A 57,671-nucleotide genomic window follows, 5' to 3' on the forward strand; every position below is an offset into this window, starting at 1 on the left:
TTCTTTGCGGCGGATGTTTACGCGGTGTATAAACCCCTGTCCAACACTTATTTCAATGCGCTGATGTATCATATCCGCACCCGCTTCGGTATGAAGCTGTTATCCATGGAACAGGCCGCAAGGCATATGCTGCTGCATCGGGATCAGCCGAATGTGTACATCTTTATTGCCGATCAGTCCCCGCCGCCGGGTACCAGATGCCAGGTGGATTTCCTGCATCAGCCCACCAGCCTGTTCACCGGCGCGGAAAAACTGGCAAAGGCGCTGGACGCTGCCGTAATGTACACATCGGTAAAGAAAGATGAAGTTTCGGAAGGCTGGGATATATCGTTTACCCTGTTAACGGACCGGCCCGCTGCAGTGAAAACGAACGGTATCATGCAGTCATTTGCCGCGCACCTGGAGCAGGATATTTTGCAGGCTCCGCCTTACTGGCTGTGGACCCACCGCCGCTGGAAGCATGCATAAGGTACAGGGATAGGAAAACGCGGCAGGTAAGGGAAGACCAGTTTTGGGGTAAGCCGTATAAAGGTTATCAGTGCAAGTCAGATCTTCCGGGTTACCTGCCGCGTTGTTGTTATTGTTCCCTGAGTTTGAAGAACCAGTTATCACGCAGTGAAAGGTGCAACACCACATTGATATAATTCTCCTGTATCAGTCCTTTTGAAGATGTGCCGCGCTGCCCGGCCTCAAGGCCGAGATAGTAGCGGAGATGCCCTGTTTTGCTGGGGAGTGAAGCCCCGGCCGTTACCCCGAAATCCCGCACCGGCTCATTCTTGATCTGCATATAGGCGGTATGGTAGTTGAGACCGGCCTGAACGATCAGCCCTTCTACCTGTTTATTGTACTGGAACTTGTAAAAAGTATATTCCATCCCGCCGGAATAACGTTGTGAGTTGACGAAGCTGTAATCCTGCTTGTCCGCGTTCGCGCCTTTCCAGTTCTGCTGACGGTAATCCGCCAGCCAGTTGATACGCCCGTTGCTGAAGCTCAGGCCCACCGCCCATTGCTGCGGCAGCGTGAAATCCCTGGAGCTGAGCTCCTCTTCGAACAGCACCGTTTCATCTGCATAACGGATAGAGAAATCTTCCTCGGAAGCCAGCTTTGTTCTAAAGCGGTAGGTAGCCCCTGCGCCGATCAGCCATTGCCCGGCTTTACCCGCATATTGTGCGCCCGTGGTGAAATTGAAATTATGCATGAACCGCCGCTGTTCCGTGTACACATCCGTAGCGCTGCCGCTGCTGCCCAGGCTGTCTGTGGTCGTTATCGGGCCAAACAACAAAGCGGAGGAAACGCCTACGGAAAAGTTTTTGTTGAGCTGCAGCGCATTGGAGAAATACAGCCGGTTGATCCCGCCGGTACCTTCAACGGCATTGCGTGTACCTGCTGTAGTGCCTTCCACGTAACGGGTATTGAGCAGCTTGTAATCCACACGGCTGTACGGCATGAGGCCCAGGCTCAGTCCCCACATTTTGCTGGCTTTGAAGCCCATCGCAAATCGCTTGAAATTGATGTCGCCGGCATTCTGGTTCAGGTTGGTGCCGTTGTATTGCAGGCTCTTGCCGGCAAGGGACGCCTCAAAGAAAAATGTTTCCATGGGTAAACGCCCGTAGGAAGCAGGGTTCAGCTCATTCAGAAAACTATGAGAGCCGCGGGCAACGCCGGCGCTGCCCACACCGAAGTTGCGGCTGTAATCTTTTTCCTCCAGGTCGCCGATACCGAATGCGGAGTATATCGAATTAACGCCTTTTTGCGCCTGCACCTGCCCGGCGGCCAGCAGTAAACAGCATCCTATGGTAAATCTTCGCATCACAAGGAATTAATTGTATAAGAGATAATAAATTTTCAGTTGCGCGCGGTTCCCGGAATTTTTCCCGTCGCCAAGTATCAGCCGGTCGAATTTCGTGTAGTAATCCCCGGCAGTCGGTATAGCCAGCAATCCCCGGTAAGTATAGGTATCCATTTCTATGAGTGCACGGCAGTAGGACGTTACATCGTAGATATAGGCCGTATTGGCAGGATTGAGGAAATCCACCTGCATGTTGCCGCCCTGGTAACCGTTGTCATTGGAAAGCGTGTCGCCGGAAAGCACATAATGTTTGTTGTCCGCCGGGCACAGCATCAGCCGGGGCGGCAGGCGGTAGTCCCTGTAGGTGCCGGCTACCGGCCGCAATACCAGCTCTGCATACATGATGCGCCCGTATTTGCCCAGTTCCGGCAACGCAGCTATAGACGGAAAGTCCATCCGCGTAACGGTCCGCGTAAGGCTTTGCACGAATGACTGGTTGCCGGTAGCCGTACTGGGCAATCCCGTTTGTCCGGATGGCAGCTGCTCCAGCGCCGTGCCGGAGCGGTCCGACTTTATTTCATTGAACTGGAGGTCCGGAGAGCTCATCCGGAAATCAAAATATTTCTCTTCCACTTCAGTGGAGCTGATGTGGTAATGCAGGCGGATATAGAGATTGGAATCTGTGGCCTGGAAGCCCAGTGCGGCTTTATTGTTATTCCCGCGTATCGCCATCCCTTTGAAGTATTCCGTAAAATAGTCGTTGTCGGAAACATCCTGCGATTTGTCCCGCAGCAGGTCGAACAAGGCTTTGCCTTTGATGTCGCTCAGCCGGAGATGCAGCAGGTTGCCGTCCGTGGGGCGGATCATTACCGAAGTATCTGCCCAGGGGGTGCTTTCCACGGCAAATTGCTGATGGCTGAAGAACATATAATAATCGTCCGGCAGCACCAGTTTCTGGGAGAGTTTATATACCCGGAACTGCTGCGGTACCGTAGTGTCCCCGTACCAGGAGCCGTCCGGTTTCATGATCAGCTCAATGGAATCATACACGGCACGGATGTCCACCTCCCGTTCTGCGGGAAGGGAGATGTGGAAATAAGTGCCGGCCTCCACTTTACCGAACACCGGGTCCGTATATCCCCCGATCAGTGCGGTACCGGTGCCGGAGGTAGGAATGGAATCGAGCTGCACGGTGCGCATCTGGATGGTAAAAGTGTCCAGTAAAGTGTATTGCACATTGCCGCCATCTAACACATTATCATAGCTGAAGCCGTTCTTCTCACAGGCCGAGAGCAGGAGAACGCCTGCGGCCGCAATGAGCATATTTCTCATCATAAAGCAATGGTTTTGTACTTGTATAGCTGCGCAATGATAATCAGGAAGGTTTTGCCCGGTATGGCGTAATATGCCAATCCGGTGTTTTTATCGATGATCCGAGGGATAACATCGTTAGTTGCCATTTTCAGGCTGACAGGGTTTTTTTGGGGGAAATGCCCGCAAGTGCGCGCAAGATGCTCATAAAGAGCAGATTAGATAGTACTGTTAGTAACGCCAAGTAGATCGGTGTACCGGAACAAGCGTTACCTTGCTCCGGGTGGACAGCATATTTAGTGGGATGATATTCATTTGAACAGCAGTTCAATGCCCTGTTCCTGTTATTTTCAGTTCATCCAGGTCCAGCTGCAACTCTGCTTTTCGAATAGCTTCATCGCTGTAGTACTTCTCTTTTCGCAGCTGAAACAATTCCTTTCTCTGCAAGGCATATGCATCCAGCATTACTTTATGGTAGAGCGCTATTTCCCGGTGCTGGATGTCCGCACATTCCAGGGAATCCAGGCGTTGTTGGGTACTGCTGATCTCATTTTCAAGATTTGACTTGAAGAAGCCCACCAGTTCATTATTTTTTGCCTCGGAAGCATATTTTTCATTGATCAGTTTCAGGGCGATATGGTGCAGCCTTAGCTGGATGCCCGCCTGCTGTTCATCTTCAGGAAGAATATTATCTATTTCCCTGAGTTTGACGAGCCTGATGACCAGCGGCAAGGTCAATCCCTGAAAAACCAATGTGATGAATATGACCACGAATGTGATAAAGACAATCAAATTGCGATGCGGAAATGCGGTGATCTTGTCATCCATCAACATGGGAATAGACAATGCCGTTGCCAGCGATACTACACCGCGCATTCCTGCCCAGCTGATTATCAAAGGCCCTTTCCAGCCGGGGGAAGGGTCCTGTCTTATCCTGGCGCTTAGCCAGCGCGGGATGTGAGCGATCGGGTACACCCAGAGAAAGCGGAGCGCTATCGTGATGGCGCTTACGATCAGCCCGTACCGGATACCATCGGCAACGGAATATTCGCCCAGTCCGGCAATGATCTCCGGAAGTTCCAGGCCGATCAGTATAAACACCAAAGCATTCATCACAAAGATCATTGTCGTCCACACGCCAAGCATGTTCATCCGGGTATTTCCTGTACGGAATACTTCATGTGCGCGGTAAGACATGAACAGCCCGCCACTCACTACCGCCATAACACCCGAAAAGTGAAACTGCTCCGCCGCCAGGAACAGCATATAAGGCGTCATCACCGTAAAAGCTGCATCAATAGCCGGCGTAGTAGGTAAAAAACGATGGATGACGTACATGATATGCGCTCCCGCCAGTCCCACAACAATGCCCATGCCGGCCACCAGGAAGAACTGGCCGGTGGCTTCCTGCATGGAAAATGTGCCCGTCAGTACGGCTGCCAGTGCGAATTTGAATACGATCAGGGAAGAGGCATCATTTACGAGGCTTTCGCCTTCCAGGATGGTCATCAATCGTTTGGGTACGCTCATTCCTTTCATGACCGTAGCGGCGGCCACGGCATCCGGCGGTGATACGATCCCGCCCAGCAAAAAGCCCAACCCCAATGTAAAACCGGGTATGATGGCAGATGTGGAATAAGCGATAATGGTGGAGGTGAAAAACACCAGGCCGAAAGCCAGCAAGGCGATGGGCCGTTTCCATTTCCAGAAATCCTTCCACGAGGTGTACCAGGCCGCTTCATAGAGCAGGGGCGGCAGGAAGATCAGGAAAATCAGTTCCGGGTTGAGATGCAGCAGTGGCACACCGGGGATAAAACTGATGCCCAGCCCGGCGATGACCAGGAAAATGGGATAGGCCACTTTCATTCTTTTTGCCAGCAATACCAGGAGCATGACCGCGAATAACAAAGCCAGTATAAGGAGCAGATGATGGTGCATGTAAGGTCCGAAATTTATGCCGTTATGTATTAGTGATCAGGGCCGCATACATGGTGCCGCCGTAGACCGATCGTTGTTCACCGGTTTTCGTTATTTTTTGATATCCGGAATGCAAAAATAATTGTTTTAGATCACGAAAAGGGAGGGGGTAAGGCACCCAGGGGTTCGGGGTACGATGGTCATATTCTACAATGATCCAGCGTTTGGTACCGGCAAAATGATGTTCCAGCTTCCGGATCAGTGCAGGTTTTTCCTGCACAAAATGCAGGGCATTCGCCATCAGTATTCCATCCAGCGGCGGAAGCATCAGTGCATCATGAACAAAATCCGCCTCCTGGAAGGAAACGGATACATTATCCCCCATTACGGCCGGGAGCAGCTGCGGCATTTTGTCCACACCGGTAATATGGCTCCGGGCGGGTAAAATGGCCGCAAGCACTTCGGAGAATACGCCTTCGCCGCAACCGAGATCAGCCCATTGCAGGGACGTTGATCGGGCAAATGCGGAAGACAAGGGGCTTAGCAGGGTAGCATATTTATCTGATCTGTTCAAATACAAGTGGTTTTTTGCCGGGCCATCGCTTACCGGTGAATGGTGGATAAAGCGTTAATACTTCACCTGTCCTGCCCGCAGGGTTGCAGTGATCGGCAGTGTTTTCACAAGCCTGTGACGTGTTGCCAGTGTTTGTTCAGTTATTCCCCGGTTCTCAACGGGTGCTGCAGATAGATGATCACCAGGTTAAGCAACAGGAACGGCAGCTCAATAAATGCTCCTTTGAGGTCTTTATCCTGCAGGTGAAAGCAAGTGATCATCAATATGCCGGCTGCCATGAGGAAGTTGCCCCATATGAATGTTTTGGGGAACAGGATCAATGCTGCGGCAATAATGGTCACCGCTCCGTTGATCATCAGTCCGGTTTTTGTAAATCCCCATTGACTGAACATCTCCAGCATTGCTGCTTTGCCGGTGAGCATAGCGTATCCCTGCTTGAAGCCCATAAAAACGGCAACGGAGATCAGTACTGCGTTGATAATTTTCAGGATCATACTGTGTTTTTTAAAGAAAGGCAAATGACCCCGGGGTCATTTGCCTTTCAAATGTATTCTTTTTCCAATTATCTTGTTGTGTATCCGCCATTGGCAAAAATGGTCTGCCCGGTGATCCACCATCCGTCTGTTACCAGGAATTCAACCAGGGGGGCAATGTCGTTGATATCCGTCAACCCGCCCAATGCGGAGGCTGATTTATGGTAAGCAACCGCATCCTCACTTTCCTGCCCGTAAAAGAAAGGGGTGTCCATTGGTCCTGGAGCAACGGCGGTGACGGATATACCTCGTGTCCCGAATTCTTTGGAGGCCATTCTCGTAAAGTGTTCCACCGGTGCCTTTGCGCCTGCATAGGTGGAATATAACCCGGTATAAGCCGCCAGCAGAGAGGTAACGATGGTACAGACCTTGCCATTGTTATTCAGGGTTCTTCCCGCTTCCTGGATGAAGAAGTAGGCGACTTTCGAGTTGATGTCGAACATCGTATCGTACTCTGCTTCCGTAGTATCCAGGAAAGGTTTTTTCAATACCATACCCACGGTATTGACAGCGATATCGATCCCCCCGAATTTTGATCGGGCCGCAGCGAAGAGCATTTTGATGTTGTCCACTTTTGTCAGGTCCGCCTGAAACAGTAAAGCCTCTCCACCCGCGCTGGTGATATCCGCTAATGTTTTTTCGGCATCAGTTTTTGTACGGTCGCTATTGTAGTGTATAGCTACTTTTGCACCTTTCGCCGCAAATTTTCGACTCAGCAAGCCTCCCAGATTTTTAGCGCCACCGGCTATTAATACTACTTTCCCGCTTAAATCATTTCTTACCATAGTTTTTATTTTTTTATGGGTTACAGTTAATGTAACAAAGCTATGGGAAGCAGGGGGCTGCGTCATGGTGAACTTTTCGGAAGTTTTTTTACCGGCTGTTTTTTTTCTGATGGGCGCTTCTGAAGTCGCCGGGGGTTATGCCGGTCCATTTTTTGAAAAACTTGGAGAAATTGGACGGGTCGTAAGTAAGCGTCATGGCAACCCCGGCAATGGATTGCCTGGATTCGGTCAATAGCTGTCGGGCTTTATCGATGATCTTTGCATCGTAAAAATGGCAGGGGTGATGTGCCTTTTCCATTTGAATGGTATCAGTGAGATGTTTATGCGAAATAGCCAATTCGCGGGCAATCTCGTTAAGTTCCAGGAACCGGGGCGCCCGGCCGCTGACCACATCTTCAATGTGCTGGTCCAAAAAATGGAAGTACTGCCGGGTTATTTCCGTGCTCCTTTTCGTTTTTTTATGTTCTGCATTTTTCATCCTGCATCGTTCAAATGGTCCTGCCGCAACATAACATCCCTCAATGAAACACAAGATACTGAAATGTAATCAGTTAAGTAGTGTTTCGCTGTAATTGACCGGCGGGGGCAGGGGGATTGGCCCCAGGTATTACATAGCTCAAAGAGGAGCGCTGTGGCCTTCCCGCACCGGTTGAGTGCCTGTAAAGCACTGAATATAAACTGATTTTGCGGCTGTGTGGGTGGCTGCTGTCTGCGGATACTTTGGCGGGAACAAAATGGCTTGTTCGCAGATGAAAAGCAGATATTCGTCCGCTTACAACCCCGGTCCGTCTATTTTATATTAACCCTAACAGTTCCCCGGATAATTTTGGCGGTGACAAAAAAACAATTGTATGCAGAATGCAAGACACTATTGTTGGATATTGGCGGGCCTGCTGGCTGCATGTTCCAATAACGATTCGGATGATGATCTCATCGGGAACTGGATTGAGAAGTCCGAACTGGCGGGAAAGCCCCGTTCCGAGGCTGTGGCTTTTACGATCAATGACACGGCTTATATCGGAACAGGCTACGACGGGGAGAAGTACCTGCGTGATTTCTGGAAGTACACGGCTAACGGCGGCTGGATCACACAGATCGCTGAACTGCCTGCGGCGGCGGCGGCACGCGGAAGTGCCGTGGCAATGGTCATAGACGGGAAAGCTTATGTGGGTACCGGCTTTGATGGTTACAACCGGCTGAATGATTTCTGGGCCTATTCTCCTGTTACCGGGCAATGGGAACCGAAAGCGCCGCTCGTAGACCCTAATCCGAGCATAGACTTGTCCCGCCGCGATGCGGTGAGTTTTGTGCTGAAAGGTAAAGGGTACGTAGCTACGGGCAACGATGGCGGTGCATTGAAGGATGTGTGGCAGTACGATCCGGGTAGCGACAGCTGGGCCAGCAAGAATACCTTCGGCGGCTCCAAGCGCACGGAAGCGCTGGCGTTCGTGATCGGTGAAAAAGCATATATCGTTACGGGCACCAACAACAACGAACTGAAGAACGATTTCTGGGAATACAATCCGGATACCGATCTGTGGACGGAGAAACGAAAAATATCCGATGTTACCGATGATGACTTTGATAATGACTACGATGTGGTACGCAGCAATGCCGTCGTGTTCATTATGAACAACAAGGCTTATATCAGCACCGGCAGTAAAGGCGGCCTCTCCACACACACCTGGGAATACAATGCCGTGGATGATATCTGGACGAAGAGGACCGATTTTGAAGGTACCGCCCGCACCGGCGCCGTTGCATTTACACTGGATGGCAAAGGGTATGTCTGCGCAGGCCGCACCTCTTCCTTACCGCTGGATGATCTCTATCAATTCGATCCGCTTGCAGCATATGAAGAAAATGACTAAACATCTCCGTCGCTTCATGATCTGGACGTTGCCGCTGGTAGCAGGGTTGGTATTACTGACCGTTTTTTCTTCCAGGGGGGAGAAGAAACTGCTCCGGCTGGCACCCGTCCAGACGCCCAACGGCTGGGGATACCGCATCACCATCGATAACAAGCCGTTCATTCACCAGGATTGTATTCCCGCAGTGCCAGGTTATCTGCCGTTTCATGACAAGGACGATGCCATGCGTGTAGGTTCGCTGGTCATGCACAAGCTCCGGCATCAGCTTTCTCCGGCAATTACCCGGAGGGAACTGGACAGTCTGCGCATCAGGTTATAGCGTGCTTAACTTTAACACTTGCTTAATAGTTGGAAAGTGCTTTTAACACTTGTTTAAGAGACTTCTGATGTATGTTTACCGCCGATTAGCACCTATGCTCAATATCAGGAATATATTCAGGAACAGGCTTGTGATCATCACCATGCATCTTATGGCATGGCTCTGCCTTTTTCTCTTCCCGTTCTTTGTTTATCGTATCCAGGTGCAGGACCATTCGTTCTACATCAAGGAAGCGATCAACACCCTCTTTCTGATCGGAATATTTTATCTGAATGTATATGTGCTGATCCCGCGGTTCTTTACTTTGAAGCGGATCGGTATTTACATCATGTGCGTATTGGGACTGATCATTTTCATTGCCGTGCAGCAGGCTGTTGTGGAATATCGCTTTATGTCGGTAATGATCGCAAGAACGGGAACGGGGCCGTTTCCCGCCGCACGCCTGGCCGTTGCGGGAAGAGGCGCCGTATTCTCCCGGCCGGCGGACCTGGTGGTGGCAGAACACGGCATGCCTGCGGGCAGAACGATAGGTTTCAGCACACCCGCGGGTACCCTGCTGGAAGACAGCCTTTTTGACCGGCATGTGATCTCCTGGAGAAAAAGATTGTTTACGAGCTGGCGCAATCAACGGCCGAGCATCCAGGGCATCAGGGATTCCTTTCCCATGGCCGTGCGCACCATACATCCGTTTGAAGACCGGATATTTTTCCGGCATTTCTTCTTCCCGGAAATGTTGCGCAAGTCAGCCACCTTCGCATTGCTGATGCTGTTCATGAGCGGCTTTATCAAGATCGCGCTGGAATGGTTCAAAAGCGAGAAACAGCGCGAAGCCCTCACGGTCGCCAATCTGAATGCAGAATTGAAATTTTTGAAGTCTCAGATCAATCCGCATTTCCTGTTCAACAGCCTGAATACGATATACTCCCTGGCACATCGGCGTTCGCCGGAAACCGAGCATGCACTGGTGAAATTGTCCACCATCATGCGGTATATGATCTATCAGAGCAATGAGGACAGGGTGATGCTGGAGAAAGAGCTGCGTTACCTGCAGGATTATATCGACATACAACGCCTGCGCATGACGCGGCAGGTACCTGTGGAATTTATTGTGGAAGGTGATGCAGCAGGGTTGGAAATTGCACCGATGCTGCTGATACCTTTTGTGGAAAATGCCTTCAAGCATGGCATCAGCCTGAAAGACCCGGCATTCATCAACATCCGCATAGCAATTTCCGAAGATGGCGTACTGCATCTCGTGGTACGCAACAGTTTATTCAAACAGCGCGTTTCAGAAAAAGGCGGCGTAGGATTGACAAATGTGCTCAAACGATTGAGCCTGCTATATACAGATGCACACACCATAACTGTCAGAGAGCATGGAGACGAATTTATTGCTGACCTAAAAATTGCGCTGAAACATGATAAAGTGCTTAGCTCTTGATGACGAGCCGCTGGCTTTGGAGATCATTGAAGATTTTGCCACGCGGGCGCCTTTTCCCATGCAGGTCAAAACATTCGAGAATGCCGCACTGGCACTCCGTTACCTGCAGGAAGAACCGGTGGACCTGATCTTCCTTGATATCAAGATGCCTGATATTACAGGCATCCAGTTCCTGAAATCGCTGAAACATCCGCCGATGGTGATCTTTACCACAGCGTATGAAGAATATGCGCTGGACGGATTTAACCTGGACGTAGTGGATTACCTGCTCAAACCCATACCCTTCGAGCGTTTCCTCCGCGCCGTAACCAAAGCGCAGGAGATCATGTCCGTCTCGCAGCCAAAGAGCAATACGGATAACGACTACATCTTCGTGAAAACAGAATACAAGATCATCAAGATCAATCTCGAAGATATCCTTTACATCGAAGCATTGAAAGATTATATCAAGATCTATACACAACATCAGCCCGTGCTCACGCTCAAAAGCCTGAAGGCCTTCGAAAGCAGGCTTCCGAAAGACAAGTTCATCCGTGTGCACCGCTCTTACCTTGTAGCCATGAACAAGATCAATTCCGTAGAGAAGAATACGGTGATGATCGCCAACCAGTCCATTCCCATCAGCGAAGGGTACCGGGACAAATTCTATAACGTGGTGGCGAAATATTCCTGAGCGGTATCTCAGGGTTGCGTGGCCGGCATTTGCCTGATCCATGCTTTGATCAGTTCCAGTCCTTCTGCATGCACGAGTTTACGGCTCAGTTCAGGCATCATCACACCCGGGTCTGTGGATGCCATGCGATATACGAGGATGGACCTTTCCGGGTCGCCGGGCACAATATTGTACTGCAGGCCGCCGGAGCCGCGTCCCGCTGCTACCGGAGTTTTATAGAAACCAAGACGGGTGGAATCCTTTTCCTCATAGCTTAACAGCAATGCCGATGTGCGCGCCGGGCCGTCCTGTTTATGGCAATGCGCACAGTTGATGTCCAGCCACGCCCGCGCGCGGTCATTCAGGCTGCCGGTGGCGGGATCGTTCCAGACCGGTGTTGCCGGCACTTCATTTATCGGCGGAAGGTCTTTCAGCATGCCGAGGCGGCTCCAGTGCTGCAACTGGTTTTCCGTGCCGGAAGCGTAAAGGAGTTCTCCGTTGAGCTGCCGGGCGGAGGGGCCTATCGGCTGCATCACATCGTTGGTATTATGGCAGCCTTTGCATTGATTGAGATTGGGCATGATGTAGTCGAAAGTGATCTCCCGTCCTGCCGGGTTCGTGATCGTCACCGGTTTCCGGTCTCCCGCCACTTCCAGCACGGCATCGGTCTGCTCATCATTCCAGATATATTCCAGTGCTTTCCATCCCCCGGCTTCATGTATCAGCAGCCTGGTTTCCATCAGCCGTTTTCCCCTGTCCGTCTGCGGGAAATAGAATGTTTTAATGAGCACCGTGCCCACCGGGAATTGCAGTACGCCGTTCGCACTATAAGGAACGGCGGCGCCCTGCGGCAGTTTAATGAAACGGGCTTTTTCCGCATAATCCGAAAACAGCGGTGTATTCAGCTGATAGGGAATCACCCCCTCCGCGGGAACCTGGTCTGCCAGCCTGCCCGTAAAGAAGCCGTACCCGGAAAGCAATTCCTCAGGCCCTGGCTCGCTGCGGGAAGACAGCAATACTATGGCCAGCATGCTGATGAAAATGAGTTTTTTCATAGCGCGATATTGTTGTCCGCTTCCCGGGAAGGTCCCGTCAAAGGCAAAGTGCAATCGTGCAGGGCCATGCTCCGGGATATGTTCCTGAAATTATTTCCCGCGTCGATATTGGCGAAGGAAACATTGTTGTTATTGCGGATGCAGATGCGGTATTCATCCCGGTAACGGCCGCTTTCATCTGTCCAGTCATCATTCAGTATGCCATCGTAGATGATATGCGGCACATTCCTCCCGAAACGTAGTTTGAATCTGAACATCAGCCCCATTCTGCCCTTGCCCTGGAACTTCACTTTATCCCGGCGGTAATCGTTATCGAAAATCTGCACCGCGGCAGGGTAGGGGACGTAAGTGCTGTCCTTCACCGGTTTCTCCGTCATGAAATAACTGATTACCGCCGTGCCTATGCTGTTGTTGTAGTGTATCCTGTTGCCATAAACGGCTACGTTGCCGGTGGCCAGCACCATTACCCCTGTGCCTTGCGGCACCTGTGCCACGATATTGCCTTTCGGCGCGAAATTCGGATAGTTGTTGTGGTGAATATTGTTGTTGTACACTTTTACATGCCCGCCTTTTTTCACGATCAGGTCCGGCAGGTCGAACACAAGAATGCCGCCGGTGTTTTCCGTGCATTCGTTATGGAAGACTTCCGCATAAGTGGAATTCTCGATTTCTATCCCCGCCACATTATGCCTGGCCAATGAGTTCTTCACAACGATGCGGGTGGATTGCCCTACGTATATGCCCGCGTCCGAGGCGCCGATGGCTGTGCAGCTGTCTATGAGCACATTTTCGCACTGCACCGGGTAAAGGCCATACGCCCCATTGTCCGCCCCCGGTTTGCCCGTCCACTCCGTTTTAACGTTCCGGAAGGTAATACCGTTAACATGCATGGTCTTGATACCGTCCCCTTTCGTATCCTGCACGGTCATATCCGCAATGGTGATCTGCTGCGCATTGCTGACCTGCAATCCTTCCGCCCCTTCCTGCTGGCCGGCGAAGCTGAGAATGGTCCTGTCCATTCCTTCCCCGCGTAATGTGATCTGTTTTTTCCCTTCCAGTGAGAGGGTGGACAGCAAGGTGTGCCGCCCGGCCGGAAAAGTAATGGTATCGCCATCCTCCGCCATAATAAGCTGGCGCTGGAACTTCTTTTGAACATCCTGCTGGGCGAATGCAGCCGTGCAGCAGGTAGCTGCCAGGGAAAGTAGTAAAGGGAGTTTCATAACGTTGGCGGCGGGTTAAGGGCCTGTATGAATTTACGGAAAAAAGCAGTGCGGGCCGGTTCCGGCGGTGAATTTTAAGCCGTATGGTCAATGGCTTTTTCAGTATATGGCCGGCCAAAGGGGCATTGGCCCTTCAGGGTATGCCATTTGTCTGCCGGACTTTAAAAAACTTAATTTTTATTAAAATTTGTTGAATTTAATTAAATTTGATTCGGTACATAGACGATAAGCTCGTCATTGGAGCACGTTTTGAAAATTCCTTATCTATTGTGGGTCATTTGTTTACAGAAAGGTAACACCCTGTTTTTGACAAATGATCTAAAATTGCCGGGAAATATAATTTAAGCCGATGACCAGGGCGGACAGGTATGTGTCGCTATAAAATAAGACGTTATGAACGAACACCGGGCTTTCCCCGTGCGGGCCTCCAACCTTGCCAACCGGCGCAGGCCGTCTTTGCCGCACAAACATTTCTCCGGCCTCCCGGAAATCAAAGCTGTATTGATGAAGATCTTGTCTGTATGGTCACTGCTTTTGCTGACCTTCCTGCAGGGAGCTGCACAAAAGAAGGACAGCGTTCAGCCTGTTTTTTTGAACTGAATTAAACCCGGTAATGACAGTATTGCAAACGCAGAAAGGCCGCTGGTTCAGCGAAAAGCGGCGATGGTTTATTGTGGCGATCATATTCCTGGCTATCGTGTTCAATTATGTGGACCGGCAGATGGTGTCGATCCTGAAACCGTTGCTGAAAAAGGAATTCAGTCTGGATGACGGCGGTTACGCGATGATCGTGAATGTATTCACCATCTGCTACGCCGTCATGTACCCGGTATCCGGCTGGCTGGTGGATAAATTCGGAGCCGGCAGGATCATGTTCTACAGCATTATCGTCTGGTCCATTGCCAGTATAGGTGGAGGTTTTTCACGTACCATCGGGCAGTTCGGATTTTTCAGGGGTATGCTGGGCGTAGCGGAGCCCGCCAATTTTCCGGCGCAGCTGAAGACCGTTACCATCTGGTTTTCCGGGCGTGTGCGCGCAACGGCCAACAGCCTTTGTGTGGCCGGCAGTTCCATCGGCGCCATCATTGCCCCGCCGCTGATCGCATGGCTTACGCTGTCCTTCAACTGGAAGGTCGCTTTTTTTGTGTGCGGATTGATGGGCATACTGATCGCGCTGTTATGGAAACTGGTTTACCGTGATCCTCCGCCTGAGATAAGCCGCGAAGTAGCAACAGAACTGTCCGGCGAGGCCGGTGCCGCAGCTGCGCCGGAGGCTTTCAGCTGGTGGAAGCTGTGGACGACGAGGAGCCTGTGGGGCATTTTGCTCATTCGTTTCATCAGCGACCCGGTATGGTATTTCTGCCTGTTCTGGCTGCCCGGATATTTGCAGGAAGGGTCTGGACTGAGCCTGGCGCAGGTAGGCATGGTGGGGTGGATACCCTTCCTGGTGGCGGACCTGGGCAGTATCGGCACCTCCGCGTGGTCTGACCGGATGGTGCGTAACGGCACGCCGCCTTTACGCGCCCGGAAGATCATGCTCACCGTAATGGTAGCGCTGGCGCCGTTGTGCCTGCTGCTGAATTATCTGCCCGGTGTAACCGGCACATTGATCGTTTTCAGCCTCGTGGCCGTGATGGCGCTTAGCTGGCTGTTCACGGTAAGCGTGGTGGTGGCGGAAGCTTTTCCGGTGCCGAATGTGGCGAGCGTGCTGGGGATCGCGGGAGGTTTCGGGGCATTGGGGGCCGTGCTGTTCAACTACTACGTCGGGGAGGTCATCGGCAGTCTCGGCCCCGCAACGATATTTATGCTCATGGCCGTGATGCATCCGCTCGCCGCGCTTGTGTTGTGGACCATGGTGCGCAGGGAATAGGTAAAGCAATAAATCCGGATAAAAACGAACACATATTGTATGAACAATCATCATGATGTTATAGCAGAGCCCGCCAGGTCAATACCTGTACGCGCGCGGGTGGATGTACTGGTGGTAGGTGGCGGGCCTTCAGGGATCATTGCCGCGCAAGCCGCGGCGGAAGACGGCGCGAAAGTAATGCTGATCGAAAGCAGGAGTTTTGTGGGCGGGAATATGACCATCGGCCTGCCGATACTGGGGTTCCTGGGGCAAAAAGGCAACCAGATCATCAAAGGGTTGCCGCAAAAGCTGATCGGCCGGCTTGCGGAGCGGAATGCCGCCAGTGAGCACCGGCCCTGTCCGCTTCACATGAGCCTCACGCTCGTGGAACCGGAAAGCGTAAAGGCCGTGGCGCTGGAAACACTGGTGGAGAGCAATGTAGACGTATTGTTCTACGCCTTTTGCGCCGGTGTGGTGATGGAAGGGGATGAGCTGAAAGGCATCATCATCGAAAGCAAGGCCGGAAGAGAAGCTATCCTGGCCAAAGTGATCATCGACTGTACCGGTGATGCGGATGTTGCTTACCGCAGTGGTGTGCCATGCGAATATGGCAACGATCAGGGAGGCGTGCAACCGCCTACGCTGATGTTCTGCCTCGGCGGAGTGGATACGGAAAAGCTGCGGCTGAGCATTGCGGAAGAGCCAAGGACCTACCTCACGGATTTTATTCCGGCCGAATATTTTGGGCAGAACAACCAGTTTGTATTGGTAGGTATGCGCAACCTCATTCAAAAAGCGCAGTCCGCCGGGCTTCAGCTGGCAACAGAAAGAACGATCCTGATCACCGGCCTGCGCAAGGGAGAGGTATGGGTGAACATGACCCGGGTCAGCGGCGTGAACGGCACCGATCCCGGAAGCCTTACCCATGGGGAAATTGAAGGCCGCAGGCAGATCTACGATATACAGCGTTACCTCGTTGAATATGTACCGGGCTTTGAGCAGGCATACTTCCTGAAAACGGCGCCATTCCTCGGTATCCGGGAAACCAGGCGCATCAGCGGGTTTTATACGATGACGAGGGAAGATATCATGAGCTGCCGTCATTTTGATGATGCCATAGCGGTAGCCAGCTATCCGCTGGATATCCATCACCCGCAGGGTGGCGGTTGTACGCTGGAATGGTGCGGAGACTGTTACGATATTCCGTATCGCTCGCTGGTGCCGCAAAAGGTGAAGAACCTGCTTGTGGCCGGCCGTTGCATTTCCACTACACATGAAGCCATGTCCGCCATCCGCGTAATGGCGCCATGCATGGCCATGGGTGAAGCTGCGGGCCGTGCGGCAAAAATGGCCGTCAGTAAAGGTGTGCAGCCTGCCGATATTGATGTTGCCGCATTACAGCAGGAATTGCTGGCCAAAGGGGCTTACCTGCGCGCACCCGTCCCTTCCGCGATGCGCCCGCACAATCCATAACAAAGTAATTTTGGTGGATGACTGGTCACTTTTACCCGAAGGGCCTGCTTCTTAAGTGATCTGCTCATTCATCAGCAACAATTTTTTTTATGCAGGATAATCCATTACACCTGCCCCGCAGGGGCTTTATCAAAGGGCTGGGCGCGGCAACGCTGCTGCCCTTCCTTCCGTTGTCCGCGTTCTCCACCGTGGCTGCACCGGGCTTCCACCGCGTGCTGTCCTGCAATATCCGCGTAGCGCTGCCGGAAGATGAAGAAAAAGGAGTGGGCTGGCCGCAGCGGAAGGACGGCTGCATCAAAGTGATCAAAAAGCAAAAACCGGATATCGTTTGCTTCCAGGAGGTCTTGAAGGTGCAGGCTGAAGATATCCGCAGGGCGTTTCCGCGTTACTGTCTTTTTGGCTTCGATGGCCCCGAAATGGATGTTCACCCGGAGGGCTATCACGGCATCGCCAAAAATCCTGTTCTTTTCGCTACGGACCGGTATGAATTGCTGGGCGGCGGCAGCTACTGGTTGTCTGAAACACCGCTGACCGCAGGCAGCATGTCCTGGGGCACCGCCCGCGCGCGCAGCGTGAACTGGCTGCGGCTGCGGGAACGAAAGACCGGTAAAGCGTTTCGCGTGGTGAACCTTCATCTCGACCATATATCCGGCGAAGCCAGAATACAACAGGCAAAAATGGTGGCGGAGGAAAGCAGCCAGTATCAGCCGGACTTCCCGCAGATATTGGCCGGGGACTTTAATGCGCGGGCAACCAGCAAGGTGTTTGACAGCCTCAGGGATGCCGGCTGGCGGGACAGTTACGCCGCCGTTCATGGAGCAGCGGACCCGGGGTACACCGTGCACGGGTTTGAAGGCACAGCTTACACGAAAGGCGCCGGAAAGGGAAAGATCGATTTCATTTTCTGCAAAGGCCTTGTGAAAGCACAGGGCAGTACGATCATCAAAGATGCGGTGAATGGGCGGTATCCGAGCGATCACTATTTCCTGTCGGCTGATCTGCTGATGTGAGGTTGTGGTGCCCGGTTAAGGTCATCACCGCAAAATTGATTCGGAGATACTTTATGGTATAGCATTGCATCTGGTGATTTAAAAAGAAGTCAAAATGAAACTGAAAATCATTGAAACGAAAAAGGAATACCGGCAATACCTGGATTGGGTAGATGCTATGTTTGATAAAAAAGTAAAGCCGCATACGCCGGATGGAGAACAGAGCGATTTAAATTGATGAATACTGTTACCCCGCATCCGGAATATTGTGACCTGTTATCCCCCTCCGGACTCAAACCACCAAAGCAAACGCCGGCCGAAAATTAATATAGCCACCACACCCCCAATCCCCGCTTTTACCTATATTTAGTAAAGTAAGCCCATGTCCTATAGAGATATGCACATATATATCTTATTAAAGCTACATTGTTTGAGAGGGAAATATCTTGCTTTAATGATCGTAGTCCTGTCTTCCTGCACCTCACAGGATCAGGAAGTACTGGAACATCCGGAGTATTTTGATGCCGTTTTTCTTAAAGCGGACAGCATCGGCATGCATGACGTACCTGCGGCTATGGCATACCTGGATACCGCTTATGCGGCCTTCCGCGAACCCGGCGCTATCGACCTGTTCAGGAAATACCAGTATAACCATTTGTATTATCTGCACAAAGGCAAAGACATTTCCCTGGCCATGCTGTATGCAGACAGTATGCTGTACACAACGCGCAGCAAGGCAGTGCAGGAGCGTTATCCTCTCCAGTATGGTCTTGCCTTGCTATCCAAAGGAGATGTGCTGCGGGACCAGAAAAAGTATAACGATGCTTATCCATATTTTTATCTTGGCCGGAAGGCCATACAGCAGACCGGCGATACCTGCCGTTATCATGAGTACGCCAGCAAACTCGCCCTGGTCTATTACTGGCAGGAGAAATACGATACTGCTGCCCGTTACTTCATCGAGACTTTCGAGCGGTTGTCTTATTGCGACACGAACAGTTTCAGTACTTTTTACATCCGGCAGGGCATGCTGGACAATATTGCGCTGAGCTATGAGAAGGCAGGTAAAACGGATCGCGCGCTGGCTTTCTACGACAGTACCCTGCGGTTTATACGGAAATACGGTGGGGAATTCAGCCATGTTCCGGAGTATAAGCGAGGGATCGATGCGGCTATAGGTGTGGTATATGGCAACAAGGGAAACGTTTTGTTGAAGCTTGGGGACACTCTGGGCGCGGAAATCTTGTACCGGCAAAGCATCGATATCAACATGCGCGGGAAAGACGAAAAAGTGGATGCGCAACTGACCATGGCCAAACTGGCGGGATTATATCTCGCCGGAAACCGCCTTGCCAATGCAGGCCAGGTGTTGCAGGAAATGAAAGCCGCACTGGCCCAGGTGCCTGGTGCAGAGATCGAAGCACGGTGGCGCCATCTGCAATGGCAATACCTGGACAGAACGGGACAGCGGCGGCTAGCTTATACGATGTTGAAAGCCTATGTACAGCTGAACGACTCTTTGAATGACGCCGCCAGCCGTCCGGCTATAGCGGATATCAACCAGGAGTTTGACCGCATTTCCGGGGAATACCAGTTAGAAGTGCTGAAGAAGAACGATGAACTGAAAACCGCGTATCTCATCATTCTTGTTTTTCTGTCCGTCTCCGTAATATTGATCGCATGGATGATATGGCAGCACTGGCGAAGGTCACGCAGGCATGTGGAAGATCTCAGGCAGCTGAATCAGCAGATACTGGCACAACACGATAACATTCAAAAAAGTCTGGCCTCCCTGGAGCAAAGTCAGCGGGATAATTCAAGGATCATGAAGATCGTGGCGCACGACCTGCGCAGCCCCGTAGGCGCCATTTCCGGGCTGGCGGAATTACTGCTCGACACCGGCCAGCTGGGAGAGAAAGACGTTGAACTGCTGCAATTGATCCGCACGGCCAGCTCCCGGGCCAATAGCCTTATTTCTGATCTGCTGGTGCTGGACACTTCCATGCAGGGGCTGGAAAAAGAGATCGTGGAAATACATGTAGCGCTGAAATATTGTGTGGACCTGCTGCAGCTGAAGGCTACCGAAAAAAAGCAGGAGATCATCCTCAGCATAGAACCGGTCAAAGTACTGGCTTACCGTGAAAAGATATGGCGGGTATTCAGCAATCTCATCAACAATGCCATCAAATTCAGTCCGGATGGCTCCCGTATCGTGATCGTGCTGGAAAGGTCGAACGGCAATGCCAGGGTTTCCGTAAAGGACGAAGGCATCGGCATCCCTCCGGGCATACGGGACAAGATCTTCAGCCTTTCCTCCGAAGTAAAAAGAAGAGGGACGCGTGGGGAGGAATCCTTCGGCCTGGGACTGAGCATCTCCAGGCAGATCATCGAAGCGCATGAGGGAAAAATATGGTTTGAAACGGAAGAGGGGAGAGGCACCACTTTTTATGTGGAGATGAAAGCCTCCGCCTGATGTAAAGGCCGCCTGAAGTTAAATAACCGCAGCAAAATCATCGCATAAATGAAAGCGCCTTCCGGAAGCTGACAATAAAAAAGGGGAGGTTCAAAAATAATTTGATGGGCTTGAGCATCGCGTGAACGAAAAATTCTCTCCACCAGGTACCCGGTAAAAATTGGGTAAAATTACTTTTGAAACATCCCCTTTTCTTCAAACAGGAGCATGGCTCAGATCAATTCTTTCAGCTTCGCCACCACTTTATCCACTTCCTCCCGGGTATTATCCCTGCAAAAAGAGAACCGTACGGCTATTTTATTAGGATCATTGTTGATCGAACGGATCACATGCGATCCCGCATCCGCGCCGGAGGTACAGGCACTGCCGCCGGAAGCGCAGATGCCGTTGATATCCAGGTTGAACAGCAGCATTTCGCTTTTCTCCGTTTTCGGGAAAGAAACGTTCAGTACGGTGTACAGGCTGCGCCCGTACAGATCGCCGTTGAAAGAAACGCCCGGTATATTGGCTTCAAGCTGTTGGGCCATGTAAAGGCGGAGATCGTTGATGTACTTGCTGTGTTCTTCATAATGTTCCGTGGCCAGTTCCAGCGCTTTGGCGAAACCTACGATGCCGTAAAGGTTTTCCGTACCAGCGCGCATGTTGCGCTCCTGTGAGCCGCCCTGTACATAAGGGGTGATCTTCACGTTCTCGTTGATGTACAGGATACCGATGCCTTTGGGTCCATGGAATTTATGTCCCGCGCCGTTGATGAAATGTACCGGCGTATTGCGGAGATCAAACGGATAATGGCCTACGGTCTGCACGGTATCGGAATGAAAAATGGCGTCAAACTCCTTGCAGAGATTGCCAACGGCATGGATGTCCAGCAGGTTGCCGATCTCGTTGTTGGCATGCATAAGGCTTACGAGGCATCTTTCTTTGGATCCCGAAAGCAGGCGGCGAAGGTCTTCCATGTCCACATGCCCGTCAGGCAACAGTTTTACCCAGGAGAGCTTCACTTCTTCCCGGCAATGCATATGCTCAACGGTATGCAGGGTAGCGTGATGCTCGATGGGAGAACTGATGATATGACGGCAGCCAAGGTCGTGGATAGCGGCGTGGATGGCCGTATTGCTGCTTTCTGTTCCGCCGGAGGTGAAGAAGATCTCGCCGGGGTGGGCATTCAGGATCTTTGCTACGCTTTTGCGTGCGGATTCAATGCCAAGCCTGGATTCCCTTCCGTAAGAATAGATAGAGGATGGATTGCCGAACTTTTCGGTCATATAGGGCAGCATGGTATCCAATACTGCTTTGTCCAGCGGGGTAGTCGCTGCATTGTCGAAATAAATTCTTTCCAAGATGGTGGTGGTTTGGTTTTTGATAAAAAGTGTCACAAATTTAGGGATTTCAGTATAAAACGGCACGGAAGAATAAATGAGCGGCAAAAAGCCGCCGGTGTGGATGCTTAGCGGATCAACCGGGCATCTACCGGCAGTTCCTCCGCGGAAATGAACCGGACGAGGGTCTGGTATCCGGGGAACAGGGGATTGAGCAGGTAATTGTATTCTATCGGGTTAACCGCCGATCTGACCCTGATGGCCAGGTGTTTTCCGTCTTCCATCAGCCGGTCCCCGATGGCTTTGTTTTCCAGGTTGCCGATCTCCCGCCAGTTTGCCGGGTATTCCTCATCGGGGAGCACATACAGTTGCCTGCTTTTTACCTGTACCTCAAGGGTGATGATAAAAAGGGACGGCGGGGCAAATTCCGCTTCAAAATGCACCAGGTTCTCCAGGTAGGCGAGGGAACTGTTCTCACTGGCATAGAGCATATAGGTACCCGGACTGTTCCAGCGGCCCCCTTCTTTATAGGCGCCCATACCGGAAAGGTCCTTTGCGCGCTTCGCGGACTTTACGATACGATATATTTTCATCAGGAATAAACGCCTTCTTCTATCCTTCCAAGGACGTTATCCACCATAGCGAGACCGGTGGGAATGTAAAACAGGTCGATGGGCTTGAAATTGTTCAGGGCGCGGTTCGGTGTGTTGAGCCAGCCCTGCACTTTATCGCCGGATTCAAATACCTCAAAAGCATGTTCCACCACCTTGGCTACCTCAATGATGTGGGAGGAGGTTTGCCTGTCCAGCTTCTCGTTATCTTTCTTCCGCTCCAGCGTTTTTACGGACAGGTGCAGGATATTTTCCGCAAAGTTCTTCTTGGTCATGCCCATATGCCCGATCAGCGCATCCAGCGAAGCCTTTTGCAGGCCCTGGTTGCTTAAGGCGATCAGGTCGAATTCAGACCGGATGGGTTGTTTCACCAGTGTTGAACCGCCCAGCAATACGGCCAGGCCGGGAGCGTCTTCCTTTTTTTTAGGTATTCCCATTTCCGACATTTTATCCAAAGGTAAGGATAATTTGTCGTATCCTGAAATAAAAAGGGAACGGCCTCAACCGTAAATTTTGACCGGTACGGACATCGCCTGAGCGAAAATTCCGGCCATCCGGCACCCGGATATATACCGGGTAAATTACTGTTGAGACCGTTCCTGTTATCTTCCTGAAACGATTTTAAATGAACTCCCTGATATCCTGCATGATCTTCCGCGCGATATTGTCCGCCGTTGTTTCGTTCTGGCTTTCCGCATAGATGCGGATGATCGGTTCGGTATTGGAGGTGCGGAGATGCACCCAGTCCTTGTCGAATTCGATCTTCAGCCCGTCTTCCGAGTTCAGCGGCTGATTTTTGTATTTGCCTTTGATCTTCTCGAAGATGTCTTTCACGTCAATGCCTTTATCGAGCTCTATCTTGTTCTTGGAGATGAAATAGTCCGGGTAGGAATTCCGCAGCGCTTTCATTTTCTTTTTTGAATGCGCCAGGTGGCTGAGGAACAGCCCGATACCGATCAGTGCATCGCGGCCGTAATGGAGGTCCGGCACAATGATGCCGCCGTTGCCTTCTCCGCCGATCACGGCGTTCACGGCTTTCATTTTGGTCACTACGTTCACTTCGCCTACGGCGGAGGGATGGTACTCGCCGCCATTTTTGAGGGTGATATCTTTCAGGGCCTGGGTAGAGCTCATATTGGATACGGTGTTGCCCTTGCGGTGCTTCAGCACATAATCCGCCACGGCTACCAGGGTGTATTCCTCACCGAACATGCTGCCGTCTTCGCAGACGAAGCAAAGGCGGTCCACATCCGGATCTACGGCAATACCGAAGTCGGCTTCCGATTTGTTCACTTCATTGGAAAGCGCGGTCAGGTTTTCCGGCAGCGGCTCGGGGTTATGGGAGAATTTGCCGTTCACTTCGCCGAAGAGCACGGTAACATTTTCTACGCCCAGCGCTTTCAGCAGGGCGGGAACGTAAATGGCGCCGGTGGAGTTCACAGCGTCCACTACAACCTTGAAATTGGCCTGGCGGATCGCTTCCGCATCCACCAGCGGATAGTTCAGCACAAGGTCAATGTGTTTCTGCAGATAAGAATCGTCTCTGCGGCTGGTGCCGAGTTTGGATACATCAACGAACATGAAATCCTCATTGGCGGCGATTTCCAGTACTTCCGCGCCATCTGCGCCGGAAATGAACTCGCCGTTGCTGTTCAGCAGCTTCAATGCGTTCCATTCCTTGGGGTTATGACTGGCGGTGAGAATGATCCCACCGGCAGCCTGCTCCATGGTTACGGCTATTTCCACCGTAGGAGTGGTGCTGAGGTCCAGGTCCACTACATCAATGCCTAATCCGTTCAGGGTAGAAACGACCAGGTTCTTCACCATTTCCCCGGATATGCGGCCATCCCTGCCGATCACTACTTTCCTGTTCCCGGCATTTTGCCTTAACAGCCATGTGCCGTACGCGGCGGTGAATTTCACAACATCCAGGGGAGAAAGCCCCTCGCCCGGTTTACCGCCGATCGTTCCGCGAATACCCGAAATTGATTTAATCAGTGCCACAATTGTTGAATTTTTTAGGAAGGCAAAGATAAAGATTCGAAAATTATCCTACCCGTTAATTTGGCCGCCCGGGAATACACAACCGCTTCATAATGGCAATTAGACTATATTTGCAGCTACGTATAAAATTTTAAGAGAATATAAATGAGTCCGATTTGGTCGCGTATTCCCAGGTACATACGGTATATTTTCATGCAAACCTTGTACCTGTTTTGTTTTCTGGTGTTCTTCAGGCTCGTCTTCCACGGCTTTTTCTTTTCCAGTCCCATTAAAGATCCGGGAACCATCTTCAAGGCCTGGCATCTCGGTGCCCGGTTCGACCTCCGGCTGGCACTGATCATCATGATCCCCATCGGCCTGATGGCGGTGATCGCCAGGGACCGGTTGTTCGGCACCAGTATGCTCCGCAGGATCAATGACGGTTATTTTGCGCTTGTATATGTTTTTCTCACCCTTTTTTATGTGATAGACCTCGGGCATTACAGTTACCTGGGGCAACGGGTAGAACCTTCGGTGACCCGATTTCTGGCTTCCGGAGAACGGATGACCAATGCCCGGATGATGTGGGAAAGTTACCCCGTCATGTGGGGGCTGCTGGGGATTTCCGTACTGCTGTTGCTGACGCGTTACGGCTGCCGCAGCATTTTTCTCCGGTATGCGCAGCAGGAAGGCACCTACGTCAGGCCCCGGGCTTTTGCCGGCTGGACGATATTGCTGGTGGTGTTGTTTGCCGGCGGTATTTACGGCAATGCTGCCTGGTTCCCCCTCCGCTGGAGCCAGGCCATGTTCACCAGAGACAACGCCGTTACCAGCCTGGCCCTGAACCCCGTACTGTTCTACGTGTCCAACATGGATATGACGGAAGATTACTTCGACCTTGAACACACCCGCAAGTTCTACCCCTACATAGCGCAATATCTTGGGGTGGACAAGCCGGACGCGCAGCAGCTGAATTTTGTGCGTACCGTGCCCGGGGATTCCTCCAGGCCCCGGCAGAACGTTATCATCGTGATGATGGAATCCGGCGGATCGGCCATGATGAGCATGTTCAACAATCCCATGCAGGCTACTCCCCACCTGCAGGAGCTGGCGGATAACGGCGTGCTGTTCGAAAACTTCTATGTGCCGGCCATGAGCACCGCACGTACCGTCTTCAGCATTACCACCGGCCTGCCGGACGTTGTACGGCGCAAAACCGCTTCCCGCCATCCGCCGATTGTAGACCAGCGTATTATTATGGACCAGTTTGACGGTTATGAGAAATATTACCTCCTCGGCGGAAATACCAACTGGGCCAATATTCGCGCGGTGTTCACGAGCAATGTGGACAGCATCCGCATTTTCGAGGAAGGCTATTTCCGGGCGCCGAAGGCGGACGTATGGGGCGTATCAGATTATGACCTCATCACCGAAGCGGATGAGATCTTCAAAGCGGCGAATGACCGCCAGCAACCTTTCATTGCCTTCCTGCAGACGGCCGATAATCATGAGCCATATACCACCACGGAAGGAGCCGGCGATTTCAAAAAGCTGACGGAGAAAGATATAGACCCCGCCCGGTTCAAGGCTTCCGGTTTCGTGAATCTGGACCAGTTCAATGCCCTGCGGTATCTGGATTACAACATGGGCCACCTGATGAAGCTTGCAAAGAAGTCCGGTTACCTCGAAAACACCATTTTCGTGTTTTTCGGGGATCACAGCGCCAAGCTCGACCCTTTCCGGTTCATGCCGCTGCCGGAATTTGAAATGGGCACATATGTAGACCATGTGCCATGTATCATCTATAATCCTGCCCTGCTTCCTCCGCAGCGGGTCAGCCGGGCGGGCAGCCTGGTGGACATTTATCCCACTGTGGCAAAGCTCACAGGTATCCCTTTCCGGAACTACACCCTGGGCGCAGATCTGCTGGATACTACGCAGGCCCGGGACAGCTACGCATATATCCAATACACGAGGAACATGAGCTGGTATTCCGGGATCATCAGCGAAAATCACCTGTTTGAGCTGGACCTCAGCTCCAATGAAACGGCGTTATACGACCTGAAAGGCGATCCGTTGAAAGATGTAAAGCGGCAACAGCCGGAGCTTTCCCGTGATCTGGAGAACTTAACGCGCGGATTTTACGAAAGCACCCGATATTTGATGTTCAATAACAAGAAGATAAAACACTAGCCACCGGGAATGGAAGTAGCGAAACAATGGTTCAAAGACTGGTTCAATTCTCCTTATTATCATCTGTTGTACAGCAATCGTGATGAAAGGGAGGCGGCATCGTTCATCGACAAGCTGGTGGGATACCTGCACCCTGCACCCGGTGCGCTGATGCTGGATGTGGCCTGCGGGCGGGGGCGCCATGCCAGGTACCTGGCGGATAAGGGTTTCTGTGTGACCGGCATAGACCTGTCCGAAGAAAGCATTGCCGCAGCCCGCAAGCTGGAAAACGAGTACCTCAGCTTCTTTCAGCACGATATGCGCCTGCCTTTCCGCATCAATTATTTTGATGTAGCCTTTAATTTCTTCACCAGCTTCGGCTATTTCGATACCCGTCATGAGAACGAGAATGCGCTGCGCACCATCGCCAATTCGCTGAAGCCCGGCGGGCGCCTGGTATTGGACTATCTCAACAGCAATTATGTGACGGAGCACCTTGTCCGGCATGAAGTAAAGGAGAAAGACCAGGTGGTATTCGATATCGTACGGGAGAGGAAAAACGGCAAATTCCTGAAGCAGATCAATATCCTCGATAAAAAGCAACTGATGCGGGCCTTTTATACGGAAAGCGTGAGCGCGTTCAGCAAACAGGATTTTGAAGAGATGTTCGCCATGCAGGGCCTCGTTATAACCGATATCTTCGGAGACTATCATTTCAATACCTTCGACAGCCGGCATTCACCCCGGCTGCTCCTGGTTGCACAAAAAAATGTCAGCGCATGAATGACCTGCTTTTATGGGACTTGAAGCTGTTCTTTTATATCAATAACAGGCTGACGAATGTTTTCCTGGATTTTGTGCTGCCCTGGATGCGCGAGCCGTACTTCTGGGCGCCATTATATCTGTTCCTCGGCGTATTTGTGGTGTACAACTACAAATGGCGGGGTTTTTTCTGGATCGTATTTTTCATTCTCACATTTGCCATCACGGATCAGGCCAGCGGGTTCGTCAAAGAGGCCGTGGGCCGCATCCGTCCCTGCCGCGATCCCAATATTGCGCAATATGTGCGGTCGCTGGTCATTTATTGCCCCGGCAGCGGCAGCTTCACCTCTTCACATGCCGCCAACCATTTTGGCCTGGCGATGTTTTCTTTTTTATCTTTAAAGCCGCAGATCGGTAAATGGGCCTGGCTTTTCTTTGCCTGGGCGGCAGTGATCGGTTATGCACAGGTGTATGTAGGGGTGCATTACCCGCTGGATATCCTGGGCGGGGCATTGCTCGGCATGATGGCCGGCGTGATGAGCGGCGGCTTTTTTCAAAGAAGGATCAGACTGGAACTGGAACAAACAACATGAACTTAACATACCTGATACTCATATTTGCCGCTACGATCGGCGGAGGAATGATCCCCGTAATATTCAAAAGGATCCATCCCAACCTGCCGATATACCTGCTGGCATTCACCGGCGCATTCCTTTTTGGCGTCACCATACTGCATCTGCTGCCCGAAGTGTACCATACGCTGGACCATTCGGCGGGTATTTACATCGTGCTGGGTTTTTTCCTGCAGGTGTTCCTGCAGCAGCTGAGCCATGGTATGGAGCATGGGCACACCCATGTACCGGGAACGGCCCAACACCATGTGGCCGTGTTGCCGCTCCTTATCGGTTTGTCCATCCACGCTTTCATGGAAGGCATTCCCCTGGGATTCCATTATGATGACAAGTCCGCACTGCCTTCGCTGATGCTGGGCGTTACGGCGCATAAGATACCTGAAGCGCTCACCCTGATCACCGTAATGATCCATGCCGGGCAGAGCAAAGCCCGGTTATGGCGCATCCTGATCATCTTTTCCCTGATAACACCGCTTTCCGCAGTGCTTGCCGCCCAGCTGGGCAGCCGTTTTCACGTTGTTACCGATTCGCTGGTGTATCTCGTTGCGCTGGTGGTCGGCGCATTTCTGCATATTTCCACCACCATTTTTTATGAAAGCGGCACAAAACACCATGAACTGAGCCGCCAGAAGGTGCTGGCGATCGCCGTGGGCATTATGCTGGCATTTATTACACTAATATTTGAATAATTTTCTATTTTTAGACTATATTATGGAAGTCGTCATTATCCTCGTCCTTATTTTGCTCAACGGTATCTTCTCAATGGCGGAGATAGCCTTGGTTTCCGCACGAAAAGTGCGACTTGAAAATTCAGCCAGGCAAGGGGACGAAAAAGCCAAAGCAGCACTGAAGCTATCCAACAATCCGGATACATTTCTGTCCACCGTACAGATCGGCATCACCCTCATCGGTATCCTTACCGGTTTATACTCCGGTGAACAGCTGAAAGAAGATGTACAGGGTTTCATCAATACCTTTCCCGCACTCGTCAGATACAGCAATGGCATTGCCACCGCTATCATCGTGATCTGTGTTACCTACTTTACGCTGGTGCTGGGCGAACTGCTGCCCAAACGCATCGGCCTCGCCAATCCTGAGCGGATCGCGAAGATCATGGCACAGCCTATGAACTTCCTGTCCAAACTCACTTTCCCTTTCGTATGGCTCCTGAGCCGCTCCACCGCCGGTCTCGTTCGCCTTTTCGGCCTCAAAAGGGGGCTGGACAGTAATGTGACGGAAGAAGAGATCAAAGCCATCATCAATGAAGGCACAACCTCGGGCGCTATCGAAGAAACAGAACAGGAGATCATCGAACGCGTATTTCATCTGGGCGACCGTAATATCACCTCCCTGATGACCCACCGTACCGATATCGTATGGCTGGACGTTACCGAAGAGGTGGAAAGCTACAAACGCAAGATAAAAGCCTCTCCCCATTCGGTTTACCCCGTTTGCGAAGGACAAATAGACGCCATTAAAGGCATCCTGACCATTAAAGATCTATATACCGCCGGTAATGTGGCCGTGCTGAGAGATGTAATGAAGAAGCCCCTTTTTGTACCGGATAACAATACCGCTTACCAGGTGCTGGAAAAGTTCAAGGAAACGCAGGTGCATGCCGCATTTATTGTGGACGAATACGGCACCTTTCTGGGCATGATCACCCTGAACGACATCCTGGAAGCCATCGTGGGCGATATGCCGGAGACGGGACAGGACGATTATAACATGATAAAAAGGGAAGACGGTTCCTACCTTGTTGACGCACAGATCCCCTTTTACGACTTCCTCAGCGAATTCGATATGGAGGACATGATGGCGGAATTTGAACAGGAATTCGATACCCTGGCAGGTTTCATCCTCCATCATCTCGAACATATCCCCCAGACGGGTGAAAAGCTGGAATGGAGGAAGTTCACCTTCGAGATCGTAGACATGGATGCCCACCGTATCGATAAAATATTGGTGACACCCCCTGAGAATATTGAAGAAGAGTAATAAATTTACACCCTGATGCTGGCGATACCCAAACGGCAGCATGGGTATAACTGATCACACAACCGCGGAAATCAAGTGCAACTAGTTGACTGCCAGTTAGATGTTTGCAGCAGTAGATAAACATGCCGGAAATGGGTACTGGGAAAAATCCATCTTTATGCTATTTTTGAGCACTTTTTATACATGAATAAATAATTTAATCTTAAATAATGGTCGTACTAGGAAGTAAGGTGCTTTCTTTGGATGAAGTGCATAGAGTGCTGTTTGGTGGTGAGGAGCTGGTATTGGAAGACGCAGCCGTTCAGCAGGTGGATGACAACTTCGAGTTTCTCAGAAAATTCTCTGCAAAAAAACTCATTTACGGGATCAATACCGGTTTTGGGCCGATGGCGCAATACCGGATCAGTGAAGAAGATACTCACCAGTTACAATACAATCTCATCCGGAGCCACAGTTCCGGCGCCGGAAAATGTCTGGCCCCGGTGCTTACCAGAAGCCTGATGATCGCCAGGCTGAGCAGCTTCATGCAGGGCTTTTCCGGTGTGCACAAGGAAGTGGTCTTCCTGCTGCGTGATCTCATCAATCATCATGTATATCCCTGCATATATGAGCATGGGGGCGTGGGCGCGAGCGGCGACCTTGTGCAGCTGGCGCATCTGGCGCATGCGCTGATCGGGGAAGGGAATGTGCTGTTTGAAGAGGAGATCCGCGTTGCCGCAGATGTATTTGAGCAACTGGGACTGAAACCCATCAGTGTGCATGTGCGCGAAGGCCTCGCCATTATCAACGGTACTTCCGCGATGACCGGCATCGGCCTGGTGAATATCATCGAATCCCGCAAGCTGCTCCTGTGGAGTTGCGCCCTCTCGGCCATGATCAATGAAGTGGTGGAAGCGTTCGATGATCACCTGAGCTATGAGCTGAACATCGTGAAAAGACATCACGGCCAGAACAAAGTAGCCGAAATGATGCGCGGCATGCTGCATGGCAGCAAAATGATCCGCCACCGCCCCGATCATCTGTATAAAGAACTGGAAGAAGAGATATTCAAGGACAAGGTGCAGGAATATTATTCCCTCCGTTGCGTGCCGCAGGTGCTGGGCCCCATTTACGATACCCTGGTGCATGCGGAGAACATTGTGGTAGGCGAGCTGAACTCGGTAAGCGATAACCCCGTGGTGGATCACCGCGCCGGGAATGTTTTCCATGGCGGCAATTTCCATGGGGATTATATTTCCCTGGAAATGGATAAAGTGAAGATAGCCGTAACAAAACTGTCCATGCTCAGCGAGCGGCAGCTTAACTATCTGCTGAATGACAAGCTGAACCATAAATTCCCGCCGTTCATGAACCTCGGCAAGCTGGGCTTCAACTTCGGCATGCAAGGGGTACAGTTCACCGCCACATCCACCGTAGCCGAGAACCAGACGCTCAGCTTCCCGATGTATGTGCACAGCATTCCCAATAATAACGACAACCAGGATATTGTAAGCATGGGCTGCAATGCGGCGCAGATGACCTACAAGGTGATCGAAAATACCTTTGAGGTGCTGGCCGTGCAGGTGATGACCCTGTTGCAGGCAGTAGATTATCTCAGTTGCCAGGACCGGCTGGCGCCGTTCTCCGCGAAGATCTACCAGGATGTGAGGGCTATTTTCCCTAAATTTATCGAAGATGCGCCGCGTTATGCCGATGTACAGCAGATCAAGGCGTTCCTGATGCGGAATGAACCGGTGATCGCAGCGGACAAGAAAAAGAAAACCACTGAAAAGATAAACGATTAGGAATGAAATGTGCATTGATCACAGGCGGGTCGCGGGGAATAGGCAGGGCAGTATGCATCAGGCTGGCAGAACAGGGTTATCACATCCTGATCAACTACAGGGGCAATACCGCAGCCGCTGAAGAAACCCTGGCTGCTGTGAAGGAAAAAGGCGCTGACGGCACGCTGCTGCAGTTTGATGTAGGCAATGCAGATGAGGTGCAGCAGGTACTGGGCGAATGGATAGCAGCCAATAAGGACAAGCAGATAGAAGTACTGGTGAACAACGCCGGCATACGGGAAGACATGATGATGTTCCAGATGAGCCACAAGCAATGGAAGAGCGTCATAGAAGCCAGTCTGGACGGATTTTTCCATGTTACCCGGCAGGTGCTTACGGGCATGCTGCTGAAGCGTTACGGCCGTATCATCAATATGGTATCTTTATCAGGATTGAAAGGCACGCCGGGGCAAACGAACTACAGCGCGGCCAAGGCCGGGCTGATCGGCGCTACCAAGGCGCTGGCCCAGGAAGTGGCCAAACGGAACGTTACGGTGAATGCCGTTGCGCCCGGATTCATTAAAACGGATATGACGGAGGGGCTGCCGGAAAAGGAACTGTCCGCCATGGTACCGATGCAGCGTTTTGGCACCGCGGAAGAAGTGGCCGAAGCAGTAGTTTTCCTGGCTTCCAAAGGCGCTTCCTATATTACCGGGGAAGTGCTGAATATCAATGGAGGGCTGTACTCCTGAGGGCTGATGCACCCGCAACAGCGGGACCATCCCCGCTTGCGCCATGCAGGCTGTATCAGGCGGGTATCCATGGGTTATACCCGGGTAATCCCCGGAGTATCCATAGGGCATCGCCGGAGATGCGTTCCTTCAACCGGGGAATGTTCCCGGTATATTAGGGGTAATACGAATATTGAACGTTATAATAACTGTCACACCGCTGCCAACAGCGGTTTTTTCAAGATATAGCGCATGAACAGAGTAGTGATCACAGGCATCGGGATTTATTCCTGTATTGGCAAGGACCTGGAAGAAGTCCGGGAATCCCTGTTCCAGGGGCGCTCGGGCATTGTGCTGGATGAAGACCGCAAGGAATTCGGTTACCGCTCGGGGCTGACCGGCAATATCTCCCGTCCGGAGCTGAAAGGTCTGCTGGACAGGAGGGCCAGGCTGATGATGCCCGAACAGGCGGAATATGCCTATATGTCCACCCGCGAAGCATTGGCCATTGCCGGGCTTGACCAGGATTACCTGGACAGCCATGAAGTGGGCCTGCTTTTCGGCAACGACAGTTCCGCCAGGCCCACCATTGAGGCCATCGATATCATCCGGGAGAAGAAGGATACCATGCTGGTGGGGTCCGGGTCTGTATTCCAGACCATGAATTCCACGGTAAACATGAACCTGGCTACCATTTTCAGGCTGAAAGGCATCAATTTCGGGGTGAGTGCTGCCTGCGCAAGCGGGTCCCATGCCATCGGGCTGGGGCATATGTTCATTCAGAACGGCATGCAGGACATGGTGATCTGTGGCGGAGCGCAGGAAGTGAACCGGTATGCCATGGGAAATTTCGATGCCATCGCCGCCTTTTCCGTGCGTGAGCAGGAGCCGGCCAAAGCTTCCCGGCCATTCGACCGGGATCGTGATGGGTTGGTACCCAGCGGGGGCGCGGCCACCGTTATCCTGGAAAGCCTGGAATCCGCGCAGCGCCGCGGCGCCAGGATACTGGGGGAAGTATTGGGATACGGTTTTTCCAGCAATGGCGCCCATATCAGCAACCCCAGCGTGGAAGGCCCCATGCGCTCCCTGGAAATGGCTATGCGGCAGGCCGGGCTGAAGGCCGGCGATGTCGGGTATATCAACGCCCACGCCACCTCAACACCAGCCGGCGACGCCAGCGAAGCCAAAGCGCTGCACGCCGTCTTCGGCGATGCCGGGACCCCCGTCAGCTCTACCAAAAGCATGACCGGCCACGAATGCTGGATGGCCGGCGCCAGCGAGATCGTTTATTCCATGCTCATGATGCAGCACGACTTCATGGCCCCCAATATCAACTTTGAGAACCCCGATGAGGATTCTGCCAGATTAAATATCATTACAAATACAATTAACAAAAAATTTAATATATTTTTGTCTAATTCTTTTGGCTTTGGAGGGACCAATTCCTCTCTTGTCATCAGAAAATGGCAATAATGACAAAGTGGACGTATAGTAATAGCATATATAGGTGCCATTAAAGGATTTATGTATAATTTTGTATCAGCCTCCCCAAAGAAGGAAACAGGGAGCTGGTTGTAACAACCTATATCTGGAACACACTATTTTTTATGGAAATTAACGAGATCATCAAAAAAACGAACGCTTTCCTGGCAGAGGAATTTGAGGTTGCTCCCGAAAGCATTACCCCCGGGGCGGACCTGAAAGCCACGTTGGAACTGGATAGTCTGGATTATATAGACCTGGTGGTAGCCATTGAGAATAATTTCGGTTTTAAGGTAAAACCGGAAGATTTCCAGGGTATTGTCACTTTCCAGGACTTTTACGATTATGTCATTGCCCGTATTAAACAAAAAGAACTGGTATAATGCCTTCTTGGCAGGGAAAGTCCAAAGGAAACAAGCTGGGGTACAGGATCTTTATTGATGTATTGCGATATGGAGGCGTGCGGCCGGCTTACTTTCTCCTGGCATTTGTTGCAGGCTACTATTGCCTGTTCTCGTTCCGCTCATCCCAATCCATTTTTCAGTATTTTCACCGCAAATTAGGATATGGCCGCTTTCGCGCATTGATCAGTGTGTACCGGAACTACTACGTATTCGGGCAAACGCTGATCGACAAAATAGTGGTCATGGCCGGTATCCCCAACCGCTTCAGTTTTCACTTCGATGGAGAGGAATTCCTTCACCAGGTAGTGGAAGGTGGCAGGGGAGGCATTTTGCTGAGCGCGCACCTCGGCAACTGGGAAGTGGCCGGTCACCTTTTCACCCGTTTGCAGACCCGCATCAATATTGTGATGTTCGATGGGGAGCATCAGCGCATCAAGGATTATCTTGCCGGCATAACGGGTGGCAGGCATGTAAATGTCATTGTTTTAAAGGACGATTTATCGCATATTTACGCTATCCACGATGCCCTGAGCAAAAAAGAACTGGTATGCATGCATGCGGACCGGTTCATGGAAGGGAACAAAACGGCGGAAATGAGCTTCCTGGGAGAAACGGCCCGTTTTCCCATAGGCCCTTTCCTGCTGGCTTCCACGTTCAGGGTTCCCGTGTCGCTCGTATTCGCTTTCAAGGAAACCGCCACGCATTATCACCTCTATGCAACGGAACCGAAAGTGTACCCGGGCGCCAAACAGGGCGGGCTGGAACGATCGATGCAGGATTTTGTGGATACGATGGCGGAAAAAGTGAAACGATACCCGCTGCAATGGTTCAATTATTACGACTTCTGGTCGAAGGACTGATATGCATAACAAGATGATCAACAACGAAAATATTACGGAGTATATCCCCCAACGCCCGCCGATCGTTATGATCAGCCGCCTGTTGGAAGCAGGGGAGAAGAACATCCGCACAGAACTGGATATTGCGGAAGACAATGTGTTTGTGGAAGATGGCCGGCTTATGGCGCCGGGCCTGGTCGAGAACATCGCCCAAACCGCTGCCGCAAGGATCGGTTACCTCGCAAAACAACAGAACGTTCCTGTGCCGCTGGGCTTTATCGGCGCCATCCAGCACCTGGAGATACTGGGCCACCCCGCCGCCGCTACCACGGTGCAAACGGAGATCATCATCGAACATGAGGTATTCAATGCCACCGTTGTGAAAGGCACCGTAAAACAGGATGGCAAACTGCTGGCGCAGTGCGAAATGAAAATTTTTGTATCCCGAAACAAATAGATCAGGAAACGTCCCGGTAAATACTATCCGCAGGGCGTTCCATCCGGAACCATTTAAAAATTAAAACAACAAACGATGAAAATGAAGCATTTTGTTCTGCCCCTGGTGGCCCTGTTCATGAGCGTTTCATCCGTGAAAGCGCAAACAGCAAATGATGTGTTTGACAGGGAAACCAAGCTCACCTACATGGGTATCGATTTCACCAAAGCCCGCATCATTGGCGATGCCGGTGCCAATACTGATGACATTGTAGACCATCAGTACCCCAACATTAACCAGAAAGTAGTTAATGAACCGAAGAAATTTGACCTCGCCGGCGCTTTCAAAAGAAGCGAAGTGAGCACCGCCATTGGTCCCGTTAACAAACGGAACAAGAAGATAGACCCCGACAAGATCAAATCAGATGACTCTGATGACTACCAGGCCCTGAAACCCGAAGATGTAGCCACCCTCGTAAGCGGGTTCGACTTCGAAGGGAAAACCGGTCTCGGTCTCCTCTTTGTGATGGAAGGTTTCAACAAAACCAAAAAACAGATATCCATGTACGTTACCCTGGTGGACATGAAAGCAAAGAAAGTGCTGTTCACGGAAAGGATGGAAGGTGCGCTGGGCATGGCTTTCGGATATACCAATGTGTACCTGACCGGTATCAAGAAAGTGATCGACGCGATCGAAAAGAAACAGTATAAAGAATGGAAATCCACCTACGGCGGGTAATTCATCAACATAAAATTCTACATGCAACCTGTATTGAGCGAAAGCACTGAGGTGACCGTCCGGTTTAATGAAGCAGATTCCCTGGGCATTGTCTGGCACGGCAACTATATACGGTATTTTGAGGACGGAAGAGAAGCTTTCGGCAGTAAATACAGGTTGCGTTACCTGGATATTTTCGGGCATGGTTACACCGTGCCCGTGGTGAATGTGGAATGTAACTACAAACGCCCCCTCCGCTACGGGGATACGGTACGGATAGAAACCCGGTACGTCCCCGCCGAAGCCGCCAAGATCCGCTTCGAGTACACGCTTTACAATGCCGCCACCAGTGAAGTGGTTTGCACAGGGGCTACCGTGCAGGTGTTTCTCGACAAGGAGCAATCGCTTTTACAACTGACCGTTCCGCCCTTCTTTTCGGAATGGAAAAAAATGTGGGGACTGGTATGATGGATGTGTTCGTAGCAGCTGACAATATCGTATCCCCGCTGGGCGCCACCACCGCAGCCAATTACCGGCAGGTACGGGAAGGGCATAGCGGCATAAGCCTTCAGCCGGAAGGGTACTTCGGCGCGATGATAGCGGAGGAAGACCTGCTGGGCTGGACGAAGGAGCATCAACTGGACGGCTACACGAAATTTGAGCAGCTGCTTATCCTCAGCATCAGGGAAGCGCTGTCACACACCGGTATCATGTTGCAAGACCCCCGCACGGCATTGATCGTGTCCACCACCAAGGGCAACATTGCCTTGCTGGAGGAAAAACGTGCAGGCAGTGCGCAACCGCTGGAGCTGTTTGCCACGGCAGGCAGGGTAGCGGCATATTTTGATGCGGCCGCAAAACCGCTGGTGATCAGCAATGCCTGCATCTCCGGGCTGCTCGCCATCCTCGCCGGGCAACGCCTGATCCGTTCCGGCCGTTACGACCATGCCGTGATCTGTGGAGCGGATGTGCTGACGCAGTTCGTGCGCTCCGGTTTCCAGTCATTCCAGGCCATCAGCGACGAACCCTGCAGGCCCTTCGACGCCGCACGCAAAGGCATCTCGCTTGGAGAAGGCGCCGCTACGGTCATTTTAACAAAGAACAGCACATTATTGAACAGGAAGACCGCTATCCGCCTCGGAGAAGGCGCTTCCAGCAATGATGCCAATCATATATCAGGCCCCTCCCGCACAGGCGCGGAACTGTCTGCCGCCATCACCAGGGCCGTTCAGCAAAGCGGCCTGCAACCGGAAGATATGGGCTTTGTGTCCGCGCACGGCACCGCTACCCTGTACAACGATGAAATGGAAGCCAAAGCCTTCCATTTGTCCGGCCTGCAAAATGTACCCGTAAACAGCCTCAAAGGTTATTACGGGCATACGCTCGGCGCAGCCGGCCTGATCGAAGCCATCATCGGCATGCACAGCATGCTGGAGGATGTGGTGATACCCACCGCAGGATTTTCGGAATCAGGGGTCAGCCTGCCGCTGAAGCTGAGCAACCGCCCCGAACACCGGCCCATGGAACATTACCTGAAAACCACTTCCGGTTTCGGGGGATGTAATGCAGCCATGGTATTCAGCAAAGCAGTGCTTTGAACAGGCAGGAAAGCAGGGCAGGAGCGCGAAAGCAGCCCTTCAGCCTGAATGGCCGGACGTTATCAGGCACAGCACAAGTGACATACTGTAAAACAAGCATATTTAAATAAAGCAGATCGCAGATGAATTTTTTTACCAAGGAAACGAAAACAGCATTGCAGGCCAAAGAACAGGCTTTGTGGCTGGCCTTTGCACCGATTGCCTTCCAGGCCTCCAAAGCCCTGCGCGACCTGGGCATTCTCCAGGTAGTGGCGGACAGCGGCACCCGCGGCGTGACCATCGAAGAAGTGCTGGAGCATGTGAAACTCTCCCGCTATTCCGCCAGGGTATTGCTCGAAGCCGGACTGGGCCTCGAAATGCTGATCGTCAATGATAAAAGATATACCCTTACCAAAACAGGCTATTTCATCCTCAGCGATACGCTTACCCGCATCAATATGGACTTCTCGCATGATGTATGCTATAACGCCATGAATCACCTGCAGGACAGTCTTATTGAAGGTAAACCCCGCGGGCTGAAAGAACTGGGGCCATGGGACACCATTTACCAGGGGCTTTCCATCCTGCCGGAGCCGGCACGTACCAGCTGGTTCAATTTCGATCATTATTATTCCGATCTCGCTTTCCCGGGCGTACTGCCGATCGTATTCGAACACCAGCCGAAATCCCTCCTGGATATCGGCGGCAATACCGGCAAATGGTCAATAGCCTGCGCCGGATATGATCCGGACGTGCATATCACCATTATGGACCTGCCCGTACAGATCAATGTAGCCCGCGAAAAGATCAGCGCCGCCGGTTTGCAGGACCGGGTATCTTTCTACGAAACGAACATCCTGGACGAAAGCCTGCCCTTTGCGAAAGGTTTTGATGTGATATGGATGAGCCAGTTCCTGGACTGCTTTTCCGAAGCCGAGATCATCAGCATCCTGCGCCGTTGCAGGGAAGCGCTGAACGATGGCGGCAGCATTTTCATCCTGGAGCCGTTCTGGAACAAACAGCAATTTAAATCAGCCGCATTCTGTCTGCAGCAGACATCCCTCTATTTTACCGCCATCGCCAATGGTAACAGCCAGATGTACCATACTGATGACTTCTTCTCCTGCATCCGCGCCGCTGGCCTGGAAGTAGTGATGGAGAACAATAATGTGGGATTGAGCTATACGCTGCTCAGGTGTGTGAAAGCATAAAAAAATCCAAATCCCGAAAAATATGCAAACTGAAAAGGTGGATGTACTAGTGATCGGCGCCGGCCCCTCCGGATCAGTCGCCGCATCCATTATCAAAAAGGCCGGTTATTCCGTGAAGATCGTGGAAAAACTGAAATTCCCGCGGTTCGTGATCGGGGAAAGCCTTTTGCCCCGTTGTATGGAAGCCCTCACAGAGGCCGGTTTCATTGATGCCGTCTCGCAAAGAGGCTTTCAGAAAAAATTTGGCGCCAAGTTCGTCAAGAACGGCGCCGTATGCGACTTCACCTTTGAGCAGCAGCATACCCCGGGCTGGACCTGGACCTGGCAGGTGCAGCGGGCGGACTTTGACAAGACGCTGGCCGATGCCGTGGAAGAAATGGGCGTTCCGGTGGAATACGAAACAACCGTCACCGGCATCAGCTTCTCCGGCTCCGATTCACTGACCACCGTGGAAGATGCCAATGGCCGTAAAAAACAGATCGCTGCACGCTTCATCGTAGATGGAAGCGGGTATGGCCGGGTGATCCCCAGGCTTTTTGGTCTGGATAAACCCTCCGTCCTGCAATCCCGCAAAGCGCTGTTCGCCCATGCCAAAGATATCCGCCGCTCCATGGCGGATGAACCGAACCGTATCACCGCCGTCGTGCATAAAAAAGGCGTCTGGATATGGATCATCCCGTTCTCCACCGGCATCACGTCCGTGGGCTTCGTGGGAGAACACGGTTTCCATGACGGTTTCACAGGCAATACGGAAGAACAGTTCCGGGCGATGCTGGAAGCGGAACCATACACAGCGGAACGGTTCCGGGACGTGGAATTTGTTTTTGAGCCGAAAGTGCTCGAAGCATGGTCCGCCACAACCGATAAATTTTATGGTGACGGGTTTGTGCTGACCGGCAACGTCACCGAGTTCCTGGACCCGATATTTTCTTCCGGCGTAACTTTGGCCACCGTATCCAGCCAGACGGCTGCAAAACTGGTGATCAAAAAATTGCAGGGCGAAACGGTAGACTGGGAAAAAGATTATATGGCGCCCACCATGCAGGGCGTGAACGTATTCCGTTCCTACGTGATGGCCTGGTATGAAGGTACGCTGGACACGATCTTCTTCTCGAAGAACCCTGATCCGGTCATCAAGCAGCAGATATGCTCCGTGCTGGCAGGATATGTGTGGGACCAGAGCAATCCATTTGTAGCGCAACATGAAGAAGCGCTGAAACGCCTGGCCCGTTTGATTGAATTGACAGAAAAATTAAATACGACAGATTGAGCCATATACCGGCATATATCACATCCAGCTGCATCATCCGTCATATGACGGTGGTGAAGAACGGTGTTCGGGTATTCCGGGCGGAAAGCACCGGCCTGCCGGAGTTCCTGCGCAGTTTGTACGACCGCTATAACGGGCAGTATCCGAAATTCCATAAAATGGACCTGCTCGCCAAACTGGGATGGGCCGCCACGGAGATACTGCTGCAGGATATGCCGATGGACGGTTACCAGCCGGAAGAAACCGGCGTGATCCTTGCCAATAAAAGCAGCAGTCTGGATACGGACGAACGCTATTACGAAACGGTAAGCCAGATCGCCAGCCCGGCCCTGTTCGTGTACACCCTGCCCAATATCGTGATCGGAGAGATCAGCATCCGCCACGGGTTTAAAGGAGAAAATGCGTTCTTTGTAACGGATGCATTCGATACGGAGCTGATAGCCGGATATGTGCAGCAACTGCTGGGCGCCGGCGCGGTGAATGCCTGCATCTGCGGTTGGGTAGAACAGTATCACGATACGTATGAAGCGGCGCTTTACCTCGTGGAAAAGAACAGCCGCGGTCTGGCACTGCCATTCAGCGAGGAAAATATGCGGAAATTATTGATGATGGAAGGGGAAGGCTGAAGAACGGGAACACAAAAAAAACAGTACTTGTAATAAATATTATGGAAAAGTTGATGGCAGATCTGAAAGCCCAGATCATTCAGCAATTGAATTTGCAGGAAGTAAAACCGGAAGATATCGGAGATGATCAGCCTTTGTTCAAAGAAGGATTGGGACTGGATTCTATCGATGCGCTGGAGCTGATCGTATTGTTGCAGCAATATCACAATATTCGTATCGCCAACCCGGAAGACGGGCCGAATATCTTTTATTCCGTACGCACGATGGCGGAATATATTACGGAGCAAAAGAAAAATGCATGAGCAAAAATGTATGGATAGCAGGTGGCGGCGTGATCTGCGGCATAGGGCAGGATCTGCCTTCATGCCTGGATGCGTTTGAAAAGATGCAGCCCGGAATGGCTGTCATGCAGCACCTGCATTCTGTGCATGCGCAAACCTTTCCCGTGGTGGAAGTGAAAGCCGGCAACGATGAACTGGCACGGCGTGCGGGAATGCCCGCGCAGCTGAGCCGTACCGCATTGCTGAGCATGATAGCCGCAAAAGAAGCCTGGGAAAGTACCGGGCTGGGGGATATCTCCGGCTATCGCGCCGGCTTCGTGTCCGCCAACACCGTTGGCGGGATGGACAAAACGGAACATTTCTTTACCTCCTTCCTGGAAGACAACAGCAAAGGCCGCCTGCGGGAAACAGTGCACCATGAATGCGGCAGCATTACCGAACTGGTAGCCGATGCGCTGGGCGTCCGGCATCATATCTCCACCATCAGCACCGCCTGTTCCTCAGGCGCCAATGCGCTGATGTATGGCGCCCGTATGATCCGCAGCGGTATGCTGGATGTGGTGATCGCCGGAGGAACGGATGCATTGACACGCTTTACCCTCAACGGCTTCAATACCCTGATGATCCTCGATCAGCAGAAATGCCGCCCGTTCGACGATACGCGCACCGGCCTGAACCTCGGTGAAGGCGCGGGATACGTGGTGCTGGTATCGGAAGAGCTGGCCGCGAAAATAAAACCCTGGTGCCGCCTGAGCGGATTTGCCAATGCGAATGATGCTTATCACCAGACGGCATCGTCGCCGGATGGCACGGGCAATTTCCTCGCCATGCAGGGCGCACTGGATATGAGCGGCCTGCAGCCCGCGGATATCGCTTATATCAACCTGCACGGCACCGGTACGCAGAATAACGACAGTTCCGAGGGCCTGGCGATCAAACGGCTGTTTGAGACAGATTTTCCGCCGGTAAGCTCCACAAAGAGCTTCACGGGGCACACGCTCGGCGCCAGCGGAGGAATAGAAGCGGTATTTTCCGCATATGCCGTCAAAGAAGGTATTATTTACCCGAACGCACAGTTCACTACGCAAATGAAGGAACTGCCGTTCAGCCCGGTGACGACATTCTCCCGGGGCCATGAGCTGAAGCATGTGATGTCCAACTCCTTCGGTTTTGGCGGTAACTGCTCAAGCCTGGTTTTTTCAAAGTGAAACAGATGAAGGCATATATACAAGGCACAGGCGCTGTATCCGCACAGGATAGCCACGTTTTTCCGGACACCATCCGGGAATACGAAAGCAACCGCCTGCCTGTAGCGGACCCGGATTACAAACAGTGGATCGATATCAAACAGATCCGCCGCATGGGCCGGGTGATCAAAATGGGTGTGGCGGCTTCGCATATCAGCCTGGAGCAAGCCGGTATCCGCATGCCTGATGCTATCATCATGGGCACGGCTTACGGTTGCCTGGCGGACACGGGCGTATTCCTGGGCAAGCTGGTATCCCAGCATGAGGATATGCTTACCCCCACCGCTTTCATTCAAAGCACGCACAATACGGTGGGTGGCCAGATAGCGCTGCTGCTCGGCTGCCATGCCTACAACAATACTTTCGTACATGGCGCTTTCTCGCTGGAGAATGCGTTGCAGGATGGCCTGCTTTACCTCCATGAGCAACCCGGGCGCAAAGTGCTGGCCGGGGCGGTGGATGAGATCACGGACTATAGTCATGCTATCCTTTCCCGCTTTGGATTGTACAAGTCCGGGCCGGTAAAGAACACGGCTTTGCTGCATTCGGGTACAAAAGGCACCATTGCCGGTGAAGGCGCCGCCTTCTTTGTGCTGTCCGCCGAAAAGGACGATAGATCACAGGCAGAACTGACCGGTATAGAAATGCTGTATAAACCCCGTTCCGCTGAAGAAACCGCCGCACAGCTTGCGTTGTTTCTCCAAAAGCACGGGCTGAAACCGCAGGAGGTGGATCTGCTGATCTCCGGCCGCAACGGGAATGCGGCAGAGGATGCATACTGCGAAAGCGTGGAGCAAACGCTGTTTGCCGGAACACCGGTGGCGGCGTTCAAGCATCTGTGCGGGGAATATCCTACAGCGGCGGCTTTTGCGCTGTGGATGGCTACGGGTTTCCTGCGCGGTCAGCGTGTGCCGGAGGCTGCCATGTTCAAGGGGGAAGCGCCGGGGAATATCCGGAGGATACTGATCTGGAACCATCAGCGTACCACGCATCATTCATTTATATTATTGTCCGCATGCTGAAATACCGCGTCATATATCCCCTTCTGTATGTGACCGTGCTGGCCGCATTGCTGGTGAACAAATTCCTGTACCCGCTGCCGTACCCGGTTGTGGGAGCAGTGATAGCTGCCGCACTGGTAATATTCATTGGGCTCGCCATCTGGGGCGCCACACGCATAGGCTCCAATTATTTTATCAACGTGCATACCCGCGCGGTCATCACCGAAAAAACCGTGGCCCTGTCTTTTGACGATGGGCCGGTGGACGATCACACCCCGCAGATACTGGACATCCTGCAGCAGCATCAAGTGCCGGCTGCTTTTTTTTGTATAGGGCATCGTGTGAAGGAACGGCCGCATTTACTGCAACGCATACACGCAGAAGGCCACCTTATCGGTAATCACAGCTATGCCCACAATTTCTGGTTTGATATAAAGTCTTCCCGCAACATGACGGAAGACCTGCGGAAAGCTGATGAAGAGATCGTTTCCGCCACCGGGCTACGGCCCAGGCTGTTCCGGCCGCCTTATGGTGTCACTAATCCCAACCTCGCCAAAGCGATCAGGAAAGGCGAATACATCCCGGTAGGATGGAGCATCCGTTCCCTCGATACCGTCATCAAAGAAGAAGAGAAATTGTTGGGGAGAGTGACCCGGAGCATCCGCCCCGGCGATATCTTCCTGTTTCACGATACCAGCGCTGCTACGGTGAACATACTGCCCGCGCTTATCCGGCACATCCGCGAGCAGGGGTTCACCATCCGGCGTATCGATCATTTATTAAATGTACCAGCTTATGCGTAGATGGATCTTGTTATGTTGCTGCCTGGTTACGCTCCATGCTCACGGGCAGCAGGACTTCCGGCCGGTGGCCAACCTGGAGCTGTTCAAACAACAGTTTGCAAAAGCCGCGCAGGAAACCCGTACTATCAAGAGTAATTTCGTACAGGAAAAGAACCTGAGCATGTTGTCTGAAAAGATCGTGAGCAAGGGGAAATTCTGGTTCAAGAAAGAAAATAAGGTGCGGATGGAGTACAGCTCTCCGTCGTATTACCTGATGGTGATCAATGGAAAGGATTTCCGTATTAAAGACAGCAAGACAGACCGGAACATCTCCGCCCGCAGCAACAAGCTGTTCGAGCAGATCAGCAAGATCACGGCGGACTGTGTGCAGGGCAATGTGCTGCATAATCGCGACTTTACCACGAAGGTGAATGAAAATGCCGCGTTTTACCGGCTGGATATGACGCCTGTGGCAAAGAACATGAAGGATTTCTTTTCCGGTATCCAGTTGCTGGTGGACAAGAAAGACCTTTCCGTGGTAAAGATCATCATGCAGGAACGCTCGGGAGACGATACGTCCATCAGTTTTACCGGCAGGGAAGTGAACATTAATATACCGGATGAGGTCTTTGCACTTAAATAGCATCCTGGCTGTTGGCTGCCTGCTGGCTTCGTGCAGCTCCGCCTACCGTTCCCTGCAACGCACGGAAGGGGATGCGGACTGCATCGGGAAATTCAGGCCGCAGATCACGGAAACGGTGCTGTACAGCACGCAGGTGGATATCCTGCAGCATCATCTTTCCGGTCTGCTGTTATTCAAACCGATGGAGGACAGCAGCATGCGGGTAGTGTTCGCCAGCGAAATGGGGCTGAAGTTTTTTGATTTTGCATTCGGAAAGGATGGATCGTTCACCAAATATTACCTCCTTCCGAAAATGGATAAGAAGGCCGTGGTGAAGACCCTGCGGAAGGATATAGAAATGATCCTCATGCGGCAGGACCCCGCCACCGCGGAAGTGTTCACGGACGGCGAGTACCGTTACACCGCCTTCCCCCTGAAGAAGGGAAAGGTGTACTACATCACCAGCCCGGATTGTACGGAACTGGTGCGCGTAGAGAACGGCTCCCGCCGCAAACCGGTAGTGGAAGTGTTTTTAACGCATTACAGGAACGGGGTACCGGACAGCATCCTGGTAAAGCATAAAAAAGTAAAGTTCAATATTTCATCACAACGCGTGGAAAAATAATGTTAGCAGGAAAATTTTATACCATCGTCACACAACAGCAACCGGATGCACAGTCCGTTCATACCACAATTGCCCTGAACGCGCAGCATCCCATTTTCGAAGGCCACTTTCCGGAGCAGCCGGTAGTGCCCGGCGTTTGCATGATGCAGATCATCCAGGAGCTTTTATCCGGCGTTACCGGTAAAAAGCTGCTGGTGGAAAAGGCCGCGAACATGAAGTTCCTGAACATGATCGATCCGGTGCAGCAGCCGCAGGTGAACGTGGATATCATGTATGCGCTGCAGGAAGACATGTACAAAGCTACTGCCGTGATCAAACATGAAGCAACCGTGTTCATGAAGTTTCAGGGGCTGTTTAAATGAACCATGGCAGAGACACCAACATATAATGGCAACGTCTGCGTACTGATCCCGACGTACAACAATGCAACTACGCTGGGAGATGTGCTGCGGGATGTGCTGGCCTGTACTCCCCATGTGATCGTGGTGAACGACGGCGCTACCGACCATACGGCGGAGGTGCTGGAGCAGTTCCCCGAAGTGTCCGTGCTGGCTTACCGGCCGAACAGGGGAAAGGGTATCGCGTTGCGCAGGGGCTTCCGGTTTGCCCTGGAGCAGGGATATGACTATGCCATTACGATGGATGCGGACGGACAGCATTATGCCAGTGATCTTGCGGTGTTTTTCGAAAAAGCAGGGCAGGAGGAAACGGCTATCTATATCGGCGCCCGCAACCTGCAACAGGAGAACATGCCCGGCAAGAATACTTTCGCCAACAAGTTCTCCAACTTCTGGTTTTATGTGGAAACGGGGCTGAAAGGGCCCGATACCCAGTCCGGCTACCGCCTGTATCCCCTGCATGCCATGCGCAACATGCGTTTTGCCTGTACCAAATACGAGTTTGAGATAGAAGTGCTGGTGAAGAGTGCCTGGAAAGGCGTTAAAATAGACTGGGTGCCGGTGCAGGTGTACTATCCGCCTGCGGAGGAACGCGTGTCGCACTTTCGCCCGTTCCGGGATTTCTCCCGGATCAGTGTGCTGAATACGGTACTGGTGACCATTGCCTTTGCGTATATCCATCCGCGTAATTTCATCCGGTTCCTTTTCAGTAAAGGCGGTTTCCGCCAGCTGATGCGTACCTATCTTTTCAACCCGGAAGAAACAACACGCCGCAAAGCCCTGTCCATCGGTTTTGGCGTGTTCATGGGCATTGTGCCGATCTGGGGTTTCCAGATGCTCACAGCAGTGGTGCTGGCCGCTTTCTTCCGGCTCAACAAAGCGCTGGTGCTGATCGCATCGAACATCAGCATGCCTCCCCTGATCCCCCTCATCGTGTACCTCAGTTTTCTGATGGGGCGGCTCTACGTTTCGGAGGATGCCACCTGGGTGATCTTCAGTAAAGACCTGAGCATCGAATCCATGAAACAGAATATTTTCCAGTATATCACCGGAAGTTTAACCCTGGCCGTGCTGGCCGGGACTTTGGCCGGACTGGCAACCTACGTGCTGCTGGCCATCTTCCGCAAGAAAAGAATGGCAGCTTAATGGGCATCTTCTTCATATCCATCTATAACTTCTTTGCGAAGCGCAAATGGCTGCTGCTGGCTTTCATGTTCAGCTGCTTTGCCCTCACCGGCTGGCTGGCATCGCAGATCCGGCTGGAGGAGGATATTACCCGCATTCTGCCGCAGGACAAAAAGATAGATCAGCTGCGGCAGTTCCTGCAAAGCTCGAAGTTCGCGGACAAGCTGGTGATCATGCTTTCCCGGAAAGATACTGCCGCTCCCGCCGAACCGGACAGTCTCACCGCTGCCGCGTTGCAATTCACGGAAGGGCTTGCACAGGAGCATTTCCAACCCTACATCAAATCCATACAGGGGCAGACGGATGACGCCATGATGATGGGCCTTCTGCAAACGGTGCAGGACCATTTGCCGGTGTTCCTTGAAGAAAAAGACTATGCTTCCATCGATTCGCTGATCACACCGGAGCGTGTGCGGCAGACGATGGAATCAAATTATAACACGCTGATCTCCCCGGCAGGACTGGTGATGAAAAGAATGATCCAGGCCGATCCGGTGGGTATATCCTGGCTGGGCATCCGCAAACTGCAGCAATTGCAGGTGGATGAACAGTTCGAGTTATACGATGGATATGTGATGAGCAAAGACCATCGTCACCTGCTGCTGTTCATCACGCCCGTTCATCCGCCGAATGAAACACGGGAGAACAAACGGTTCCTGCAAACGCTGGACAGCTGGATAGATACGGTGCAATCGCGGCACAGCGGCAGCCAGATCAGCTATTTCGGCGCCACGGCGGTTTCCGTGGGCAATGCCGACCAGTTGCGGCAGGATACGCTGTTTACGCAGGGCATTACCGTATTGCTGCTGATCGTATTGATCGCGCTGTTCTTCCGGAAAAAGCGGGCGCCGCTGCTGGTGATGCTGCCGGTGGTGTTCGGGGCTTTATTCTCCCTGGCAATGATATACCTCATCAGGGGTGAGATATCAGTCATAGCGCTGGGCGCGGGCTGTGTGGTGCTGGGCATTGCCGTGAACTACTCCCTGCACGTTTTCAACCACTACCGGCATCTGCCCGATATCCGGCAGGTGATCAAAGACCTGGCTACACCAATGACGGTGGGCAGTTTTACAACGGTGGGCGGGTTCCTCTGCCTGCAGTTCGTGAAATCCCCCATGCTGCGGGACGTTGGTTTTTTTGCCGCGTTCAGTCTCGTAGGTGCAGCGCTTTTCTCCCTCATTATATTGCCGCACCTGATCGTATCGCGTCAGCCGGCGCCCCCGGTGAAGCATGGCTGGCTGGACAAACTCTCCAACTGGCGGCCGGAGCGCAACAAATACCTGGTGTATGCGATACTGCTGCTTACGGTGGTGTTTTTCTTCACCGCAGGGGATGTACGCTTTGAGAGTGATATGATGCGGATGAACTACATGTCCGAACGCCTGCAGAAAGCCGAGCAGCAGCTGAATAACATCAACGCCTACACGGCACAGTCCGTGTACCTCATTTCCGAAGGCAGCGACCTGGATGCAGCTTTGCAACACCGGGAACGCACAGCGCCGGTTTTACAATCGCTGGTGAACAGCGGCGCGGTGAAAAAGGTGTCCGGGGCAGGAGGGCTGTTATTATCGGAAGAAGAGCAGGCCATCCGCATTGCACGCTGGAAAGCTTACTGGACCAGCGAAAAGCAGGAACAGCTGATCGGTGCGCTGCAGCGGGAAGGCGCCGCCTACAAGTTCAAAAGCACCGCCTTCGCGCAGTTTGAGGAACTTTTAAAGAAAGATTTTTCTGTTATACCGCCGGAGCAGTCGGCCTTACTGGAGGCAGACCTGCTCAGTGATTTTGTTACGGTGAGGAAAGATGCGGCCACTGTGATCAGCCTGCTGAAAGTGGACCCTTCCCGGAAAGATGAAGTATATACGGCTTTGGAGAACCAGCCGCAAACGGTGATCTTCGATAAACAATATACGGCCAACCGGCTGGCGGAGCTCATCCGCGACGAGTTCAATACCATCGCCTGGATGACCTCGCTGCTGGTATTCGCCGCACTGCTGCTTTCCTATGGCCGCATAGAGCTGGCCCTCATCACATTTATTCCCATGCTCATCAGCTGGGTATGGATACTGGGGATCATGGGGCTGTTCGGCATTCCGTTCAACATCGTCAACATCATCCTCTCCACCTTCATTTTCGGGTTAGGGGATGATTACAGCATCTTTACGATGGACGGCTTGCAGCAGGAATACAAGACCGGCAGCAAACACCTTCCTTCCTTCAAATCATCGATCTTCTTCTCGGCGGTTACTACCATATTGGGACTGGGCGTGCTGATCTTCGCGAAACATCCATCGCTCCGCTCTATCGCCCTGATCGCCATCATCGGCATCAGTTGTGTGGTGCTGACCTCACAGGTGCTCATTCCGTTTTTCTTCAACTGGCTGATCACCAACCGCGTAAAAAAGCGGTATGCCCCCTGGACCCTCACCGGCTGGGCCATTTCGGTGTTTGCATTTGCCTATTTCACCTTCGGCGCTTTTATGCTCACGATAGCAGGAACAGTATTGACGAAACTGAATCCCTTCAATGTGGAAAAAGGCAAGCGGATCTATCACTGGCTGCTGTCCAAATGCACCTGGAGCATTTTGCACATCATGGGCAATACGCGGAAGAAAACCATTCACACAACAGGCGAGGATTTCAAAAAGCCGGCTGTGGTCATCAGCAATCACCAGTCCTTTCTGGATATCCTGATGTCTACCGCCATGCATCCGAATGTGGTATTGCTGACGAACCAGTGGGTGTACAATTCCCCGGTTTTCGGGTATGTGGTGAAGATGGCGGATTATTATCCCGTAGCGGAAGGTGTGGAAGATGCCATCGGGAAACTGCGGGACAGGGTGCGGGAAGGATATTCCATTGTAGTGTATCCGGAAGGCACGCGCTCGCCTGACGCGAACATGCGGCGGTTCCATAAAGGCGCGTTCTATCTTGCGGAAGAACTGGGGCTGGATATCCTGCCCGCCGTGATCCATGGTACGGCATACACCATGTCCAAAGGCGACTTCCTGCTGAAGAACGGCACCATGACCATGAAGTTCCTGCCGCGCATCAAACCGGATGACAAACGCTGGGGAGATAACTACAGTGCGCGCACAAAACTGGTGAGCCGCTATTTCCGCCAGGAGTATGAAGCCCTGCGCCGCGAAGAGGAAACACCGGCCTACTTCCGGGAGCAGCTTATCTACAATTATATCTACAAAGGCCCTGTGCTGGAATGGTATATGCGCATCAAAACAAAAATGGAGCACAATTACGAATTGTTCCACCAGTTGCTGCCAAAGAAAGGGAAGATCATGGATATCGGCTGCGGTTACGGGTTCATGAGCTATATGCTTCATTTCCTGTCGCCTGAACGCCGCATCACCGGTGTGGATCATGATGAAGACAAGATCGCTACCGCGCAACATTGTTATCTTCGCAATGAGCATCTGCATTTCGAGACGGCAGATATTACGTTATATACACTGGAGCATCACGATGCCTTCGTCTTGCTGGACGTGCTGCATTACCTTCCGGCCGCGGCGCAGGAACGGCTTTTGCAGCAATGTATCCGCAACCTCAATCCCGGCGGGGTCATTATTGTGCGCGACGGGGATGCGGACCTCGGCAAACGGCATGAGGGAACAAAGCTGACCGAGCTGTTCAGCACCCGGCTGCTTCGGTTTAACAAGACGGGCGACGAGCCGCTGTCCTTCTTCTCCTCATCCACCCTGCGTACCATTGCGGAACGGAACGGTGCTACGGTAGAGCAGATCGACAATACGAAATTCACATCCAATGTGATCTTTATCATCAAACATTCATTCAGCGAGCAATATGCATAATTACGACGTAGTGATCATCGGTAGCGGCCTCGGGGGATTGACCTGCGGAGCGATCCTGAGCCGGAACGGTTACAGGGTCTGCGTGCTGGAGAAGAACCAGCAGATCGGCGGTTGCCTGCAGACCTTCAGCCGGGACAAGACCGTTTTCGATTCCGGCGTACACTATGTTGGCGGCCTTGCTCCCGGGCAGAATCTTTACCAGATATTCAAGTACCTGGGGATCATTGACAAGCTGAAGCTCAAGCAGCTGGACCTGGATTGTTTCGACCGTGTGGCTTTTGCCGGTGATCCCCGGGAATACAAAATGGCGCAGGGCTATGATGCTTTCATCAATGGTCTGCTGGCCGATTTTCCCGGTGAGGAAAAAGCACTGAAGGAATACTGCGCCATGCTGCGGCATATCTGCGATAAATTCCCGCTGTACAACCTGCGGATGGGCGGTTTTGAAGAGAAGGAATCCGTGCTGGGCATCGATGCAGCGGAGTATATCAACAGTCTGAGCAGCAACAGGAAACTCACGCAGGTACTGGCAGGCAATAACCCGCTGTATGCCGGCGTGGAAGGCAGAACGCCCATGTACGTGCATGCGCTGGTGCTCAACAGCTATATTGAAAGCTCCTGGAAATGCGTGAACGGCGGTTCCCAGATCGGTAAATGGCTGGCCAGGATCATTACGGAGCATGGTGGCACCCTGCTGCGGTATAAAGAAGTGAAACGCATTGTGGCGGAGGGAAAAGAGGTGTCCTACGTGGAAACGGCAAAAGGAGAACGGTTTACGGCAAAACAATTTATCTCCAATATGCATCCGGCCGGCACGCTGGACATGCTGGAGAGCGATGTGATCCGCCAGGCTTACCGCTCCCGCATCGGGTCGCTGGAAAATACCAATTCAGTGCTGATGGTGAACGCAGCGCTGAAACCCGGCATGTTCCCGCATATGAACTACAATTACTATTACCATGATATGGATAATGTGTGGACCGGGCATGAATATACGGAAGACACCTGGCCGCGGAATTATTCCATGTTCATCACGCCGGACCCGCAGGACCATCGCTACGCCAATGGCCTGTCCATCATGGCGTATATGAATATCAGCGAAGTGGCGCCCTGGGCGGATACCTTCAATACTGCCTCCAGCGAGGCCAGCCGGGGGGAAGACTATGAAGCGTTCAAAAAAAGGAAGGCGGAAAAGCTGCTGGATATGGTGGAAAAGCGTTTTCCGGTGCTGCGGCAGTGTATCAAGAACTACTATGTGGCCACACCATTGTCTTTCCGCGATTATATCGGCACAACGGACGGCTCCATGTACGGTGTGCTGAAAGACTGCAATGATCCGCTACGGACGTTTATTGCGGCCCGCACAAAACTGTCGAATTTGTATCTTACAGGCCAGAACCTGAACATGCACGGCATCCTTGGCGTCACCATGAGCGCGGTGGTCACCTGCTCAGAGCTGCTGGACATGGAGAAATTGTTGCACGAGATCAAGACAGCGTAATATGGCATTAGCAAAGAAAATCTGGAGAGGAATATGGAAAGGCTTTTTATATCTGGCCGGTTTTTTTATACTGCTGATCATCGGCCTGTTCATTTACCTCTACAGCGTAGCCAGGATGCAGCCGCCGAAGATAGCGGACAAGCGCAGCCTGGAATGGCAACGCACACAACTGAGCGCTACGGCCTTCACCCTTGATCATAACTGGTTCCGCAAAAGCCGCAGCGGGCTGTATGAACTATATGTGGAAGGGAAGCCTTTTGAACGAGGCGTTGCATACGGTAAGCTCGCGCAGGAACTGGTAAAGCGGCAGGAAGATCATTTTACGGAACAGATCGGCAAAATGATCCCCTCCAGGAGCTACCAGCATTTCCTGAAATACTTCATCGGCTGGTTCAACCGCCATCTTGCGGAAAATGTGCCGCAGGAATACCAGGAAGAGATCTACGGCGTATCCTTTTCCGCATCGGATAAATACGATTTCATCGGCACCAATTACCAGCGCATCATGAACTATCATGCCGCGCACGATATTGGTCACGCCCTGCAAAGCATGGCGCTGGTGGGATGCACATCTTTCGGCACCTGGAACGACCGCTCGGAAGACAGCAGTCTGATTATCGGCCGGAATTTCGATTTTTATGTGGGCGATAAATTTGCGGAAGACAAGATCATTGCATTTTACAAACCGGATCAGGGCTACCGTTTCATGATGGTAACCTGGGGAGGGTTCACCGGTGTGGTGTCCGGCATGAACGATCAGGGATTGACCGTCACCATCAACGCCGCCAAAACGAAAATGCCCTCCGGCTCCGCCACCCCGGTATCGCTGGTGGCCCGGGAGATATTGCAATATGCAAAGAACATTCAGGAAGCATATGACATTGCCGGGAAAAGGAAGATGTCCGTATCGGAATCTTTCCTGGTCGGCTCCGCTCTGGACAACCGCGCCGCGATCATAGAAAAAACACCGGAGGAACTGGCTATTTATGATCCCGGAGGCAACGAAATATCCTGCGCCAATCACTTCCAGAGCAAAACGCTGGGCGCCTCAGCGGCCAACCGCGAGCAATTAGCGGAAAGCGCATCGCCTTACCGGTATCAGCGCCTGCAGGAGTTGCTGCGGCAGCAGGGAAAAAATACCGTGGAAAAAACGATTGCCATCCTACGGGACAGAAAGGGCATCAACGGTGCGGATATCGGGATGGGGAACGAGAAGGCGATCAACCAGCTGATCGCGCATCATTCCATCGTATTTGAACCGGGAAAGCTGAAAGTTTGGGTATCTACCGCGCCCTGGCAGCTTGGGGAATTCGTAGCTTATGATCTGAACAAGGTATTTGCGATGAACGGACTGGAGGACGACAGGGAGATATATGACAGCACGAACATCATCCCCGCGGATACCTTCCTGCAAACGGCGGACTACCGCAGATTCCTGAACTTCCGGTCGCTAAAGGCCGCTGTGGTGGACAAGCAGCCGGTGGACGTGGAGCGCATCATCGCGGATAACCCGGAATACTATCACGCCTATGTGCTGGCGGGAGACTATTGTTACCGGCAGGAAGACTACGCAAAGGCTAAAAGATATTATGAGCAGGCATTGACCAAAGAGATCGCTACGAAAGCGGAAAAGGACCATATATTGGAACGGATAGAACAGTGCAGAGAGCGATTGTGAGGCTGGGCGGAGCACACATAGACAAACGCTCCAGGGCGCCTCAGGCCCTAAAAAAAATAACAAGAACAGATGAAATGTAATTCCATCTGGCCCGTAAAAAGTTAAAGATGAACAGATGAAATGTAATTCCATCTGGCCCGTAAAAAGTTAAAGATGAACAGATGAAATGTAATTCCATCTGGCCCGTAAAAAGTTAAAGATGAACAGATGAAAGGCATCGGTACAGATATCGTTGAAGTAGACCGGATAACTGCCAAAATAGAAAAAGGGCAGGGCTTCCGGGAGCTGGTGTTCTCACCGCTGGAGATCGCTTATTGCGAGAAACAGGCCGGCAAATACGAAAGCTACGCCGCCCGTTTCGCGGCCAAGGAGGCTTTCCTGAAAGCCCTCGGCACCGGATGGGCAGGTAGCGGCATCGGTTTCAACGAGATAGAGATCAGGAACGATGAGGCCGGCAAACCGGAAATACACCTGGTAGGCAAGGCCCGGTCACTCCTGTCGCAATACCGCATCGCCTCCATATTCGTTTCCCTTTCGCATGTGAAGTCCGTTGCCATGGCCACCGTGGTGATCCTGTAATAAGCTATTTATGTACATACCAGACATCGAACTACAATCCCCCGCCGCCATCCGCCAGTTCCAGGCCAAGGAGCTGCAGCATCTGCTGGGTTACCTGCGGCAGTTCTCACCGTTTTACAAGGAATGGTTCGCATTGCACCAGGTGAATACGGACGAAATACGGAGCATAGAAGACCTGGTGCGCATCCCGACCGTTACGAAGGAAGACCTGCAGCAGCGTAACTGGGATTTCCTTTGTGTGGATAAAAGCAAGATCGCGGAATATACCACCACTTCCGGCACACTGGGTAAACCGGTGATCATTCCGCTTACGGAAAAGGATCTCGACCGGCTGACCTATAACGAGTATATTTCCTTTTCCTGCGCCGGGGGAACGGATGAAGATATTTATCAGCTTATGCTGACGCTGGACCGGCAGTTCATGGCCGGGATGGCCTATTATTCCGGTATCCGGAAACTTGGCGCCGGTGTGCTGCGCGTAGGGCCGGGGGTGCCTTCCCTGCAATGGGAGAACATCCGCCGCATCCAGCCTACCACCATCGTAGCCGTTCCTTCCTTTATCCTCAAACTGATCGCCTTTGCGGAAGAGCATCAGATCGATGTCAATGCATCTTCCGTGAGAAAGGTTGTTTGCATCGGGGAGAATATCCGCAATGTGGATTTTTCGCTGAACCTCCTCGGTAAAAAGATCACCGATAAATGGAATATCCAGCTGTTCTCCACCTACGCATCCACCGAAATGCAAACCGCTTTCACGGAATGTAAAGCCGGGCAGGGAGGGCATCACCACCCGGAGCTGCTGATCGTGGAATTGCTGGATGAAGCCGACAAGCCGGTGCCTCCGGGAACGCCGGGGGAGGTGACTATCACGACTTTAGGCGTAGAGGCCATGCCACTGCTGCGTTACAAGACCGGCGATATTTGCCAGTATGATGAAGCGCCCTGCTCCTGCGGCAGGCAGACCAAACGCCTGTCCCCGGTGATAGGGCGCCGCAGGCAGATGATCAAGTATAAAGGCACAACGCTTTACCCGCCTGCGTTGTACGACCTGTTAAGTGATATGGAGGAAGTGAAGGAATTTGTGGTGGAAGTGTTCTCCAATGAGATCGGTACGGATGAGATATTGCTGCATCTGGCGCCGGTGGAGGAATCCGAGGATATAGACAGGCGGATAAAATCCTATCTGCAGGCGAAGCTGCGGGTGATACCGCAGGTGAAATATTGCGGAGTGCAGGAGATACTGAAGATGCAATTCCCGGAGGGAAGCCGCAAGCCGGTGAAGTTTGTGGACAACCGGTGATCCTCCCCTAAAACCGGAAACTGGCATCCTTCTTCGGATTATCCAGCTTCACGCTTTTCCGCTGATCCTGCACAACGGTATGGATCATATGGCTTTGCGTTTCATGTTCCGCATACAAAATATCATTCTGCAGGTCCAGCTGGCGAATAACCGGCAGGGCAGGCACTTCCAGGAAACACCAGGCCGCATCGTCCTCAATACGGTAGCCTAAATAACGGAGCGCAAGATCTCTGCCATCGGCCTTTATCCGCAAATGCTGCCGCAGATACCGGGATATCATGGAGTCCACCGCCGGACGGTCGGATGGCTTCATCACATCCAGCGTAGTATGATTGTACTTTTTCAATGCATTCTCCAGGTCATCCGCAAAAATGCGGCAACTCACCTCCAGCGCCTGCCGCGGCGCATTGTACCGGATCTCCGTAACGCTCAGGTAAAAAGGGTGGACCGCACTCATCCATACCGGTAATAACCATTTACATAAAAAAACACCCATTTGCCTGCTAAAATTTTATATTTACGAAGTTACAAAAATCTATGCCATGCAGGAATTCAGCTTGTATTTTCAGGAAGGCTGGCAACATATTCTCGATTTAAACGGGTACGACCATATATTATTTGTTTTTGCACTATGCGCGGTTTATCTGCTGAATGACTGGAAAAAAGTGCTGGTACTGGTGACGGCATTCACCGTGGGGCATTCGGTAACACTGGCCTTGAGTGTGCTGAACGTGATCAAAGTGCCGTCTGCGCTCATCGAGTTCCTGATCCCGGTTACCATTGTGATCACGGCACTGGGCAATATTTTCAGGAGATCCGGTGAACCCGCGGGCATGCGCCTCAACTATTTTTTCGCACTGTTCTTTGGATTGATACACGGCATGGGCTTTTCCAATTACCTGAAAAGCATGCTCGGTTCCCAGGCGGATATCCTGCAGCCCCTGCTGGCATTCAATCTCGGGCTGGAATTCGGGCAGATAGTGATCGTAGTGGTATTGCTGGTGCTGGCGCAGCTGATGGTGGGGATCGCCGGCGTGAATAAGCGGGAATGGACGAAGTTCGTGTCCGCCGCTATCTTTGGCATTGCTTTTATGATGAGCCTGGAGAGACTGGGCGCGTTAACACAATAAAAAAATCTGAATCGCATGATAAGGCACAAGCTTTTGCTCTGCCTGCTGACAGCCGCTCCAATGCTGCTGCAGGCACAAAACCCCGGGTCCAATCACGGTAACCGCTTCGAACAATTAGGTTACCTGCTGGCTGATCCGAATATTTACCGCTCGGCTTCCGGTGTACCCGGACCAAAATACTGGCAGCAGCGGGCCGACTACGATATTTCCGCCGAGCTGGATGAGCAGCAGCACCGGCTGGACGGTAAGGAAACCATCACTTACTACAACAATTCCCCCGATCCGCTGACCTATATCTGGTTGCAGCTGGACGAAAACGAGCATGATCCGAAAAGCGACAACAACAGCTTCGATGATAGCAAAATGAATGAAAGGATGAGCACCCGCCAGCTCAATAACCTGCTCGGCATGGAGCAGGGGCATGGGGTGAACATCGTGAAAGTGACCGATGCTTCCGGTAAGGCGCTGCCTTATACCATCAATCAGACGATGATGCGGATAGACCTCCCCAAACCGATGATGCCCGGTGAAAAACTGCGCTTCCAGGTGGATTGGTGGTACAAGATACCCAACCGCATGACCCTCGGCGGCCGCGGCGGATATGAATTTTTCCAGGAAGATGGCAACGCCCTGTACACCATGGCGCAATGGTATCCGCGGCTGGCCGTGTATTCCGACTTCCAGGGCTGGCAGAACAAACAGTTCACCGGCAGGGGGGAGTTCGCCCTGACCTT

57 protein-coding genes (2 of these 57 running past the window's edge) are annotated in these 57,671 nt (G+C 52.2%); 43 read left to right on the top strand and 14 right to left on the bottom strand.

Features of this window, described 5'->3' with window-relative positions; genetic code table 11:
* Positions 1-468, top strand: partial view of a lysophospholipid acyltransferase family protein gene (locus FW415_RS10910; protein WP_148384689.1) — the 3' portion only. It extends 399 nt beyond the left edge of the window; only the last 468 of its 867 coding nucleotides appear in the window; its start codon lies off the left edge, out of view; it ends in the stop codon at positions 466-468.
* A 109-nt stretch (positions 469-577) separates the two neighbouring features.
* Here FW415_RS10910 and FW415_RS10915 read toward each other — a convergent pair whose 3' ends face one another.
* The 7 genes from FW415_RS10915 to FW415_RS10945 form a co-directional block, all read right to left on the bottom strand.
* A complete protein-coding gene (locus FW415_RS10915) occupies positions 578-1,810 on the bottom strand; it encodes a hypothetical protein (protein ID WP_148384692.1) in 1,233 nt (410 codons plus the stop codon).
* A 9-nt stretch (positions 1,811-1,819) separates the two neighbouring features.
* The gene (locus tag FW415_RS10920; RefSeq protein WP_148384694.1) at positions 1,820-3,124 is read right to left on the bottom strand and encodes a DUF4270 family protein; all 1,305 of its coding nucleotides are present in this window, start codon (positions 3,122-3,124) and stop codon (positions 1,820-1,822) included.
* Between the two features lie 303 nt (positions 3,125-3,427).
* The gene (locus tag FW415_RS10925; RefSeq protein ID WP_148384697.1) at positions 3,428-5,038 is read right to left on the bottom strand and encodes a Na+/H+ antiporter; all 1,611 of its coding nucleotides are present in this window, start codon (positions 5,036-5,038) and stop codon (positions 3,428-3,430) included.
* A 22-nt stretch (positions 5,039-5,060) separates the two neighbouring features.
* Complete coding sequence (locus FW415_RS10930; protein WP_168208770.1) at positions 5,061-5,591, bottom strand: trans-aconitate 2-methyltransferase; 531 nt, start codon at positions 5,589-5,591, stop codon at positions 5,061-5,063.
* A gap of 140 nt (positions 5,592-5,731) precedes the next feature.
* Positions 5,732-6,085, bottom strand: coding sequence for a hypothetical protein (locus FW415_RS10935; RefSeq protein WP_148384702.1), 354 nt, complete (start codon positions 6,083-6,085; stop codon positions 5,732-5,734).
* Positions 6,086-6,153: 68 nt separating this feature from the next.
* Entirely contained in the window at positions 6,154-6,909 is a 756-nt protein-coding gene (locus FW415_RS10940) for an SDR family oxidoreductase (protein WP_148384704.1), read from the bottom strand.
* Positions 6,910-6,997: 88 nt separating this feature from the next.
* Complete coding sequence (locus FW415_RS10945) at positions 6,998-7,321, bottom strand: AraC family transcriptional regulator (RefSeq protein ID WP_210420860.1); 324 nt, start codon at positions 7,319-7,321, stop codon at positions 6,998-7,000.
* Positions 7,322-7,760: 439 nt separating this feature from the next.
* Here FW415_RS10945 and FW415_RS10950 point away from each other — a divergent pair, with 439 nt between their 5' ends.
* From FW415_RS10950 to FW415_RS10965, 4 genes are all read left to right on the top strand, one after another.
* Positions 7,761-8,780 carry a kelch repeat-containing protein gene (locus FW415_RS10950; protein WP_148384709.1) on the top strand — a complete coding sequence of 340 codons (1,020 nt, stop codon included), beginning with the start codon at positions 7,761-7,763 and terminating at the stop codon, positions 8,778-8,780.
* Positions 8,773-9,099 carry a DUF4907 domain-containing protein gene (locus tag FW415_RS10955; RefSeq protein ID WP_168208771.1) on the top strand — a complete coding sequence of 109 codons (327 nt, stop codon included), beginning with the start codon at positions 8,773-8,775 and terminating at the stop codon, positions 9,097-9,099. Before FW415_RS10950 ends, FW415_RS10955 begins: the two co-directional genes overlap by 8 nt.
* Before the next feature lie 94 nt (positions 9,100-9,193).
* Positions 9,194-10,540 carry a sensor histidine kinase gene (locus FW415_RS10960; RefSeq protein ID WP_168208772.1) on the top strand — a complete coding sequence of 449 codons (1,347 nt, stop codon included), beginning with the start codon at positions 9,194-9,196 and terminating at the stop codon, positions 10,538-10,540.
* A complete protein-coding gene (locus FW415_RS10965; protein WP_148384716.1) occupies positions 10,518-11,213 on the top strand; it encodes a LytTR family DNA-binding domain-containing protein in 696 nt (231 codons plus the stop codon). Before FW415_RS10960 ends, FW415_RS10965 begins: the two co-directional genes overlap by 23 nt.
* An 8-nt stretch (positions 11,214-11,221) precedes the next feature.
* On the opposite strand, the gene FW415_RS10970 is transcribed toward FW415_RS10965, so the two are convergent.
* The gene (locus FW415_RS10970; RefSeq protein WP_148384719.1) at positions 11,222-12,247 is read right to left on the bottom strand and encodes an SO2930 family diheme c-type cytochrome; all 1,026 of its coding nucleotides are present in this window, start codon (positions 12,245-12,247) and stop codon (positions 11,222-11,224) included.
* Entirely contained in the window at positions 12,244-13,467 is a 1,224-nt protein-coding gene (locus tag FW415_RS10975) for a parallel beta-helix domain-containing protein (protein ID WP_148384721.1), read from the bottom strand. Before FW415_RS10975 ends, FW415_RS10970 begins: the two co-directional genes overlap by 4 nt.
* A 393-nt stretch (positions 13,468-13,860) precedes the next feature.
* Between FW415_RS10975 and FW415_RS10980 the strand changes: the two genes are divergently transcribed.
* The 6 genes from FW415_RS10980 (at position 13,861) to FW415_RS11000 (ending at position 20,251) form a co-directional block, all read left to right on the top strand.
* Positions 13,861-14,067, top strand: coding sequence for a hypothetical protein (locus FW415_RS10980; RefSeq protein ID WP_148384723.1), 207 nt, complete (start codon positions 13,861-13,863; stop codon positions 14,065-14,067).
* A 13-nt stretch (positions 14,068-14,080) separates the two neighbouring features.
* Entirely contained in the window at positions 14,081-15,337 is a 1,257-nt protein-coding gene (locus FW415_RS10985) for an MFS transporter (RefSeq protein ID WP_148384726.1), read from the top strand.
* 39 nt (positions 15,338-15,376) lie between these two features.
* Positions 15,377-16,789 carry an FAD-dependent oxidoreductase gene (locus tag FW415_RS10990; protein WP_148384729.1) on the top strand — a complete coding sequence of 471 codons (1,413 nt, stop codon included), beginning with the start codon at positions 15,377-15,379 and terminating at the stop codon, positions 16,787-16,789.
* Positions 16,790-16,878: 89 nt separating this feature from the next.
* Positions 16,879-17,799, top strand: a complete 921-nt coding sequence (locus FW415_RS10995; RefSeq protein WP_148384731.1) for an endonuclease/exonuclease/phosphatase family protein — start codon at positions 16,879-16,881, stop codon at positions 17,797-17,799.
* Positions 17,800-17,893: 94 nt separating this feature from the next.
* A complete protein-coding gene (locus FW415_RS25530; protein WP_256378909.1) occupies positions 17,894-18,016 on the top strand; it encodes a hypothetical protein in 123 nt (40 codons plus the stop codon).
* A gap of 216 nt (positions 18,017-18,232) precedes the next feature.
* Complete coding sequence (locus FW415_RS11000; protein WP_168208773.1) at positions 18,233-20,251, top strand: tetratricopeptide repeat-containing sensor histidine kinase; 2,019 nt, start codon at positions 18,233-18,235, stop codon at positions 20,249-20,251.
* Between the two features lie 212 nt (positions 20,252-20,463).
* Here FW415_RS11000 and FW415_RS11005 read toward each other — a convergent pair whose 3' ends face one another.
* The 4 genes from FW415_RS11005 to glmM form a co-directional block, all read right to left on the bottom strand.
* On the bottom strand, positions 20,464-21,591 hold the full coding sequence (locus FW415_RS11005; protein ID WP_148384736.1) for a cysteine desulfurase family protein: 1,128 nt from the start codon (positions 21,589-21,591) through the stop codon (positions 20,464-20,466).
* 107 nt (positions 21,592-21,698) lie between these two features.
* Entirely contained in the window at positions 21,699-22,163 is a 465-nt protein-coding gene (locus FW415_RS11010; RefSeq protein ID WP_148384739.1) for an RES family NAD+ phosphorylase, read from the bottom strand.
* On the bottom strand, positions 22,163-22,618 hold the full coding sequence (locus FW415_RS11015; RefSeq protein WP_168208774.1) for an antitoxin Xre/MbcA/ParS toxin-binding domain-containing protein: 456 nt from the start codon (positions 22,616-22,618) through the stop codon (positions 22,163-22,165). The genes FW415_RS11010 and FW415_RS11015 overlap by 1 nt, the downstream gene beginning before the upstream one ends.
* Positions 22,619-22,802: 184 nt before the next feature.
* Entirely contained in the window at positions 22,803-24,185 is a 1,383-nt protein-coding gene (glmM, locus tag FW415_RS11020; protein WP_148384745.1) for a phosphoglucosamine mutase, read from the bottom strand.
* 192 nt (positions 24,186-24,377) lie between these two features.
* Between glmM and FW415_RS11025 the strand changes: the two genes are divergently transcribed.
* The 30 genes from FW415_RS11025 to FW415_RS11170 all read left to right on the top strand — a co-directional run bounded on the left by FW415_RS11025 (position 24,378) and on the right by FW415_RS11170 (position 55,807).
* Positions 24,378-26,357 carry an LTA synthase family protein gene (locus tag FW415_RS11025; RefSeq protein ID WP_168208775.1) on the top strand — a complete coding sequence of 660 codons (1,980 nt, stop codon included), beginning with the start codon at positions 24,378-24,380 and terminating at the stop codon, positions 26,355-26,357.
* A gap of 9 nt (positions 26,358-26,366) precedes the next feature.
* Complete coding sequence (locus FW415_RS11030; protein ID WP_148384750.1) at positions 26,367-27,119, top strand: bifunctional 2-polyprenyl-6-hydroxyphenol methylase/3-demethylubiquinol 3-O-methyltransferase UbiG; 753 nt, start codon at positions 26,367-26,369, stop codon at positions 27,117-27,119.
* On the top strand, positions 27,116-27,691 hold the full coding sequence (locus FW415_RS11035; protein ID WP_148384752.1) for a phosphatase PAP2 family protein: 576 nt from the start codon (positions 27,116-27,118) through the stop codon (positions 27,689-27,691). The genes FW415_RS11030 and FW415_RS11035 overlap by 4 nt, the downstream gene beginning before the upstream one ends.
* A complete protein-coding gene (locus tag FW415_RS11040; protein ID WP_148384754.1) occupies positions 27,688-28,419 on the top strand; it encodes a ZIP family metal transporter in 732 nt (243 codons plus the stop codon). The genes FW415_RS11035 and FW415_RS11040 overlap by 4 nt, the downstream gene beginning before the upstream one ends.
* 22 nt (positions 28,420-28,441) lie before the next feature.
* Complete coding sequence (locus FW415_RS11045) at positions 28,442-29,728, top strand: hemolysin family protein (protein ID WP_148384756.1); 1,287 nt, start codon at positions 28,442-28,444, stop codon at positions 29,726-29,728.
* A gap of 209 nt (positions 29,729-29,937) precedes the next feature.
* Entirely contained in the window at positions 29,938-31,512 is a 1,575-nt protein-coding gene (gene hutH, locus FW415_RS11050; protein ID WP_148384758.1) for a histidine ammonia-lyase, read from the top strand.
* 2 nt (positions 31,513-31,514) lie between these two features.
* Positions 31,515-32,243, top strand: a complete 729-nt coding sequence (fabG, locus tag FW415_RS11055) for a 3-oxoacyl-ACP reductase FabG (protein WP_148384760.1) — start codon at positions 31,515-31,517, stop codon at positions 32,241-32,243.
* A 231-nt stretch (positions 32,244-32,474) separates the two neighbouring features.
* Positions 32,475-33,695, top strand: a complete 1,221-nt coding sequence (locus FW415_RS11060) for a beta-ketoacyl synthase (protein ID WP_148384763.1) — start codon at positions 32,475-32,477, stop codon at positions 33,693-33,695.
* A gap of 134 nt (positions 33,696-33,829) precedes the next feature.
* Complete coding sequence (locus FW415_RS11065; RefSeq protein WP_148384766.1) at positions 33,830-34,087, top strand: phosphopantetheine-binding protein; 258 nt, start codon at positions 33,830-33,832, stop codon at positions 34,085-34,087.
* The gene (locus FW415_RS11070; RefSeq protein ID WP_148384768.1) at positions 34,087-34,968 is read left to right on the top strand and encodes a lipid A biosynthesis acyltransferase; all 882 of its coding nucleotides are present in this window, start codon (positions 34,087-34,089) and stop codon (positions 34,966-34,968) included. Before FW415_RS11065 ends, FW415_RS11070 begins: the two co-directional genes overlap by 1 nt.
* Positions 34,969-34,981: 13 nt before the next feature.
* Positions 34,982-35,404 carry a 3-hydroxyacyl-ACP dehydratase gene (locus tag FW415_RS11075; RefSeq protein WP_148384770.1) on the top strand — a complete coding sequence of 141 codons (423 nt, stop codon included), beginning with the start codon at positions 34,982-34,984 and terminating at the stop codon, positions 35,402-35,404.
* 81 nt (positions 35,405-35,485) lie between these two features.
* Positions 35,486-36,121, top strand: coding sequence for a hypothetical protein (locus FW415_RS11080; protein WP_148384773.1), 636 nt, complete (start codon positions 35,486-35,488; stop codon positions 36,119-36,121).
* Positions 36,122-36,142: 21 nt separating this feature from the next.
* Positions 36,143-36,568, top strand: a complete 426-nt coding sequence (locus FW415_RS11085; protein WP_148384775.1) for a thioesterase family protein — start codon at positions 36,143-36,145, stop codon at positions 36,566-36,568.
* Positions 36,565-37,698 (top strand): beta-ketoacyl synthase, encoded by a 1,134-nt coding sequence (locus FW415_RS11090; RefSeq protein ID WP_148384777.1) that lies wholly within the window; start codon positions 36,565-36,567, stop codon positions 37,696-37,698. The genes FW415_RS11085 and FW415_RS11090 overlap by 4 nt, the downstream gene beginning before the upstream one ends.
* Before the next feature lie 122 nt (positions 37,699-37,820).
* Entirely contained in the window at positions 37,821-38,888 is a 1,068-nt protein-coding gene (locus FW415_RS11095) for a class I SAM-dependent methyltransferase (protein ID WP_148384779.1), read from the top strand.
* 22 nt (positions 38,889-38,910) lie between these two features.
* Positions 38,911-40,158: an NAD(P)/FAD-dependent oxidoreductase gene (locus FW415_RS11100; RefSeq protein ID WP_148384782.1), complete on the top strand. Its 1,248-nt coding sequence runs from the start codon at positions 38,911-38,913 to the stop codon at positions 40,156-40,158.
* On the top strand, positions 40,155-40,784 hold the full coding sequence (locus tag FW415_RS11105; RefSeq protein WP_148384784.1) for a beta-ketoacyl synthase N-terminal-like domain-containing protein: 630 nt from the start codon (positions 40,155-40,157) through the stop codon (positions 40,782-40,784). Before FW415_RS11100 ends, FW415_RS11105 begins: the two co-directional genes overlap by 4 nt.
* A 41-nt stretch (positions 40,785-40,825) precedes the next feature.
* On the top strand, positions 40,826-41,086 hold the full coding sequence (locus tag FW415_RS11110) for a phosphopantetheine-binding protein (protein WP_148384786.1): 261 nt from the start codon (positions 40,826-40,828) through the stop codon (positions 41,084-41,086).
* On the top strand, positions 41,083-42,273 hold the full coding sequence (locus FW415_RS11115; protein WP_148384788.1) for a beta-ketoacyl synthase: 1,191 nt from the start codon (positions 41,083-41,085) through the stop codon (positions 42,271-42,273). Before FW415_RS11110 ends, FW415_RS11115 begins: the two co-directional genes overlap by 4 nt.
* Positions 42,274-42,278: 5 nt before the next feature.
* The gene (locus FW415_RS11120) at positions 42,279-43,334 is read left to right on the top strand and encodes a beta-ketoacyl synthase N-terminal-like domain-containing protein (protein WP_148384791.1); all 1,056 of its coding nucleotides are present in this window, start codon (positions 42,279-42,281) and stop codon (positions 43,332-43,334) included.
* Entirely contained in the window at positions 43,328-44,116 is a 789-nt protein-coding gene (locus FW415_RS11125; RefSeq protein ID WP_148384793.1) for a polysaccharide deacetylase family protein, read from the top strand. Before FW415_RS11120 ends, FW415_RS11125 begins: the two co-directional genes overlap by 7 nt.
* Entirely contained in the window at positions 44,109-44,738 is a 630-nt protein-coding gene (locus tag FW415_RS11130; RefSeq protein ID WP_148384795.1) for an outer membrane lipoprotein carrier protein LolA, read from the top strand. The genes FW415_RS11125 and FW415_RS11130 overlap by 8 nt, the downstream gene beginning before the upstream one ends.
* Positions 44,725-45,342, top strand: a complete 618-nt coding sequence (locus FW415_RS11135; RefSeq protein WP_168208776.1) for a hypothetical protein — start codon at positions 44,725-44,727, stop codon at positions 45,340-45,342. The genes FW415_RS11130 and FW415_RS11135 overlap by 14 nt, the downstream gene beginning before the upstream one ends.
* The gene (locus FW415_RS11140) at positions 45,342-45,704 is read left to right on the top strand and encodes a 3-hydroxyacyl-ACP dehydratase (protein WP_148384799.1); all 363 of its coding nucleotides are present in this window, start codon (positions 45,342-45,344) and stop codon (positions 45,702-45,704) included. The genes FW415_RS11135 and FW415_RS11140 overlap by 1 nt, the downstream gene beginning before the upstream one ends.
* A gap of 3 nt (positions 45,705-45,707) precedes the next feature.
* The gene (locus tag FW415_RS11145; protein WP_148384802.1) at positions 45,708-46,886 is read left to right on the top strand and encodes a DUF2062 domain-containing protein; all 1,179 of its coding nucleotides are present in this window, start codon (positions 45,708-45,710) and stop codon (positions 46,884-46,886) included.
* The gene (locus FW415_RS11150) at positions 46,886-50,749 is read left to right on the top strand and encodes a trifunctional MMPL family transporter/lysophospholipid acyltransferase/class I SAM-dependent methyltransferase (protein WP_148384804.1); all 3,864 of its coding nucleotides are present in this window, start codon (positions 46,886-46,888) and stop codon (positions 50,747-50,749) included. Before FW415_RS11145 ends, FW415_RS11150 begins: the two co-directional genes overlap by 1 nt.
* Positions 50,742-52,250, top strand: coding sequence for an NAD(P)/FAD-dependent oxidoreductase (locus FW415_RS11155; RefSeq protein WP_148384806.1), 1,509 nt, complete (start codon positions 50,742-50,744; stop codon positions 52,248-52,250). The genes FW415_RS11150 and FW415_RS11155 overlap by 8 nt, the downstream gene beginning before the upstream one ends.
* 1 nt (position 52,251) lies before the next feature.
* Positions 52,252-53,928 (top strand): C45 family peptidase, encoded by a 1,677-nt coding sequence (locus tag FW415_RS11160; RefSeq protein WP_148384810.1) that lies wholly within the window; start codon positions 52,252-52,254, stop codon positions 53,926-53,928.
* 207 nt (positions 53,929-54,135) lie between these two features.
* Positions 54,136-54,507: a holo-ACP synthase gene (gene acpS, locus FW415_RS11165; protein ID WP_148384813.1), complete on the top strand. Its 372-nt coding sequence runs from the start codon at positions 54,136-54,138 to the stop codon at positions 54,505-54,507.
* 10 nt (positions 54,508-54,517) lie between these two features.
* Positions 54,518-55,807: a phenylacetate--CoA ligase family protein gene (locus FW415_RS11170; RefSeq protein WP_148384815.1), complete on the top strand. Its 1,290-nt coding sequence runs from the start codon at positions 54,518-54,520 to the stop codon at positions 55,805-55,807.
* Positions 55,808-55,814: 7 nt separating this feature from the next.
* Here the strand turns inward: FW415_RS11170 and FW415_RS11175 are convergent, their stop codons facing one another.
* Complete coding sequence (locus FW415_RS11175) at positions 55,815-56,264, bottom strand: DUF6702 family protein (protein WP_246859004.1); 450 nt, start codon at positions 56,262-56,264, stop codon at positions 55,815-55,817.
* Positions 56,265-56,349: 85 nt separating this feature from the next.
* Here FW415_RS11175 and FW415_RS11180 point away from each other — a divergent pair, with 85 nt between their 5' ends.
* Complete coding sequence (locus FW415_RS11180) at positions 56,350-56,937, top strand: HupE/UreJ family protein (protein ID WP_148384819.1); 588 nt, start codon at positions 56,350-56,352, stop codon at positions 56,935-56,937.
* Between the two features lie 15 nt (positions 56,938-56,952).
* Positions 56,953-57,671: the 5' portion of a M1 family metallopeptidase gene (locus FW415_RS11185; protein WP_210420861.1), read on the top strand. Its footprint extends 1,600 nt past the window's final position; 719 of the gene's 2,319 nt are visible here — the first part of the coding sequence; it begins with the start codon at positions 56,953-56,955; its stop codon lies beyond the right edge, outside the window.

Origin of the sequence: Chitinophaga sp. XS-30 (assembly GCF_008086345.1) — a bacterium.
GTDB lineage: Bacteria > Bacteroidota > Bacteroidia > Chitinophagales > Chitinophagaceae > Chitinophaga.

Coding starts and splice junctions, on each gene's coding strand:
- FW415_RS10990 (WP_148384729.1), top strand. CDS start 15,377: ATGAACAATCATCATGATGTTATAGCAGAGCCCGCCAGGTCAATACCT.
- FW415_RS11035 (WP_148384752.1), top strand. CDS start 27,116: ATGAATGACCTGCTTTTATGGGACTTGAAGCTGTTCTTTTATATCAAT.
- FW415_RS10980 (WP_148384723.1), top strand. CDS start 13,861: ATGAACGAACACCGGGCTTTCCCCGTGCGGGCCTCCAACCTTGCCAAC.
- FW415_RS11065 (WP_148384766.1), top strand. CDS start 33,830: ATGGAAATTAACGAGATCATCAAAAAAACGAACGCTTTCCTGGCAGAG.
- FW415_RS11160 (WP_148384810.1), top strand. CDS start 52,252: ATGGCATTAGCAAAGAAAATCTGGAGAGGAATATGGAAAGGCTTTTTA.
- FW415_RS10955 (WP_168208771.1), top strand. CDS start 8,773: ATGACTAAACATCTCCGTCGCTTCATGATCTGGACGTTGCCGCTGGTA.
- acpS (WP_148384813.1), top strand. CDS start 54,136: ATGAAAGGCATCGGTACAGATATCGTTGAAGTAGACCGGATAACTGCC.
- FW415_RS11175 (WP_246859004.1), bottom strand. CDS start 56,264: ATGAGTGCGGTCCACCCTTTTTACCTGAGCGTTACGGAGATCCGGTAC.
- FW415_RS11170 (WP_148384815.1), top strand. CDS start 54,518: ATGTACATACCAGACATCGAACTACAATCCCCCGCCGCCATCCGCCAG.
- FW415_RS10960 (WP_168208772.1), top strand. CDS start 9,194: ATGCTCAATATCAGGAATATATTCAGGAACAGGCTTGTGATCATCACC.
- FW415_RS11125 (WP_148384793.1), top strand. CDS start 43,328: ATGCTGAAATACCGCGTCATATATCCCCTTCTGTATGTGACCGTGCTG.
- FW415_RS11010 (WP_148384739.1), bottom strand. CDS start 22,163: ATGAAAATATATCGTATCGTAAAGTCCGCGAAGCGCGCAAAGGACCTT.
- FW415_RS10925 (WP_148384697.1), bottom strand. CDS start 5,038: ATGCACCATCATCTGCTCCTTATACTGGCTTTGTTATTCGCGGTCATG.
- FW415_RS11150 (WP_148384804.1), top strand. CDS start 46,886: ATGGGCATCTTCTTCATATCCATCTATAACTTCTTTGCGAAGCGCAAA.
- FW415_RS10970 (WP_148384719.1), bottom strand. CDS start 12,247: ATGAAAAAACTCATTTTCATCAGCATGCTGGCCATAGTATTGCTGTCT.
- FW415_RS10995 (WP_148384731.1), top strand. CDS start 16,879: ATGCAGGATAATCCATTACACCTGCCCCGCAGGGGCTTTATCAAAGGG.
- FW415_RS11180 (WP_148384819.1), top strand. CDS start 56,350: ATGCAGGAATTCAGCTTGTATTTTCAGGAAGGCTGGCAACATATTCTC.
- FW415_RS11090 (WP_148384777.1), top strand. CDS start 36,565: ATGATGGATGTGTTCGTAGCAGCTGACAATATCGTATCCCCGCTGGGC.
- FW415_RS10920 (WP_148384694.1), bottom strand. CDS start 3,124: ATGATGAGAAATATGCTCATTGCGGCCGCAGGCGTTCTCCTGCTCTCG.
- FW415_RS11140 (WP_148384799.1), top strand. CDS start 45,342: ATGTTAGCAGGAAAATTTTATACCATCGTCACACAACAGCAACCGGAT.
- FW415_RS11115 (WP_148384788.1), top strand. CDS start 41,083: ATGAGCAAAAATGTATGGATAGCAGGTGGCGGCGTGATCTGCGGCATA.
- FW415_RS11060 (WP_148384763.1), top strand. CDS start 32,475: ATGAACAGAGTAGTGATCACAGGCATCGGGATTTATTCCTGTATTGGC.
- FW415_RS11085 (WP_148384775.1), top strand. CDS start 36,143: ATGCAACCTGTATTGAGCGAAAGCACTGAGGTGACCGTCCGGTTTAAT.
- FW415_RS11095 (WP_148384779.1), top strand. CDS start 37,821: ATGAATTTTTTTACCAAGGAAACGAAAACAGCATTGCAGGCCAAAGAA.
- FW415_RS10935 (WP_148384702.1), bottom strand. CDS start 6,085: ATGATCCTGAAAATTATCAACGCAGTACTGATCTCCGTTGCCGTTTTT.
- FW415_RS11015 (WP_168208774.1), bottom strand. CDS start 22,618: ATGGGAATACCTAAAAAAAAGGAAGACGCTCCCGGCCTGGCCGTATTG.
- FW415_RS11080 (WP_148384773.1), top strand. CDS start 35,486: ATGAAGCATTTTGTTCTGCCCCTGGTGGCCCTGTTCATGAGCGTTTCA.
- hutH (WP_148384758.1), top strand. CDS start 29,938: ATGGTCGTACTAGGAAGTAAGGTGCTTTCTTTGGATGAAGTGCATAGA.
- fabG (WP_148384760.1), top strand. CDS start 31,515: ATGAAATGTGCATTGATCACAGGCGGGTCGCGGGGAATAGGCAGGGCA.
- FW415_RS11040 (WP_148384754.1), top strand. CDS start 27,688: ATGAACTTAACATACCTGATACTCATATTTGCCGCTACGATCGGCGGA.
- FW415_RS10940 (WP_148384704.1), bottom strand. CDS start 6,909: ATGGTAAGAAATGATTTAAGCGGGAAAGTAGTATTAATAGCCGGTGGC.
- FW415_RS10965 (WP_148384716.1), top strand. CDS start 10,518: ATGATAAAGTGCTTAGCTCTTGATGACGAGCCGCTGGCTTTGGAGATC.
- FW415_RS11045 (WP_148384756.1), top strand. CDS start 28,442: ATGGAAGTCGTCATTATCCTCGTCCTTATTTTGCTCAACGGTATCTTC.
- FW415_RS10975 (WP_148384721.1), bottom strand. CDS start 13,467: ATGAAACTCCCTTTACTACTTTCCCTGGCAGCTACCTGCTGCACGGCT.
- FW415_RS11145 (WP_148384802.1), top strand. CDS start 45,708: ATGGCAGAGACACCAACATATAATGGCAACGTCTGCGTACTGATCCCG.
- FW415_RS11155 (WP_148384806.1), top strand. CDS start 50,742: ATGCATAATTACGACGTAGTGATCATCGGTAGCGGCCTCGGGGGATTG.
- FW415_RS11075 (WP_148384770.1), top strand. CDS start 34,982: ATGATCAACAACGAAAATATTACGGAGTATATCCCCCAACGCCCGCCG.
- FW415_RS11000 (WP_168208773.1), top strand. CDS start 18,233: ATGATCGTAGTCCTGTCTTCCTGCACCTCACAGGATCAGGAAGTACTG.
- FW415_RS11110 (WP_148384786.1), top strand. CDS start 40,826: ATGGAAAAGTTGATGGCAGATCTGAAAGCCCAGATCATTCAGCAATTG.
- FW415_RS11030 (WP_148384750.1), top strand. CDS start 26,367: ATGGAAGTAGCGAAACAATGGTTCAAAGACTGGTTCAATTCTCCTTAT.
- FW415_RS11130 (WP_148384795.1), top strand. CDS start 44,109: ATGCGTAGATGGATCTTGTTATGTTGCTGCCTGGTTACGCTCCATGCT.
- FW415_RS11120 (WP_148384791.1), top strand. CDS start 42,279: ATGAAGGCATATATACAAGGCACAGGCGCTGTATCCGCACAGGATAGC.
- FW415_RS10915 (WP_148384692.1), bottom strand. CDS start 1,810: ATGCGAAGATTTACCATAGGATGCTGTTTACTGCTGGCCGCCGGGCAG.
- FW415_RS11025 (WP_168208775.1), top strand. CDS start 24,378: ATGCAAACCTTGTACCTGTTTTGTTTTCTGGTGTTCTTCAGGCTCGTC.
- FW415_RS25530 (WP_256378909.1), top strand. CDS start 17,894: ATGAAACTGAAAATCATTGAAACGAAAAAGGAATACCGGCAATACCTG.
- FW415_RS10950 (WP_148384709.1), top strand. CDS start 7,761: ATGCAGAATGCAAGACACTATTGTTGGATATTGGCGGGCCTGCTGGCT.
- FW415_RS11100 (WP_148384782.1), top strand. CDS start 38,911: ATGCAAACTGAAAAGGTGGATGTACTAGTGATCGGCGCCGGCCCCTCC.
- FW415_RS10985 (WP_148384726.1), top strand. CDS start 14,081: ATGACAGTATTGCAAACGCAGAAAGGCCGCTGGTTCAGCGAAAAGCGG.
- FW415_RS11070 (WP_148384768.1), top strand. CDS start 34,087: ATGCCTTCTTGGCAGGGAAAGTCCAAAGGAAACAAGCTGGGGTACAGG.